This is a genomic window from Prochlorococcus sp. MIT 0603 (assembly GCF_000760215.1).
Classification (GTDB): domain Bacteria; phylum Cyanobacteriota; class Cyanobacteriia; order PCC-6307; family Cyanobiaceae; genus Prochlorococcus_E.
The window spans coordinates 280,300-335,908 of the sequence record NZ_JNAW01000002.1; the positions used below are offsets into that span (position 1 = coordinate 280,300).

Consider the following 55,609-nt stretch of genomic DNA (forward strand, 5'->3'; position numbering starts at 1 on the left):
GCAGCTACTGAAGTAACGAAAAGTATAAAAAGAAAGAAAACTAGCATTTATAAAATGAATATTTATCTAAACATCACGCGCAATTTGTGTTTTATCAAGTAGTAAGCAACACCCTTTAAAATTAATTATAAGTACTATTGAGAATATCTTATGTTTAAAGGAAATATTATTAGCCCAATAAGAACTTGTGAAAATTTAGTGAATCCTTAAATAGTTAAAGCTTTTAGAAAGCTTTAACTATTTTATTAATTTCTTTTTGAGGCTTTTAAGTTGGATTCTGCCCCTTGTCTAGCCTTTGTTCTCTAAAGAGGTGTGGAGGCGCTTTCCCTTCGCTCAAATAAATCCACAAGTAATTGAAGATAATCTTAAAATTAGAGGTCTTCCTTTTATGTGCAAAGCTCTTAATCGATTAATTTTATAGCCTTGTTCAGGCTATATGATTTTTATAGAATAAGTTTGTATACTAACGCTAACGCTAACGCTGGTTTCAATCACTGGTATAGAAAGAAATTGACCTAATTTCTTGAAATAACAAACAGTATTGGATTTTTAACTAGGAAGAATGTTATTCCTATCCTTACTTAGAGTACAAAAATCATCATTCAAGACATGACTAATCAAGAGCAACCAAATAATGGGAATGAACAGAATGAGCCTAAATGGGATTACACATCTTCTAGGCAGAACTTCGTTACTGGGGCCCTCGTAGTAGGAGGGAACCTTTTGGTGATATTGGTTTACTTGCTCTATCGGTCAGTCCCTGCAGTGCATCAATTCATTTCGGGCAAGCCCATGTGAATATTTGCTTTGCTTTAATTTAGAAAACACCTTGAAAAACCATGTCTTCATTTAGAGATAAGCTAAATGTTCATCTGCCAATAGCACTGCAGCTGATCAGCTCACTTTCATTAGTCATTCTGGCCCTCTGTGCCATATGCGCTTCAAAATCTCTTAAGAGTATTGCTGAGACCCACTCAACAGAATCCGCATCTATTATTCATGGTGAACATATTTTTAATGGAGAAAAAGATTGATTATCTGCTTTAATTCTCTATAAAAGTAATACTTTCTCTTCATGTATAGGCTTGTAAAGCAATCAATTTCTTTTAGTTATTTTTAGAGCTATATAATTTATTGTCTTTTGTTTACTATAAATAAAATAATAACTATCATTGCAAAAATAGGCAATAAATAAATTGCAGCAATTAATCCCATGAATAAAATAAAGATAATTAGTGAAATCCCCATAAAACCTAAAAATAATCTAAACCAAGTTATTAGTCTCCTTTTCCATGCGTTGCCTGTTAACCGATCAAGGTGAAATTGTAATTCCCTCCTTTCTTGATAAAGCTCGATCAATTGTTTTTGATGCCATTGGGCAGAAGTAGCTGCTGTTGATTCAGTGAACTTCTTTTGTAAACCAATTAAAAGATTATTATCCTTAGCAAAAAATGACCTCATTCTGACTGCTTGGGCCTGAATAATAGCTTTGCTTGTGATTTCTATTTCTTTATCAATACTATGGATTTTATCAATAGTTCTTTTTACACTACTCTTAGCCTCATCCCTTTCAACTTTGACGAGAGAATAAGATTGCGTTCTTTTGAATAGCAATTGAATTAATCTCAAGTATTTTTATTCCCTTTTTATGCTTAATTTAATAATATTATATTATAGATTTGATCCCTATAGAAAAAGCAAAAATCCTTTTGATATAAGAGAAATCCCAATTGCTATAGAAAGAAACTCAAATGACTTCTTTACAAAAAGCTCACCTTTGCTGATTGCAAAATTAGCACCTAGAAAGCCACCTGTTAAAGATCCAAAAATCAATGCTGGTATCCATGACCACATAACTTCATTGTTAAATGCTAGAACAACTGCACCTGTTCCATTCCAAACTATTCCTACTATAGCCAATGTATATGCAACTGCATTTGTATAAGATATTCGAAACCATTTCACCAACCATAATGTAACAAATAAGCCAGTTCCTGAAGACATTGATCCATTTAAGAGACCTATAATAAATAAAACAATTGACCCAATAATTATCTTTTCTATTCCTAGGCTATATTTACTTTGATTAGGATCTGTTATCTTAAGATTATAAGAATATATTCCAATAATTAATGTAAGAAAACCTAGTAAAATACTAGCCAAGTGTTCTGGCATAGCAATTACTATATTCGCACCAATAAAAACGCCTGGCAAGCCCGATAAAAGTATTATTAAGTAGAGTTTAGTAGCAATACTCCTTTCATTATTATGACGAATGGTTGCACCAATTCCTAGTGCCACACTGGCTATCTTGTGAGTAGCTAATGCTGTTGTAAAAGGAAGACCAAGAAATATAAGAGCAGGGAGCTGTACTAAACCAGCCCCGCCACCTGATAGTGCAGAGAAAAAATTAGATGCTATTGCTATTAGAGCTAATAAAAACTGTGTTATCATAATTATTTCTATTTATAATAATTTGTTAGATAGCCACCAGATCTTAAGGTCTGAAAAAATTGATATCAATTTAACTCATAATTAGAAAATTTTCTCCATAAATTAATATCATTTTTATCTTGTAATTAGAAGATAACTATCTAAAAGATTGCAAAACAGTGTATGTCAGCGAATACAAATTTAATAGTTAAAAAGCTTTAGCCTTTTAACTTGGATTCGATTCTGTGGAATACTTATAGAAGAAATGTCAAAGTCATGATTCTTTTTGAGAAGGTTAATCAGAAGATTAAAAGATCAATTACAAAAATATTTAATTATCTTAGTAAAAATGAAACTACTATATTAATTAACTTTATTGAAAGTGGTTTATTAGAGTGTAAATGGAATTTAGCAAAATATGATAAGGAAAAAATCCTCAGTGATGAAGACTTTTGTTTGTGCATTAGATTATATGACATAACTAATATTACTAATAAAGGAAGCTGTACTTGTATTATGAAGGAAGTAGAGGTTAGAAAAGATTCTTCTGAAGAGTTTTTGCGAGCACCTGTTTTAGATGGAAACCTTTTAATAGAGATTGGTTATAGGAAGCCTTATGGTGATTGGTTCCTATTAGCCTCATCGTCGTTAATATTATCCTCAAGAAATCCTACAATACTTTATCCTGATGATTCATGGTTCTATTTACCTTCAAGGAATACAAAACGACCTGCAACTATTCATGAGAAAATATATCAACTATCTAAGACTGAATTGGGTAATGGTTCTGAAGAAATTCACAAATAAAATATTTAGATAAAATTTTATATTTTTTATTTAATATACGTCTTTTAAGGAGATTGTAAGCCACTCAAGGAATCTTAAAGGGTTTAATACATAACTCAAATCCTTTTTTAAAGTTAGTTTTTTATATCTTTTCTCATATTGATAGTTGCTGATAGTTATTATTTCTGAACCTTCTATTAATTGTGATTTCATGCTTTGTATTTCATCCGCAAATAACCATATTAACTCTCCAGTATTAAGCTTTAAGATTAACCCTATATCTGTACCATCATTGATTTTATAGTCCACTACTTCTCCATGAGGACTTGTAGACAATAGCTCAAATAGATCAGAAGAGACTTTGTCGATCATTAATTCAGGATCAATTGTTACTACTGAACCCAATTCTGGAAGAAAAAATTTATTATTGATGGCTTCAATGGCATGTAATTTAGAAGAACCTACTTTAATGTTTTCTGATAGTCAACCCTAACCTAAGTATTAAGAAGGAAAGTCTAATAATTCTTGTAAATACAAAAGTTTATATTTATTGAATTAATAGCAGTCATTTTCAGATAATCAATCACTGGATTTGTCATTAGCTTTTGAAAACTGAACTTTGTTAATGATTGATTTTATAATATTAATTACTATCCTAAGAATAAGGAAGCCAAAAGCGACAAGTCCACCTGCAACAGCGATTGAAAGAATTTGGTTTGGTAAATTGATCTCACTTAAGCTTTCCATGAGAATTTAATAGCTTTTTAAAGCATAAATTTTTTATTTTAATTTGTCTTCCATTTGTATAGCCTGTAACCTTATATATAAGCAATAAGCTCGTTACGTGCCTTTCTCTCCAGTAAGTTTTCTCTTAGGCATCTTTTTAATGCTAGTTGGGCTAATGGTTAGCTTTCACTTTGAAGTTAAGGTCTCAGACGATTAGAGAGTTTTAATACTTGATTTTTACAAAAGTTGTACTCAAGCATATTTATATTGTTTTTGACTTCAAGCTAATCTCAAAATATTTGTTTAAAATCCTTTGCTTTCCATTTCAGAATTGTGCATCTTTTGCATTTCAACCATTTCAGCACAGGTCAAGGCTGGCCTGTATAGAAATTCACACCCAAATGCAGATCGCCAAAACATGAAATGTTTAAAAAGTGCCTTTGTATCTGAAGCCTTGCATATTATGCAAAGTTCTCCTGACTCAGGCATATGTAATCGTGCAATTAATTCAAAACCTTCGAACTTATCCATTTTTGCACCATCTTCCATATATTTTATAAATGCTGTATAGCCTTCGTCTTGAGTTTCAGAAGGCACAACGCATGAAACAACGTAAAATTGCATAATTAATTTATTCGATAAATATCCTTATTCTTATAGCCTTTCCTCTAGAAAAGGTGACTTAATTTCAAGAAAAATAACATTTTTGTTTTTAGCGATCTTATTAGCTCTTGGGAGTACCAAAACCAATAAAAATCTACCGATAACAATTTCACTTGCTAGTTGCTCTTGGCTAATATATTGATTATTCATTAGATAATTAATATATTTTCATTTAATAAAGCCTTTTTTAGCTTGAACCTTAAATCTTCTTGTTGACTCTAATCTTATAGAAATAAATTATAATGTTATTTCAGTTGTACATCTAAGCTTTATCCTTTGGAAATGATTTACTGATACCCAATTGCCTGATCAGAATTTACTCCTAGTTTGATATCATAAATTTCATTCCTACTCAGAAAATTTGCACTTGGTAAATATAAAGCTGTCAGTGTAATGATATTATCGAGAGGATAGTCTTGATTTAAAGATATTCCTTATATGGATTAAGCTTGACAATACTATATTTATAGTGATGCATAATAATGCATGATTTATCATGAAGTATCTTGATTTTATTCGTCCATCAAATGCTTTTTATTTATTGGGAATACTAAGTACAGCAAGTCTTATTTCTATTGCTTTCTCTCTAAGGTCTCTAGCTCCTATAGCGGAATGGATGGAAATACAAAAGGATTGCATAGATAGAACAGTAGCGTTTGAAGGCCTGCCCGATAAGGTTTGGAGTTGTAATGGTGGTGGTAGGTAAATAGTATTTGAAACTCCACTACTGAAAATAAATTAGGGAATATTTATAATTTTTAGCCTATAAGATTATACCTGTTAATTATAATAAAATGTCCTTTTATTAGGCTTAAGGCTTTTAGCACTTAAACCATTGCCTTTTGGTTCTCAGTTAAGCCTTTAGTTCTTTCAGAAAGCCTTTCATTGTATTTATAATTGTGCATCAAAATTTTCACATAAAAAAGGCCGGCGTAAGCCAAGCCTTTCTTATGAACTGAGATTGACTTCTTAGTCCTTTTTGGCAGGGATGTTTTGTTGATCGTAGTCAGGCCCTACTAGGACTGCCATAATTGCAAAGAGAGCAATGGCTGCGATCCCAAGATAGGCAGCTGATGGTGCAGGAGTGCTCAGAAGACCGGCAAATGTAAAAGGAAACATGGCTTTTAGTAAACAGTGTTATTAATACATCAAAACTATCTTGAGGCGGGTTTTTTTATTTACATTGTTATGTTTTTACTTTTTTCTCGCTTGTGACCATGTGATGAACCAGTCTGATTTCCTATCAAGAAGTCTCTGCGGCATGCTGCCTTGCAATTCGGATATAGCTGCCCTCATGTACGGATCTCCTTCGTCAAAGTGCTCAAAAAAGTCGATAAGGTTCAAGCTATCTTCCATGTGTGATTTGTAACCCTTTTAGGTAACATAACTTTTTTGTTATTTTATATTCACAGATAACTATGTCAACTCTTTAGAGAAAGCAATATGCTTACTTCTTTACTGTTATGACATTAAAAAAATATTAGTTACTGAATATTTACAAGGAAAAATTCTGTGAATATCCTTTGAATTAGCTATATATGCATTGTGATTAGAATCCTTATTTATCTATTTTTTCACTGATACACCAGCTTCAGCCAGATCATTCTGAAGGTTGTTTTCACAAGATAAAACCCTAGCCCAGCAAGGTAGCTGTTTGGTTTCTGGACAATCTAGGAAGTTAACTATAGAGGGCTTTAATATCTTAGAAAATTTCTGAACAGCTAATTCTTCTTCATGCCTATCATATGGAATATTATTAACTGCTGAATCTAATCCAAATTGTTTAACTCTATCTTGACCAACTCTTTTATATAAAACCTGTAGTGTCGAAATTTGAGATCTAGTTAGAGATTGTGCTTGGTGTTCCATTAACCCTTTTAATACATTAGTTAAAATTTCTGAGCACATTCTTTGAAGCCCTTCATTTGGATTCTTGCCGATTTCTTTATGCTTGTGATCAAATAAACCTAGATCTACCTGAGCAATTCTTGATATTCTTACATTCCTATAAACCTCAGAAAGGAGACCAATCTCCAATCCCCAATCACATGGGATCCTTAAATTCATTCCTAGATCTCTAGTGAAAGCAAATTCCCCTGCCAATGGATATCTAAAAGCTTGGAGATATTGAAGAAACCCACCATGCCCAAAAATCTGTTCAAGTGAAGTCAATAATGGTCCTACAAAAAGACGAGTAGCTCTTCCTTGAAGTGCATTTGAGTCTAAGGATAAACGGCTATAAAAGGCTTTTACGTATGAGATCCCATGAGAAGGTTCTAATAATGGCTGAAGCATTCTTATTGGATAAGAATCTGTAAATGTTCTGATGTCTGCATCAAAAAGGGCCACCACCTCTGAATTCCTAGTAGCAAGGCCAATGCCTTGCCAAACAGCCCAACCTTTCCCAGGGGTACCTAATAGGTCAAGGCCATTCTTCTCTTGCCTTTTAAGAAGCTCAATAACTGCAGGGGAATTAGTCCATTGAACGTGAACTGGGAAAGGCATTGATGAGAAAAACGCCTTAGCCTCTTGAACTTCGTTGGCTGATTTGGCTGACAATGCGATTATAAGTTCATTTAATCCTTTGAGATTTTGAAGTACATCTCTTGTTTGCATTAATGCTGGCCTTTTAAATTCTTCAAAGAGACAAGGGATTAAGATTGTTGTTGGTCTCCTATTCAGACCATTGCATAAATTCTCAACAGAATCTTTTGTAACTCCGTATTGATGAATTGTTGTGATCAAATCCTGTTTAAAGTCCATTGACGAGTAGTAGCAACAGAATGAAAGAAGTGCTTAGATGATCCTGTGCAGAGTATTGGGCAATACGCCGTGACAGGTCTTGAAACGCAACTAGATGAACTCAGTTGCTTGTTGAAAACAATTTACAAGGATCATTCTGCAGAAGAATTTGATTATATGTGGTCGCAATTACTGCAGATTCTAGAAGCCAATATTGATATTAGACTGGAGGTGTCCGAAAAAAAAACATCTAGGTGGGACGCTTCAACTGCAGTTTTAATTACATATGCAGATGGAGTGGTTTCCCAAAACAACCCTTCATTGGCATTACTTGAAGAAATACTTGATAAGTATCTTGGGGGATTTGCATCTATAATTCACCTCCTACCATTTCTTTGCTCTACAAGTGATGGCGGATTTGCAGTTTCAAGTTATGAAAAAATAGAAAAGAGATTTGGATCTTGGGAAGACCTGAGAAATCTATCCTTGAAACACATAATTATGGCTGATTTGGTTCTAAATCATGTATCAGCATCACATCTCTGGGTTCAGCAATTTAAGACTTTAAAGGAGCCAGGAAGGAGATATATATTAGCCCCTTTAAGTGAACATGATTGGGGAAATGTTGTTAGAGCAAGGAATACATCTTTGTTTACTAGCATTTCTACTGATAATGGACAAAAAAAAGTATGGACTACATTTGGGCCAGATCAAATTGATATAAACTGGAGGGAACCACAAGTTTTAATAGAGTTTTTAATTTTAATTGCTAGATATTTTAAGCACGGAATTAGATGGTTACGATTAGATGCAATTGGTTTTATATGGAAAGAACCTTCAACAACATGTCTGCATATGAAAGAAGTACATCTATTAGTAAGATCATTAAGGATAATTATTCAAATCTTAAAAGAATCATCTGTTCTTATTACAGAGACTAATGTGCCTGAGAAGGAAAATCTTTCATATCTTCAATCAGGGGATGAGGCTCATTTGGCTTATAACTTTCCTTTGCCTCCCCTTTTATTAGAATCTTTAATTAGTAATAAGGCTGATTTAATTAACTATTGGCTTTCTTCATGGCCTGATCTACCAAAAGACACTGGATTTTTGAATTTCACAGCTTCTCATGACGGAGTTGGATTAAGGGCTTTAGAAGGAATAATGGATCAGAATAGATTACACAATTTGTTAATAGCTTGTGAGAAAAGAGGTGGTCTTATTAGTCATAGGAGGATGCCTAATGGTGAAGATATTCCTTATGAATTAAATATAAGTTGGTGGAGTGCAATGGCAGATACTGGAATTAATGCAACTTACTTACAATTTGAGCGATTTTTATTAAGCCAATTGTTTGTTATGGCTTTAAAAGGCGTTCCCGCATTTTACTTACAGGCAGTATTGGCTTCTGAAAATGACGTTAATAGTTTTGTCAAATCTGGAGAAAGGAGAGACTTAAACCGTGAAAGATTTAACTTTGAGAGTTTAGATAATGTTTTAAAAGACTCCCAATCCCCTGCAAGTAAAAATATTAAAGCTTTAAAGCATGCAATGAATGTTAGGAGTCGCTTAGAAGCTTTTCATCCAGAACAACCGATGATGTGTATGAGCAATGGACGTAGTGATTTTGTACTTATTTGTCGTGGCAAAGATCAATCTCGAGTTTGGGCATTACATAATATGACTAATAAAAAGCTATCTTTTCCTTTTGACGAACTCTTGAAAGCTGATAAAGGAAGCAACTGTTATTTCTTTGATGCTTTGAATGAGGTTAAATGTCTTGATAATTATATCGAGTCTAGGCCTTATGCTGTGCATTGGCTGGTTCAAAAAAAATGAAGAAACCTTTAGATTTAACACAAGAACAATGGTGGATTGTAACTGATATAGATGGAACCTTGATGAATCATAAATATGAATTTATAGAGGCTATCCCTACAATTAAATGGTTGAAAGAAATAGGAATTCCAATAATCCCTTGTACTAGTAAAACAGCTTCTGAGGTAAGGGTTTTGCGTAAAACAATTGGATTAAATGATCCTTTTATAGTAGAAAATGGTGGCGCTATTTATGGTCAGACTGAATCTTCGGGAGAGGAGTGGAAGCTTGTTTTAGGTAAAAGCTATGATGATTTAAGAGCCAAGTTGAGTTTAATATCTTCAGAGCTTGGTTATAAGTTAACACCCTTAAATGATTTAACTGATAAGGAGATTAATCAACTTACAGGCTTAACTGGTTTGTCTATTCAATTAGCTCTTCAAAGAGAGTGGAGTGTTCCATTTTTAAATCCTCCAGAATCTGATAGAGAGAAGATTATTGAAATTGCTTTAAAACTTGGAACTACAATTTATAAGGGCAATCGTATGAGCCATTTGCTGGCCAAAGGAAGCCATAAAGGCAGGGCTGTGACTGAATTGAAAAAATTTCTTAATCAGCCAGACGCTAAAGTAATAGCATTAGGTGACTCTCAAAATGATCTACCTTTATTAGAAGTAGCTGATATAGCTGTTGTTGTCCCAGGTGGGAAAGGTGTTAATCCTTGGTTAAAAACTGGAGTAGATAATGGACAGTTTCTTTTGGCACCAGCCCCTCATTCTGAGGGGTGGGCTTTAGCCATTAGAGATTTATTTGAAGGCACATCTAATATCAGTTATGAGTTCTAATTTCTCTCTTGAAGTAAATAAGAAGAAAAATAATACATTGCCATGGGAACAGTCGAAACATCCTGATATTTTGTTCCCACTTGTTGGTCTTCAGTCTCTTTTGGCAGAAATGGATTGGGAGTCATCTGAATGGATTAAATATTGGCTTGAGAAAAATGGAGGAAACTTGGCCTATTCCTCTTGGGCCTCTGGGGTTAAATCTGACTGGATTTGGGGTTTGGGATTGCCATTTATTTCAGATCTCAAACGATTCTCTTCTTTTGATTCTGAAAGAAGATTGTTTGGTCTCTCTGCATTACCTGGATGTGGAAAAACCACCCTTGGTAAATGGTTGGAATCAGCTGCTAAAGAATTAAATTTTTCATTGAAGGTTATATCTTTAGACGATTTTTATTTACCTGGTGATGAGATGGAATTAGCAATGAAAAATAATCCTTGGAATGTTCCTAGAGGATTGCCTGGAAGTCATTCACTTTCTGTTTTAGAGGAATGTCTTGGCAAATGGCTTTCAACAGGATTTTTAGAAGCCCCTCAATTTGATAAATCTTTGAGGGGGGGGTTAGGAGATAGATCCTCTTGGATCAAAACTACTCCAGAACTTTTAGTTTTAGAAGGATGGTTTTTAGGATGCCATCCTGAAGAATTGATCTCTAATGAGATTGAAAACGAGGATATAAGGCACTTGCGAATAACAGCAGATGAGAAGGAATATAGAAAAAAAGTTCAGAAATTACTCTTTAATTACCTTCCTATTTGGCAGAAAATAGATCGATTGTGGCATATAAAAATCGATAACTTCTCATCATCATTTAAATGGAAGATAGAACAAGAAAAGCGTATGCTTGCATCTAAGGGAGCTGCTTTGCAAGGTGAAAAGTTAACCGATTTTATTAGGATGATACAAGCATCTATACCACAAAGAAGCCTTATGAATATTGACTCTGATGTGACTATAGAAATCAACAACTCAAGGCAAATTCTTAACATTGCTTCTAAAGATAGGAAGTTGAATTAGGTTGCTCTTAAGAGCTCTGAGGTTATTCCAAAAAAGTAATCTTTTGCTTTAGTTACTTTTTATACAGTAATTTAAATTGCTATAGCTTTAAATATATCTATATTAAGTGAATTATGATTGATTTTTCTTACTGCAATGAAAGTACAAGAATGGTTGTTCTTAGGTGTATTGGGAATAATAATTTTTTCTTGGAAAGAGTTCTTTTCCCAGCGGAAGTAATTGTTTTCTCAGCCCCAGAGGACGCTAAGGTGGAAATTTGGGGAAATGAACTCTATGGCCCTAAACTTGAACAGAGAATGAGAGTCTCAAGCTTTCTTCATGCTCCTCCGATGGCAGCTTAATCTATTAAAAAGAAGCTTTGACTTTTATGGATTTATCATAATGAATATTGCTTTTTAGTAATTTTAATAAATTAAAATTATGTTTCTATAAGTATTTTCAAAATTCTAAGATGTTTTCTTTTTAACCTTCATAATTAACGTTAATAGCTTCTTCTGCTAGTTATGGATTCTTATGTTTATCTAATACGGAATGGTGATCTATATAATATAGGCACAAGTAATAATTTAGAAAAGGTGAAAGAACTTTTAATCCCAGGAGTTTTGTATGCCTCGTTAAAAAGCAAGCAATCTACTTCTATCTGTTCAAATCTTCATACAAGATACTCTGAGGTTAGATTGCCCGAAACTAATTATTTCAAATTAAATAACTCCCAATTGCTAGAGTGCCAATTAATTATGAAGGGTGATGGCTCAAGTACTTACTTTCAACCTATTTTCAAGGGTAAGCTTTTAATTCTAACTTTTCTTATTGCTTGGCTATCTATCTCTTTATGTTTTATTAGGCTTGGTATTGACCCGATACTTAATAAATTCTTGAATTAGTAGATTTGGTTTTAAATACTCTCAGGATTGCATTTACTTGTAATTAGTGGGAATTCATATAGAGTATATAAATATTGTATGTCAATTGTGCTACTCTCTGATTTTCTTTTTTGGATATCAATTCCTTTTCTTATAGGAACTGCTTATTTTGGTACAAGAAATGGTTACTATGACAGCAAGTCTTATTCTGGAGATGGATGTGCGCATGACGTCAAGCGTTAAGTTCTTAATGGTTTCTGATTTATATAATTAAATTAAATCAACCTATTAGTTTGTTTACTTTTGATTGTAAAAGAAATACTTTAATTACCATTAAAAATACATGACCACCTATTGTCTAATTGCCAGACAGGTTTATATATATCTTTAGTAATTTGTTTTCCAGCATTCTCACATAATTCCAATGATTTCATAGGGATTGCATATAGCGACGGACTTGTTATTCCACTTACTTCTGGCCTGGAGCCTGGCCCTTGTCTATAGCTTCCTATAACTAGCCAATATGATTCTTGAGCTTTTATAGGACTACAAAATAAAGAAAGTGTTGTTGCTAAAAAAGCTAATTGAATTTTATTCATGAGTTTGATCTCTAAAGTCTTTTGGTTTAACCTGCTTTTATACTAAGGTTTATTGAGGTTTATATTTCTATGTGCCTTATACATGTATTTTTTTATTTTTACTGAAATCAATACCCCTTTAGTTTTTGTTGAGCAATGTTGGCAGTACCTTTTCCTTGGATTAATTCAAGGTCTCACAGAGTTTTTGCCTATTAGCAGTACTGCACATCTTTTTGTTTTGCCTTTATTGTTGGGGTGGGATGCCCCTGGGGTTTCTGTTACGGCATCTCTTCAGCTTGGAAGCATAATTGCTGTAATTACTTATTTTCGCTCTGATCTTTCCCATCTTGGCAGAGCGATGTCCAAGGCTCTTTATCAAAATCATTGGAAAGATCCAAGTGCCAACCTTCTTTTATCCATCTTTTTAGGAACATTACCGATTATTGCCTTTGGAATGATAGTTAAGTTGTTTTGGCTTGATTATGAATCTTCTTTCGTTAGATCTATTCCGTCTATTGCCATAGTTTCAATTCTTATGGGCATTCTGCTTTATTTAGCAGAGATTGTGGGAATGCGATTGAAAACGATTGAAAACCTGAAAATTTCCGATGGAATTTTAATTGGCTTTTCTCAGTGTTTAGCTTTGATACCAGGAGTTTCAAGATCAGGTATAACTATTACCACTGCTTTGATGGCTGGATATGAACGTAAATCTGCGGCTAGATTTTCGTTCCTTTTAGGGATACCAGCGATTAGTATAGCTGGCTTAGTTGAACTGAAGGAAGCATTTGCTTCATTTGAATTGGCCCATGCTTTCCCGTTGCTTTTAGGTATTAGTGCTTCTGCACTCTCTTCTTTTTTTGCGATTGATTTCTTAATGAAATTCCTTCAGAAACAAAGCATGATGATTTTTAGTGTTTATAGATTGTTATTCGGCATCTTATTGTTAGGTTGGTATTATTAAAGCATTAGTTTTAAAGTGAATAAATTAGTCCAGTTTTTTATAGCTATTCAATTTGGAGAATTGGAATTATCAACTACAACAGTATCTATTCTTGTTGTAATTACTTTATTTATATTTCTTGCTGTTGGTATAAGCTCTTTTAAATTGATTCAATCTGCTTTTGATTCAGAAGATGAGGATTGAATTCAATTTAAAGATGATATGCAGCTTTCGATTAATTCTGAAAATGCTCTTGTCTTTTTAAAAATCATTTGTATTTTTTTTGGTTTTCCAATGATAAAAGAAAAGCCCTTACTTTTTAGTAAAGGCTTTTCTTTTATCAAGAAGTTTTAGCAAACTTTGCGTTGAAAGTCAGAAGTTTTGACTTTTTAGAAGCTAAAGAATGTTTCTACTATGTAACCTGATGTATCTGGAGTTGGGTTCAAAGTATCAGCTGTTGCGTCTCCTTCGAAGAACCAACCTCCTTGGATGGATATGCCATCAGATACAGGATAGTTGTAGTAAACCTCATAGTTGTTTGTTACTACGCCTGCGGTATCTCTCTCTTGCCATGCGGTACTTAGTGTTCCAGGGCCAAATGGGTAATCAAGTCCTACCAAGAGGTCAGTGGAGTCGGTAGTTCCGTTACTCTTATGTAAACGGTCGAATGTAACACTGATGCTAGGGAAACCATCTGGCCTCCAGTAGACACCTGCTCCATAGCTAGAGTCAGTGTCATCGTCAGTAAAGACTACTCCACCACCATAATAGTCAGTGTCATAACCTACTGAAACCGTGTAGACGTCTGCAGTCGCTGCTGTAAACATTCCGCTAGTAGAAGTGTCTCCAGAACCAGTAGGAGAAATGGCAGAGAATGAAGCGTTGAAACCGCCGTCATTTGCCCAAGAAACAGCAGCACCGGAACCTGTTGTTCCCACTTCACCCCAAGGCATTGTTGCTAAGCGGAATGCTCCTGAGTAATCGGAAGTGGTTGCGGAGATTACATCATCTTGATCAAGTAATGGACCGGCATATACCTGGAAATCACCTACTGGGAATGAATAGAAAAGTGATCCGACTTGAAGGCTGGACGCATTTTCGGCACTATCTAAAACAAGTTCATCTTGGTTACCTTGAACTAATTGAGCGTAGAGGTTATCTGAGCCGCTGAAACTAGTATTCAGGTCAAGAGTGAAGTTATACTCTGTAGTTATCTTGTTGTTATTTGACGTCGGGCGTGAGTCAATCGCACCAGTTGTAAATACAGCACCTCCAGACATCTTGGTAGATGATGAGAACTGGCCAGCACTAAGTTCTTTAACTTTGTACTCAAGTCCATCAATCCGTCCTTTTAAGATTGCCATTTCTGTGCCAAATTCATTGCTAAGGCGAGTGGCATCTGAGTTTAATTCAGAAGAAATTAAGCCACTATCCAAGCATGAGTTAATAAGTGCAGCAGCTTCATAGCGAGTTAGAGCTTTTCCGCTGTTTAGATTTTGAGCATAGCCATTGTCTACGCAGCCATAGCTATCACTAAGATTCTTAAGAGCTGTATATGCCCAATCTCCAGGAACAACGTCAGAGAATTGAGATGTAGTAACTACTGATGATTTAGGAGAAGCATAGTTTGCTAATTCCTTGATATTAACCTCAGCTGCATTTGCAGCGAAAGGGGCCAAAAGACCTAAAGCAGCAGGAGCTACCAGCAATTGCTGGAAAAGCTTCATGGGATTCCTCACAAAAGAAATATGTGTGTTCATTATGCGCTTTATAGATCCCATATGCTGTAACAGCGTATACACTTTTATTAATGTCTATTACGCTTCAGTGCTTTCTAATACAATTCATGATTAGAGGAAACGTATCCAGTTGATAATAATTAGCTAGCTTTATATGGAGATATCCTTGCCAGAGCTCGGATTTCATTTTTCTTCTGGAGAAAATCTCATTTGCTCGCATTTAAATACCTTTTTAGTTATTTCTACGCAGTGCTACTGATGCTGGTCTGGCTAATAATTAAATAAATATATTTTCATTTTTTAGTTTGTAATGGCGAGTCTAAAGCGATTAAATTCATCCTTTATTGCTTTGCAAAGTATTGGTTCAGAAGTCTCTTTGCACGTTTTCGTGCAAGTCATCCTTATAGGAATGCTTGCTTCGATGATAATTGGCTATTATATTTACACTTCTTCTGTTTTCTTTCAAGGTATTTATTTGCAGCTTTTGTAAAATAATTAACTAGCAGAAATCACGAAGTTCCTTCCATTTGTCTAACCCTGCTTTTACATTATTTATATCACCATCAGAACCATTCTCCTTGAATGCCATTATAAGTGATTGTGTTGCCTGTATTCCATATTCTGCTGCTTTCCTTTGTTTTATACAGCCTTCTATAGCGTCTCCATTCTTAAGTTCTTTTTCAGCATCTTCTAGATATTCACTTGCTATTTTAATTTTTTGATCCCATTCTTTAAGGTAAGTATTGAAATTTTCCCCTGAATCACTAAAAGCTTGATTAGCAGTGATAAGGAAAAATATTATGATAATACTTATAGAAAATAAATGATATTTGATAGAAAAAATTCTTTTAGTATTTATTTTAAATGGTCTATACATAAATATAAATGGTTGAATGAATGTAAATCGGAGCGGCGGGATTTGAACCCACGACCCCCACTACCCCAAAGTGGTGCGCTACCAAGCTGCGCTACGCCCCGATAGATTTAATTATAACAAGAAAATAGAAGCTTAGTATCTTGACAACGTTATGCTGAGACATTGAACTTATCGTTCCTTTTTTTATTAGGATGCCTGTATGAAATGGTTAAAATATCCACCAATACCGATTATGGTTGCTTTTATAAGAAGATTTATAATATAAAATATAATCCAGGAAAGTATATAACTAATTTAAGATTATTTTATGCCCTTAATGTTTTAAGCTTACTTATATATACCATATTTTATGTTATTAGAGAATATTTTGATAAAAGAAATGACTTGAACGAATGTAAGTCTTAACATTTAGCGATGGTTTTCTGAGGAACTCTCTAAGTGTCATAATTGATTGTTTTATTTACATTTAAACTGGGGGAATCTTTCCATTGAATGGGTGGAGAAAGTTTGTCTCTTGAAGGGACAAAGGTGAATATCAAAAGGAATACAATTATTATTGTAGAAATAATAATTGTAATAACTTTGCTGTCATCAATTTGTTCGTTCATTTTTCAATTATTTATGGGGCTATTACTACTTCTAAGTACGCAATGAGAAACTGTCCAGTCGAAATTATCCCAGACTTCAGTGCTAAGTTTATAATTTGCACCATTAAAATCACCTAAGGAAACGTTCGTTGGCATTGCTGAACAGTAAGGTCTGTTTCCTGGTTTTGCTAGGTATTGTTGATGATAATTCTCTGCATAATAAAATAATTTTCTCTCTTCAATTTGGGTTGTGATTTGACCAAATCCATTTATTTCTAATAGCTTTTGATAACAATCAAGGCTATTAGAAGCAATCTTAGAATGTTCTTCTCTCGTTGTATAAATCACAGATCTGTATTGTGTTCCTGTATCATTTCCTTGTCTATTTAGTTGCGTTGGATCATGGCATTCCCAAAACATTTTTAGTAGATCACTTATATCAATTTGCGTTTTATTCCATACAACTCGAACCACTTCAGCGTGTTGAGTATTCCCAGAGCAAACTTCTCTGTAAGTAGGATTCTCAGTACTTCCACCTGCATAGCCAACTGCAGTTGTTTTTACACCAGGTAATTTCCAAAAGCACTTTTCCGCACCCCAGAAGCATCCACATCCAAAATAGATCTCATCTTCACTCTCTTGAGGTGGCAGATTAATAATGCTTTCTAAGACGAAATGTTTAATTTGATCTTTTTTGAAAGTCTTTGGTTGAGTTTTTTTGGGGTTTAACCAACTAGGAAACATGTAATTTAAAATCCTATTATCTAGACTATTTAGGTGATTGAGCTTCTAGTTGAATATGATTTAACAATGTAGTGACAAAGGCAAACAATAAAAAAGGGAGGCTTAAGACCAAAATTAATCCAACACCAACTAAAGCAAATATTGGTCTTGAAGATCCCATTAAGCCAAGCCCTCCAGCTAGACTTACAAAAATAACGGCCATCCATGCAAGTATTTGAAGATAGATGTCTCCAAAAGAAAGGTTGCATTTGATTGAATAATTGATTGGATCAGTCATCTAACAATTCCTTTTTTACCAGGCTAGAAGAAGTTGTATTGATATGTATTTGAAATCCCCCTTTTCAGTGATGAAGTTTAATGAGGAAATTCTTGCATTTAACCTATTCCTTCTGTCGCTTGTTCTCTTTCCCAGAGTTTTTTATAAATCCCATCACTTTTAATTAGATCTTCATGCTTGCCTTCTTGTTCAAGCTTCCCTTGATTTAAAACTAATATTCGATCACATGCAGCGGCAGCAGAAAGTTGATGACTAATCATCAATATTGTTCTATTAGTTTGTTCCCTAATTGATGCCAGTATGGAAGCTGCTGTTTTGTTGTCAACGCTGGCCAATGCATCATCAAGAACAATTATTGGTGCATTAATCAATAAGGCTCTCCCTAAAGCTGTCCTTTGTCTCTGGCCACCACTTAGAGTTATCCCTCGCTCTCCTACGAGTGTTTTAAAGCCGTCGGGAAAGCCTTTGATGTCTTCGTTAAGCCTTGCTTGCGAAGCAGAGGATCTAACTTCTTCTATTGATGCATTTGGATCGCCGTATCTCAAATTGTTTTGTAATGTATCTGTAAATAAATAACCTTCCTGAGGGACAAAGGCTATGTTTTTTCGAAGCTCATCAAGCTTTATATCTACTATGTCATAGTTGTCTATAAATAGTTGTTGTTTAGGAACATTAATCATTCTGCCTAATGCTCTAGCAAGAGTCGTTTTACCACACCCGACTGGACCAACAATCGCTACTAGTTCCCCTGCATTAATTACAAAATTTAGGTCTTTTAAAATTTCTGTTTGGCTATCTTCATAACTAATACAAAGTCCTTTGGCTTCTAATTTTCCTTTTACTGTTGATGTGAATTCTTTGCTTCCAGAGTTATCTTGAATACTAGGGGTATTTGTTAATAACTCTTCTACTCTCTCAAGACTTACTTGCCCCAATTGAAAAGTGTTTAAGGTAAAACCTAGTAGTGCTGTCGGGAAAACTAACCTTTCAACATAGAGTATTAGTGCGATTAATCCCCCAATAGTTAGTGAGCCTGTTTCAATCAGACCACTTCCTAGCGCAAGAATTAAAAGTAAAGATATCGATGAAATACCTTGTAGGAGAGGAAATAAAGTACTGGCTGTTCTTGCTAAATTTATAGCGGCATTCTTATATTCCTTATTTAATTTAGAAAAAGCTTTTCCTTCTGCATCTTCTTGGCCATAGATTTTTATAGCGCTAATACCTGATAGATCTTCTTGGATTAGTTCACTCAGGCTAGAAAGAGCTTCTTGTTGACGCTTCCTTTGGTTAACCATTCTGCCTCCGAAGAGGCGAACAACGCCAAGCATTATTGGATAAAGAGATATTGAGGCTAACGTTAACCATGGATTGATGGCAAGCATTGCTGGGACAGTAAAGGCATATGCTAAGAATGTGTTGGTGAGACTTAAAATTGCGAATCCAAGTAGGCGCCTAATGTTTTCTATGTCACTAGTAGCTCTTGTAATAACTTCACCACTGCCAATTTCTTGAACCCATCCTGGGTCTTGTATCAGCATGTGATCAAATAGGCGCTGCCTAAGATCAACTTCTACTTGCCTACCAACCCCAAAAACAAGTTGACGTGAAATAAGTCGAATAAATGCCATCACTGTTGCTAGGGATATAATCCATGCTGATTGTTTTAGTACATCGTTAAAAGTGAACCCTTCTTGTAAAGCATCTATGATTTTACGAACTTCAAATGGAATTATAACGCTTAAAATATTTACAATTACTAGGCTTAGTGCTCCAAGGAGCAATGTTCTTCTATGAGGTTTTAAATATCTATTTATTAGATCAATCCTAAGTGCTTTCATGATTTCATTAATACAAATACCAATTTAGATTGCATAAGGCGAAAAAATGATTATATCGTTCTATTTGTACTTGGGGTTTTGTTGATGGAAGGACAGAATCATCCTTTGTATTCTATTGATCGCGATCATGTCAATCGTTTACTAGCTACAAATGTTCCTAATGATGAGGATTTGATTGATTTGGCTAGATTGATGATGAGGTATGAAGGATTTCCAGGAGCTGATGATCTTCAAATGGACATGCGAAAAACATTGAAATTATGGGGAATAACAAAAGAAGAACTCAATGCCAGTACTCGGAAAATATGGATAAAAGGGTATAGGCCTGGTGCTTCTTCGGAAACAATGATGGGATCAGGTTTTGATACGACAGAAAAATCTTAGATTAATTACATACTCCTTTTACTTTTTATCTTATTCGGATAAGTCATAGTATGAGGGTGCTTCTTTAGTTGGGCGTTCCCTCCTTAACAAAGCGCTCTGGCTTTTTAAAGTAGTTTTTAATTATGTCTAATTCTTCTTGGCCAAAACTTCTTGAAAAACTTTTGCAGAGTGAAGAACTTACTGCATTAGAGGCAAAAGCTCTTATGCAGGCTTGGCTTGAGAATGATCTTTTACCTGTACAAACAGGAGCTTTTCTTGCTGCTTTAAGAGCTAAAGGAGTTTCCGGGTTGGAGTTGTCAACCATGGCAGAAGTCCTCAGGGAGGCTTGTGTCTTTCCGTACAGTATTCCAAAGACCTTTATGGTTGATACATGCGGAACTGGCGGAGATGGAGCTGATACTTTTAATATTTCAACAGCAGTGGCTTTTGTAGCCGCTTCATTAGGAGTTAATATTGCTAAGCACGGAAATCGAAGTGCTAGTGGAAAAGTTGGCTCTGCAGACGTTCTTGAAGGACTTGGGATTAAACTAGATGCTCCTTTGCAATCAGTTGTTAATGCAATTCAGGAAACAAATATAACTTTTTTGTTTGCACCGGTTTGGCATTCCTCTTTGGTTAATCTTGCGCCATTAAGAAAAAGCTTGGGTGTAAGAACTGTCTTTAATCTTCTTGGGCCATTAGTAAATCCTTTTCGTCCTAAGGCACAGGTCTTGGGAGTTGCAAAGCCTGAGTTGTTAGACCCTATGTCAGAAGCATTGCTCAATTTGGGATTAGAAAGAGCAGTAGTGGTTCACGGAGCTGGCAGTTTAGACGAAGCGTCTCTTGAAGGAATTAATCAATTGCGATTCATTGAGAATGGCCAGATAACCTCTAGATCACTTGATGTAAGAGATCTAGGCCTTGTTCCTTGTCCTAATAGTGAACTTAAGGGAGGGGACCTTTCTACTAATAAAGATATACTTTTAAATCTCTTTAAAGGATCTGGGACCCAACCTCAAAAAGAAGTTGTTGCTCTTAATACTTCTTTAGTCTTTTGGGCTTCAGGTCTTGAAAGAGATTTAAGTCAAGGTGTGAAAATAGCTTTAGAATCTCTAATGATGGCAAAGCCATTAGATAAATTTAATGAGTTGAAGAAATTCTTGGAATGACTTTTTTGTAATCAAGTGAGCTTTATTTAATTAACTTTTAAGATGAATTCCTTACAAAATGATGCTGCTATTTTGGTCTTATCTGATGGCACTTTGATTGAGGGTAAATCATTTGGTTATAAAGGAACAGTTGTTGGTGAAATTGTTTTTAACACTGGCATTACTGGCTATGAAGAGGTCTTAACTGATCCTAGTTATTTTGGCCAGTTAATTACTTTTACTTATCCGGAATTAGGTAATACTGGTATCAATTTTGATGATCACGAGTCTGTAACTCCTAGTGCAAAGGGTGTTATTGCAAGAAGATTCACTAGTTATCCAAGTAATTGGCGTTCAAAAAAAACCTTTGAGAAATGGCTTGAGGATGAAATGGTGGTTGGAATTCATGGTGTGGATACAAGAGCACTTGTCCGACATTTAAGAACTTCTGGAACAATGAATGCAGTTATATCTTCAACAGGTAAAGAATCCGCTTCAGATTTATTAGATCATGTCAAACAAGCTCCATTAATGAAAGGACTTGATTTGACCAGTGAAGTTACTACCAAGAATCCATATGTATGGAATTCAACTACCTCTGTTGACTTTGACAAGAGAGTTTTCAATAGGCATAAGAAGCCTTATAAAGTAGTTGCGATTGATTTTGGAATTAAGCGCTCAATATTGAACCGGTTAGTATCTCACGGTTGTGAAGTTAATGTTTTGCCGGCAAATTCTGATTTCTCAGATGTAATAGCTTTAGAGCCTGAAGGTGTGTTTTTATCAAACGGTCCAGGTGATCCTGCGGCTGTGGAGTCAGGAATACTTTTAGCAAGACGCTTAATAAAAGAAGGAGACATGCCAATCTTTGGGATATGCCTTGGCCATCAAATTTTAGGATTAGCTCTTGGTTGTAGGACATTCAAGCTCCCATATGGGCATAGAGGATTGAATCATCCGTGCGGTAAGAATGGAAATATTGAAATTACAAGTCAAAATCATGGATTTGCTATTGAAGCTTCATCTCTTGATATTGAGACGGTTCAAGTAACTCATTTAAACCTTAACGATGGAACGGTTGCAGGTATAGCAATGTGTAACAGACCAGTTTTTGGCATTCAATATCACCCAGAAGCAAGTCCTGGGCCTCATGATGCTGATCACCATTTCTCACGTTTTTCTGAACTAATGTCACAACGACGTTGAACTGTGGTTCAGATCCTTTTTGATAACTACACTTCATTTGTGGAGTATTAGGAGGCTTGGACCCATAAACGATTTGCAACGATTGACCGTTTCTTTGCGAGGTGGATTTGAAAGAAGAAAAGGTTGTTTGGTTTTTCACTTCACTGGCCAACTCGATGAATATTCAAAAAAGCAATTCACGGATTTTGTGAACGATGTATTTAGCTCAAATAAATTACCTATTGTTATTGACCTGACAAAAATCGATTTTATTGATTCAACTGGATTAGGGGCAATGGTGCATTACGCGAAAAAATGTAAGAACGCCAAGAGATCCTTTGTTGTTGTTGGTAATTCTAGAGTTATTCAAATAATAAAACTTGTTAGACTTGAGGAGTTTTTACATCTTTCTTCGGATCTAAATACGGCTTTAAGTCAATTAGCTGCTTGAATAATTGGATTAAAAACATACAAATTTCAGGGCGTCCTGATCAATTGAGGCCTTCTCAATTGGCTTGGTTGGGAGATGCAGTTTGGGAATTGCATCAAAGGCTACTACTTTGTGAGAAGCCAGCTAAAACAAAGGATCTCCATCTTTCAGTAGTCTCTCAAGTAAAGGCGGAAGCTCAGTCCAAAGCATTGGAAAACATCGAAATTTATTTGACTGATTTAGAGAGAAAATTGGTGAGACGAGGACGTAATAGTATTACCCGTAGCTCTAGGAAGGTAAATATTGCTATTTATGGAAGGGCAACTGGATTTGAAACACTTATTGGTTGGTTATTTCTAAAGGATCCAAATCGCCTGGCTCAACTAATGGATCTATTAGAGAGAATTGAAACTGATAAACATGAAGGAGGAATCAATGAGTACAAATGATCGTAGAGGGAGAAACTCTTCTAGAAATTCCTCTTCTGAAGAAGGTCGAAGGAAAGGGCGAAAAGCTTCAGGCTTGCGCTGGCAGAAAGAAAACAAGACAGGATGGCAATCGAGAAGAGCACCAAATAAATCTTCAGTCAAAACTGAAACCCGTTATTCAGAAAACTTCGATGAAAAGAATCAGCAAAAAAACTTTTTAAGGGATAGGAATGATTCCCAGGGCTTAAAGAGGAGTTCATTTAAATCAAATCGTGCTTGGAGCAGTCAAAATGAATTTTCCAGAAGTACATCTGATGCTGGGAAAAAACAATATGATTCCTCTAATAGAAGACGTTCATCTTCGTTTTCTAGAAATAATCAAAAACCATTTATTGAGACTGATCAATGGCAAGAGAAATCAAATGAGAAAATTGTTTTTGAAAGTGAGTCAAATGATATTTTTTGGGGCCGACATTCAACACAATCGATCCTTGAGTCGGGAAGACCCGTGCATAGAATCTGGTGTACTTCTGAGATACGAAGTACACCAAGATTTCTTCAGCTTCTTAAGGATGCCAAGGCCTTAGGAGTTCTGGTTGAGGAAGTCTCTTGGGGAAGGTTGGGACATGTTACTAATGGTGGAGTGCATCAAGGGATTGCTCTTCAAACAGCTGCCTCTGAAACCTTTGACTTAAAAACATTGATTGAAGCTTGCCAGGATATTGAGGAATCAGCCGTTTTACTTGCACTTGATGGTATTACTGACCCTCATAATGTGGGCGCCATAGTTAGATCTGCCGAAGCATTAGGAGCACATGGGATGATCCTTCCGCAGAGAAGAAGTGCAGGCTTAACAGGATCTGTAGCTAAAGTAGCTGCTGGGGCTTTAGAACATTTACCTGTAGCAAGGGTTGTTAATTTGAATCGATCTTTAGAAGAGCTGAAAAATTGTGGTTATACAGTGATTGGATTAGCAGAAGACGGAGATAAAACTGTAAATGAAATTTCTTGCGTTGGGCCTTTAGTACTAGTAATTGGATCTGAAGGTAAAGGTTTATCTCTTCTCACAAGGAGACATTGTGATTTTCTTTTAAGGATACCTTTGAGAGGAGTTACATCGAGCTTGAATGCATCAGTGGCCACATCGATTTCTTTATATGAGTTGGCTCGTCAAGGTTGGATGAAAGATCTTTCTGGTCAGGCACCCTCGCCGAAGATGGTAAAAGCTAAATTGACGACAAAACCTTTCAAAGAGAAATAGTGGATACGAATTGTTTAAGGTAAAAGCATTAAAACAAGTTCGACATTAGCGGATTGAAAAAATGGTTAATTGAACATTTAGACTAAAAAAAATAGCTTTCGGATTAGTTTTTTCTTGATTAAGTACTAGCATTGAAAAAGATTTTAATTTATGGCATGAGCCCAATAAGGGCATTTAGAAAACTAGGTAACAGTTTTGGCTTAGCTTGGTGGGCCAAAATAGAAACTGTTAATCCTAATGCCACATATTGGTTTGGCCCTTTTTTGACCAAAAAGAGTCTTAACGCTAAAGTGAACGGCTTCTTAGAGGATTTGACCGACGAAGGGGTTGAATCTATGGAATATCATGTTGTTCGTTGCAAGAGAATTGAGCCTTTAACTTTTTGAACTTTTCTTTTTCTACTACAATAGTTTTTCAATGAAGTCTATTTAATTTTAGTGATGAGAATATCCGAGTGGCGTCAGAAATTAAAAGATGGGGACGTGTCATCTCTAGAGTTGGTAGATGAAACGTTTTCACGGATTAAGGATGTTGATGAAAAAGTTCACTCTTTTTTGTACATTAATCATGATAAGGCAAGATCGGTAGCTGCAAAAATAGATGAAGCTCGCTCTTCTGGCCAAAAGCTACCACCTTTAGCTGGCATTCCTTTGGCTATAAAAGATAACCTTTGCACTAAAGGAATTCCTACAACATGTTCTAGCAGGATGTTGGAAGACTTTGTTCCACCTTATGAATCTACTGTTACTCAAAGACTTTGGAATGCTGGTGGAATCTTAATAGGTAAAACTAATTTAGATGAATTTGCCATGGGAAGTTCCACCGAAAACTCTGCTTTTGGTGCTACCAGAAACCCTTGGGATATTTCAAGGGTTCCCGGAGGGAGCTCTGGTGGAAGTGCTGCTGCGGTTGCTTCTAACTTATGCATGGCTTCTCTTGGTTCTGATACTGGTGGCTCTATAAGACAGCCAGCCTCTTTTTGTGGTGTTGTTGGTTTAAAGCCTACTTATGGACGTGTAAGTAGATGGGGTTTAATTGCTTTTGCAAGTTCATTGGACCAAGTAGGTCCTTTTTCTAATAATGTTGCTGATGCTGCAGAAATTCTGCAGGTTATAGCAGGTCATGATCCCAAAGATTCAACTTGTTTAAATGCACCTGTCCCAAATTATGTAGACAATCTAACGAATTCTATTTCTGGACTTCGCATTGGTTTGATAAAAGAGTGCTTTGATCAGAAAGGATTAGCTAAAGATGTAAAAGAGTCTGTTCTAAAGGCAGCAGATAGCCTTAAATCTCTTGGTGCAGAATTGGTAGAAGTATCTTGCCCTCGCTTCATAGATGGAATTGCTACTTATTACGTAATTGCACCATCAGAAGCCTCGGCAAATTTAGCTAGATATGATGGCGTTAAATATGGATATAGGACTGAGGAGGTTGACGATTTGGCTTCCATGACCGCCTTTACTAGAGCTAAAGGTTTTGGCAGTGAAGTTCAACGAAGGATCCTGATAGGAACATATGCATTGTCTGCAGGTTATGTAGATGCCTTTTATAGAAAAGCGCAACAAGTTAGAACGCTCATAAGAAGGGACTTTGAAAATGCTTTTAACAATGTAGATATACTTCTTACTCCAACTTCTCCAACTACAGCTTTTAAATCAGGTGCACATCAAGATGAACCTTTAGCAATGTACCTTTCTGATTTGTTGACTATACCGGCAAATTTAGCGGGGCTTCCTTCGATTAGCATACCTTGCGGTTTTGATGAATTTAACTTGCCTATTGGGTTGCAATTAATAGGTAATATTTTAGATGAAACTCGTATGCTTCAAGTGGCTTATCAGTATGAACAATTTGCAGCAGTGATGAAAAATGCACCCGAAAACAATTTAATACAGAACTAGCACTTGTCACTATATGTAGCGTTGTGTATGGCTTGGAGCACTGTATGTTGAGGTTTTCGCTAATATACTGTTATGGGGTTTGTTCCATTACATAATCACAGTGATTACAGTCTTCTTGATGGCGCCAGTCAGCTGCCATCAATGGTTTCTAGAGCAAAGAAGCTTGGATTTCCTGCTATTGCTCTAACTGACCATGGAGTGATGTATGGAGCTATAGAACTTTTGAAATTGTGCAGCAAAGAAGGTATAAAACCAATTATCGGTAATGAAATGTATGTGATAAATGGTTCAATCTCTGACCCCCAACCTAAAAAAGAGAAGCGATATCATTTGGTGGTTCTTGCTAAAAATTCTATTGGATATAAGAATTTGGTAAAGCTCACGACTATAAGTCACCTTAAAGGTATGCGTGGACGAGGAATTTTTTCAAGAGCTTGTATTGATAAAGACTTGCTAAGGAAATATTCAGAGGGTTTGATTATATCTACAGCATGTCTTGGAGGGGAGATACCTCAGGCAATATTACGTGGACGACCTGATGTTGCTAGAGAAGTAGCCAGTTGGTATAAAAATGTTTTTGGAGATGATTTTTATCTTGAGATTCAAGATCATGGATCTATTGAGGATCGAATAGTAAATGTTGAAATTTCAAATATAGGTAAAGATCTTGGTATCAGATTAGTTGCAACAAATGATGCGCATTATCTCACTGAAAATGATGTTGAGGCTCATGATGCTTTGCTATGTGTCTTAACAGGTAAGCTTATTAAAGATGAAAAGAGATTGCGTTATACGGGCACGGAATATTTAAAATCTGAGGAACAGATGAGAAAGTTATATGCCGATCATCTTGACGAAAATGTTATTAGTGAAGCGATTGCAAATACAGCTTTAGTGGCAGAAAAAATTGAGGAATATTCTATATTAGGAACTTATAAAATGCCTAAATTTCCAGTTCCCTATGGTAAAACTCCGATTGAATATTTGCGCGAAGTTACTGAAAAAGGTTTATTGGAAAAACTTTGTGTTGACTCAATTGACTCGATTGATAAAGAATATTCTGATCGTCTTTTGAACGAGCTAAGTATTATTGATCAAATGGGTTTCCCGACTTATTTTCTTGTTGTTTGGGATTATATAAAATTTGCAAGAGAGCAATCGATTCCTGTTGGGCCAGGTAGAGGTTCTGCAGCAGGATCTTTGGTTGCTTATTCATTAGGTATAACAACTATAGACCCTGTTAAGAATGGGCTTTTGTTCGAAAGGTTTTTAAATCCTGAGAGAAAGTCGATGCCTGATATTGATACTGATTTCTGTATTGATAGACGTAGTGAGGTAATAGATTATGTAACTAGGCGTTATGGCGAGGATAAAGTAGCTCAAATAATTACATTTAATAGAATGACATCTAAGGCTGTCCTTAAAGATGTTGCGAGAGTATTAGATATCCCATATAGAGAAGCTGATCAATTAGCAAAATTAATTCCTGTAGTTAGAGGGAAGCCAGCAAAACTTTCGATAATGATTGGTAAAGACTCTCCTAGTTCTGACTTTAGAGCTAAATATGAAGATGAACCTTTAGTGAGAAAATGGATAGATATGGCAATACGCATTGAAGGTACGAATAAGACTTTTGGAGTACATGCCGCAGGAGTTGTTATTGCATCGGACCCATTAGATGAATTAGTGCCCTTGCAGAGAAATAATGATGGCCAAATTATCACACAATATTTCATGGAAGATATTGAATCATTGGGATTACTAAAGATGGATTTTCTGGGCTTGAAAAACCTTACAATGCTTCAAAGAACAGTTAGTCTTATAGAGCAATCTATTGGTGAAAAAGTAGATTTAGATCATTTAGGCCATGAAGACAAGGCTACATATGACCTTTTGTCTAGAGGCGATTTGGAAGGTATATTTCAACTTGAATCTAGTGGAATGCGTCAAATAGTAAAAGATTTAAAACCATCTTCTTTAGAAGATATTTCTTCGATATTAGCTTTATATAGACCAGGGCCCTTGGATGCTGGCCTTATCCCTAAATTTATTAATCGTAAGCATGGTAAAGAAGTGATTGATTTCCCTCACGCTTCTTTAACGTCAATACTTGGCGAGACTTATGGAATAATGATCTATCAAGAGCAGATTATGAAAATCGCTCAAGATCTTGCAGGTTATTCTTTGGGACAAGCTGATTTATTGAGACGAGCAATGGGTAAGAAAAAGGTTTCAGAAATGCAAAAGCATAGAAACTTTTTTGTTGATGGGGCAACTGGTAAAGGAGTTGATGCAAAGTTGGCTAATGATTTATTTGACCAGATGGTTCTTTTTGCAGAATATTGTTTTAACAAAAGTCATTCAACGGCATATGGTGCTGTGACTTATCAAACAGCATATTTAAAAGCACATTACCCTATTGCCTATATGGCTGCATTGTTAACAGTGAATGCAGGCTCAAGTGACAAGATACAAAGATATATCGCCAATTGTAATTCAATGGGGATAGATGTTGAGCCACCTAATATCAACTCTTCTGGAATTGATTTTACTCCTACAGAGACGTCTATTTTGTTTGGCTTGTCTGCAGTTAGGAATCTTGGAGAAGGCGCTATTAAGCAATTGATAAAGTCACGAGATGAAGACGGCCCCTTCATCTCTTTAGCTGATCTTTGTGACAGAGTTCCATCTAATGTTTTAAATAGAAGAGGGTTAGAGTCCTTAATTCACTGTGGTGCTCTTGACGCATTTGACGAAGATGCTAATCGCGCACAATTAACATCTGATCTTGAATTGACTATAGATTGGGCAACTTCTCGTGCTCGAGACCGTTTAAGTGGTCAGGGTAATCTTTTTGACTTATCTTTACCAGCTTCTAATGAAGAAAAAAAACGTGATATATCATCTGCTCCAAAGGGCGTGGATGTTGAAGATTATTCACCCACCGAGAAACTTAGATTAGAAAAAGAGTTGCTAGGCTTTTATTTGTCTGATCATCCATTGAAGCAACTCTCAGATCCGGCAAGGCTTATTGCACCTATAAGTTTAGTTAATTTAGAGCATCAGGCAGATAAATCAAAAGTCAGTGTAATTGCGATGATAAAAGAGATGCGTGTGGTGACTACTCGTAAGGGTGACAAGATGTCTATTTTGCAAATTGAAGATTTAACTGGTTCCTGTGAAGCAGTTGTCTTCCCAAAAAGTTTTTATAGACTTTCAGACCATTTATTAACGGAGACACGTCTACTTATCTGGGCATCTGTTGATCATAGAGATGAGAAGGTTCAATTAATTGTTGATGATTGTCGCTCAATAGACGAAATGAGATTTGTTTTAATTGATTTATTGCCAGATCAAATAAAGAATATTGAAGACCAACATCGACTTAGAGAATGTATATATCAACACCGACCTGCAAAGGATGAACTTGGGATAAAGGTACCTGTAGTTGCAGCGATTAAGGACGATAAAAGTATTAAGTATGTTCGATTAGGACATCAATTCTGTGTTAAAGATCCAAATGCTCTAATTGAATCATTGCGTCAAAACTCTTTCAAGGCAAATTGTAGTAATAGGCTTATTAAATAATTTTCCTTTATTTGCTACCGCTTGATTCTTTGATGGCGCTACGCATTCTCTCTAAGTTAGGCCTTATATGCTCTAGTCCTATTAGACTACCTGGCTTCTCTTCCCAGCTAGCTGAGAGAATACCGTAACTCAAACCTAAAAGACCTATGAAAAAACATATTGCAGAACCCGTCAAAGTTAATGATGGTGGTATTTCTGCTATCCCTTTGATAATAAGTACATAACTCAAGATAAATACACCCATTCCCAATAGTGTTGGTATGCCAGTAGTGAAAATTATGCGTCTTGCCATTCGATTTGCTACAGGTTTAGGTATGAATGACTTTCGATCTTTTTTTGTTCCCTTAGTTTTTATTGAAGAAGAACTCTTTTGAGTTAAAGAACTCTTATCTTTGGGAATGTCTTTTTGATTACCTTTCATCCCTTTCAGTAAATGAATTTGATTATTAATTGATTAACCGCGAATTTTTAGTTTTGTTAATAATGCATTATATCGAGCTTGGCTTTTGCCTTTTACATAATTCAGTAATCTCTTCCTTTGTCCAATCATCTTTAGAAGTCCCTGCCTAGAGGAGAAATCATGACTATTGCTTTGCAGGTGGCTGCTTAGTAGGTTGATTTTTTCACTTAGCATGGCTACCTGTACTTCAGCAGAGCCAGTATCAGTCCCATGAGTCTGGTGCTTATTAATGATTTCTTGCTTTGCTTGAGTATTGAGCGCCATGTTTTTATGGGAACTTCTATTTGATGATTTTATCGCTTATCAATCTAGCGTGTCATGGAGCTTTCTTTCCAGTCTCTGTATTTATATGAGTAAGAATGTTTTTGAAAAGGTCTTCAAAATTCAGTACTTGCGACTTTCTTGATGTAGATAATCCCTTTCGAGGGTTTTTAGAAAACTCTATAAAAGCTTTGTTTATTTCTGATTCTTCATATCCAAGATTAATCAAGGCACTATTGACTTCATTCCTAATTTGCGAGTCTGGGGAATCTTTTTTGTCTGAGTGATCACTTGAACTATTAATGATGCTGGAAGTCTCTGTGAATTTGTGTTGGAGCTCAATAATTAGTCTTTCAGCAGTCCTTTTCCCTATTCCAGGACAACTGGTGAGTTCATCAATCTTTTTTTCAGAAATGGCATGAATTAATTGATTGGCTTTGTTCTTCTCTAGGAGTGTTATTGCTAGTTGGCTTCCTATACCATTAACGCTTATTAATTTGCGGAATAAGTTTCTTTCTTCTTTATAAAGAAAACCAATTAAAGATGATCCATCCTCTCTTTGAACTTGATGAATCCAAAGGGTTAGTTCATGGGAATCATTTATTAATTCTAAATTTCTTTTTAAAATTTGAACTTCATAACCAATACCTGAGCATTCAACAATAACTCCAGCACGAGGTCCAGTTTCCCAAGCATCTATTTTCCCACCTTTTAACCAGCTAATCATAAGAGGCTTAAGTAAAAGCTGTATTTATCCTCCAGCCGCATCACATCCAATAGCACTACCAGCAACAACACCTAATGGAATTGCCCACCAACGACCATCTCGTCTGGACATTGCAGCACCAGCAGCGCCACCAAGCAAACCACCAGCAATTTTCCCATCAGTACAATCATTATTATCAACGTTCTGGGGAATAGGACCTCTATATGTAGTTGAATGTGTTTTGCTGCAGGGAACTTCAATCGTCTCAGTCCAGCTCTTTACATAACCTGGCGATTCCTCTGTTCCAGGGAAATATTCTTCTCTGTATTCATTTCGTGTGCATGTTCTGGATCTTGAGTATCCAGCCTGCGATTCATTTGCATTTGCATTGGCACAAAAGCTTAGAGAAAAAATTAAGGCTAGTAAAAATTTCATGACCCTATGGTTTTAATTAAGTTTATTAGAAATTCGGTAAATGGCTAATTGAAATTAACGTTGCTCCAAAAACACATCCTGCTCCAATGATTATATAAAGAGTTAATGGCTCGGCGAAAAACAGAACTCCCCACATAGATGCAAATAAAACTTGAGTGTAATTTATTGATCCTGCATAACCAGCCGGTAACAGGCTAAGACCACGCGTTATCAATACTTGTCCTATTTGTGTGAAAAGTCCTATGCCTAATAACCATAACCACTCTGAACCTGCAGGGTAAACCCCTTGTTTTAATAGAAATGGCAGGGTAATGGGGATGGAAACTAGTGGAAAATAAAAAACAATTACCAAATCATGCTCTTGTTTTGATAGCTTTCGAACTGTTACATAAGCAAGTGCTGTAAGGATTGCTCCACTTAAAGCAATAAGTACTGCATTAAATGATATTTGAACGTTTGAATTGTTTTGCCATAATGGTTGCACTACTACTTGTATTCCGATCCAACCAAGGCATATTGCATATAAAACTCTCTTTTTTATTTCTTCATCGAGCATCCACCACGCTAGAAGTGCCGTAAAAGTGGGATAAGTGTATTGAATAATTGTTGCCGCAGCTAGTGGTAAAGAATTAATTGCTTGGAAAACGCAAAACAAGGCCCCTGTTCCTATTAAACCTCTAAAAAAAAGTAATCTTTTATTATTTCCCCAAGGTGATATTTGAGCTTTTGTTAGTAAGAATCTTGTTATTAATAAGCTAAATACAGATCTAAGAAAGACAATCTCTGCAACAGGTATACGCCCTTTAAGTTGTTTAATGCAAACTGTCATAAGACTGAACGCGAATGCGCTCCCAATTAACGAGATTATTCCTTGAGGAGGCTTTTTTTCTTTACTCCAAAGCATCTGGTTCATAATGCCTTTATAATTTTGCTCTTAGTCCGATAATCTTCACGTTTAATTTCTTGGCTCATTTCTAAGAATTTTGCGTTATGAACTTAAGACTCCTAACTAGAAGCAGGTTAATCACGTTATATCCTGCATAATCATTAAATGGTAACCCCTCGCCTCCATCCACGTACATTAGATGCCGTTAAGGAAAAAGCGGACATCGTTGATGTTGTAGGTGAACATGTTGTTTTGAAGAAAAAAGGAAAGGAGTTTGTAGGAATTTGCCCTTTCCATGATGACAGCAGGCCGTCAATGACTGTGTCGCCTGCAAAACAGTTTTATTATTGTTTTTCTTGCGGTGCAGGTGGAAACTCCATCAAGTTCCTTATGGAGCTCCAAAGGCAAAGTTTTGTTGAGGTAGTCCTTGATTTAGCAAGAAAATATCAATTACCTGTAGAAACATTAGAAGGGCCTCAACAGGAACGTTTCCGCCAAGAGCTTTCTCGTAGAGATAGACTTTTTAGAGTTCTTTCTCTTGCAAAAGGCTGGTTTTGTAATCAATTAAATACTGCTGAAGGATCTCAAGCTCTTAAATATTTGGTTCAAACTCGTCGTCTCAGTAAAGGAACTATTGGGAATTTTGAGCTTGGGTTTGCCCCTGATGGATGGGATGCTCTCTTAAGGCATATGAATCATGTTGAAGGCATTCCTTCCCAAACATTGTTAGAAGCTGGTTTAATAGTTCCTCGTAAGGGAAGCAATGGTTTTTATGATCGTTTTAGGAATCGATTGATTGTCCCAATTAGTGATCAACAAGGGCGGGTTATTGGGTTTGGTGGTCGAAGTCTCGATGGCTCTGATCCAAAGTATTTAAATTCACCAGAGACTGATTTATTTCAGAAAGGGAAGCATTTATTTGGTTTAGATAAGGCTGCTAATGAGATTCGCAAAGAAGATAAAGCAATAGTTGCTGAAGGCTATTTTGATGTTATAGCCCTTCATTCTGCTGGCATTACAAATTCAGTTGCAGCTTTAGGAACAGCTTTGAGTAGCCAGCAAGTGAAACAGCTATGTCGATGTAGTGATAGTAAGCGGATAGTTCTTAATTTCGATGCTGATGGTGCAGGTATTCGTGCTGCTAATAGGGCTATTGGAGAAGTTGAGAACCTTGCTATGCAGGGCCAATTGGAATTGAGGATTCTGCAGTTGCCATCTGGTAAGGATCCAGATGATTATCTTAAAGAGAATTCAGCTATTGAATATAAAACTCTTCTTGATAATTCTCCCCTCTGGATTGATTGGCAAATTGATCAGGTCTTAAAAGATGGTGACTTGAGTAAAGCAGATGATTTCCAGAAAGCTGTTAGTGGGTTGGTTAAGTTGTTGGGTAAATTACCTCGCTCTGCCTTACGGTCTCATTATTTGCAGAAGGTAGCAGAGCGTCTAAGTGGAGGACAGGCTCGCTTGGCGTTGCGTTTAGAGGAGGATCTACGCAATCAGATAAAAGGCCATAGATGGCATGGTCGCTCTAGTCGATTTGCTCAACCTAGTGATACAACCCTAAGAGAGCGTCTTGAGGCTCAAATTCTTAGACTATATCTTCATTGTCCTAAATATCGGTCAACTATTCGTACTGAATTAAGGCAGCGAGAACTTGAGGATTTTGCATTGCATCACCATCGTTTACTTTGGGTGGCTATTAGTGAAGTAGAGGAGGCAGTTATTGGTGCCCCAACTTTAGAGTCCATTAGCCGAGGTGAGAATGACAAAGAATTTTTGTCGGAAATTGATCTTTTTAAAATGCTTTTAGATCAGACGGCTTCTGATGGTAATACCACCCTTAGTGCTCTTCTTGCGAGTTTCTTAGATCCTGATGAGCTTCAATTGGCTTTAATCGAACAGCCTCTTCTTCAGCTGAGAGGAACATTGGCTGTCTTAGAGCGTCAGAAATCACTTAAGCGTTGTAAACACTTGATTGAAGCTTGGAGTGGGCAACGATTAGAAACCCTTGAGACTTGTATCTCTGCACTGATTGAGCAAGAACAAAACCACCCTGATGAAAAATATGATATGGAATATAAAATAGAGAAAATGTTTGATAAGTTGAATATACAGGCATTGAATTTCCAGGAATTATACTATTCAGAACGTAAGCATATACATTACTTAGACAAACAACGTTGTGCATTGACAAACCAAGGGAACGAGACATTGACAGCATGATTGCCTACTTTTTATTGATATAAACTATAGAGATTATTTAATTTTTTATATTTGAATTAAAACAGAACCTTTTAAGGGCGGAAATGACTTTTCTGGGATGATCTTCCATTGCATATGCTTCATACTCTTTATCTTGGTTGCCAGTTAATTGAGTAGATCCTTTTAGTGCATCTAATTTATATGAGCTTATTTCCATGTTTTTTTTCCCACCTGGATTTATCAACCTTCCTTTATTACATTCTTGTGCTATATGAATTGCTTCGTGCCTTATTGCTCTTCTTATCATTTGACCTGTCTTAAAAGAACCTTCGAGTTTTGGACCTTTGGCAAACATATATCCGCCATAATCTTTTGCATTGGCTGTACAAATAACAACTGTCTTTTGATCTTTTTTTAAGAATCCGAAAAAATCTTTTCCTATAAGGCATAAAGGTGTATTTTCTTCTAGTTTATAGTTTGCTTTTGTGATCAATTCTATTATCTCCTTCTCTTGAGCATTTAGGAATAGTAAAAATTCAAGCATATGATTTTCTTCTTAGGAGTTGCTTTTGTCTAATTACTTTAGCTTAGAAGTTTATGTTTTTACTATAGGGATCTCCTTGAGACATGTTGTCGCAGCTGCACTTAAATACTTTCGTGACATTTCCCAGTTTTGATTAATTCCACATATTGCCCAGGTTACTGTATTGCGCCCATACCGTTTATTTAAATTGTCGATTGTTTCCATTAAGGACTCTGTGGCTGCAATTTGTGTGTGCTTTTCCTCTGGCAACAAATGTAATTGAAGATATTCTTCATTGAGAAGGCCTTGCATTATCACTCCTGCTTTTACTAGTAAGTGGTTGGGGCGGAAGATTTCTGCTGTCAAGTTGAGAGCTGCTTGTAATAGAACTCTTGTGTCACTGCTAGCTATGGTTAGACGTTGTGTGGCTGATTGGCTGTAAAAGATTGGAGTGTAAAAACTAGTACGTGTGAAGATAGTGATTGCAGTGGCATGCTGCTTTTGTGCTCGCAATTTCTCACTTGCCCGTATCGTATAACTTGCTATTGCCTGACGTAATTCTTCTATATTGCTTATAGGATACTTAAAGCTTTTACTAACACATGTTTCTTGTTTTGGTTTTGCTTTTACCGAGAGGTGTAGGCATTGCTTACCGTGCAACTCGTGTTGTAAACGTAAGCCTGTAATGCCAAGTTTTTTCTTTAGTTTATTGCTGGACATATCTCGAAAATGTTTGGCATTTCTAATGCCATTCATGCGACACCAGTAGGCAAACTTATGGCCAATTCCCCAAATATTCTCTATTGCAATTTGTTGGTACCAATGATCTTGATCTTTAGTGCTTTTTAGATCAAACACTCCTGCATGACTTGTTGTTGTTTTAGCTAAATAGTTTGCGAGCTTGGCTTGGCTTTTCGTTGCTCCAATGCCTATAGCAATTGCCAGTCCAAGTCTTTGGTAGGTTATCTCACGTAGTCGGCGGGCCCAGGAATGTAGTTCATGGTCTATAGAGTAATTGATTTTTGCAAATGCTTCGTCGATAGAATAAACTTCTAGCTCTTCACAGTTAGCTTCTATCGTTTGCATTAAACGTTGACTCATGTCCGCATAGAGCGCATAGTTTGAGCTTCTTACTTGAATCCCAAGTTCTTTAACTTTGCGATGTATTTTGAAATACACCTCCCCTCTTGAAATCCCAAGAGCTTTTGCCTGTGCATTACAAGCTATAACACAACTGTCGTTATTAGAAAGCACTATTAAAGGGCGATCAATTAGCGAAGGGTCCAAGCTTTGCTCACATGAGGTGTAAAAGTTATTACTATCAATTAGTGCTATAGGCATGACTGATTGCTTTTATTTTATTCGACTTAGGCTATGGATTGAATATATTGCGACCCCCCAGATTTGTATGTTGTCGTAATGACGTAGATCAATTGGTGGGTAGTCAGGATGTGCGGCTTCTAGATAGGGAACATCTTTGCAGTAGGTTAGCTTTTTTAATATGAAAGATCCATCCAGTGCTGCCACTACGATGTTTTCTGGCTGAGGTTCTAAGCTACGGTCAACAACCAATAGGTCCCCATCTAATATTCCCGCATTAGTCATGGATTCACCTTCCACCCGCAGGAAAAAAGTGCTTGCCGGATGACGTATTAACTCTTCGTTTAGGTCAATGCCAATATCCACGTAGTCGTCTGCTGGTGAAGGAAACCCTGCCGATATATGATCACTCGCTAACGGCAGTAGCAGCTTTTGAGGGGAGAGGCTAGCGTTAACTGGCATTGCTGTTAAGTAGTATATTTGTACTATAGCAGGCTTAGGGCTTCGGCTCCTCCTGGAGCGTTTTACTCCCTGTGGTAAGGCCCTCCAAGTGCGATGGTATGAGCTCTATAAAGTTGTTCTATGAGTAATAGTCTGGCTACTTCATGTGGAAATGTCAGAGTTGAGAGGCTGAGACGAGAATGAGCGATAGATTTAATTTCTGGGGATAGACCGTTGGCACCTCCGATAATAAAAGCAAGATACTCGGACGAAAATGATTGCAGTCGTTTGGAGAAGGCCAGAGATGTTAATGCTTCACCTTTCTCGCATAGAGGGATGATTAATTCATTGTGTTTGAGTGAGGCGCGAATGGCAGCAGCTTCTTTGTTTGGATTGGAGTCACGTATTTCTGTGATTGATAGCCCAGGTAGCCTTTTCCTGTAGATCTTGATAGCAGACTGCACCCAAGGTTTGCGGACTTTCCCTATGGCGATTATTCGATACTTAGATGGATTAAGCACTGTTTATTGTTGGTGATTTGAAGATTCAATCTTCTTCTTCTAATAGCAATTGTTTGAATGAAGTATAAAGCTCATCATTTTCAAATGTTGATTCTATATTCTTCTTGCCCTTGTTATTAGAGTTGACGGTAATAGAGCTGTTTGTATTATTTCGATTTTTTGTATGAACTTGCTTTTCTAAATCCAAGGATTCAGCTTTTTTAAGTCGATCAATTAAATGAGAAGGAATTTTCCCGTCTGGACTGGCTTTTATTAATTCGCCAAAAAGTTTCTGAGGATCTTCCTCGGTCTCTATGGGATGCAGCTTTTTTTGATTGGCTCTTGGATTTAATTGCGAAGTCTCTTTGGGAGTAGGTAGTTGTCTAGGAAGGCTGCGGCCTAATTCCTGTAGGCGTTCAAGACTGTGAGAATCAAAGCTCATTATTTTAAGAATGAAATATGGTTTTAAAGAAAGTTTTGGAATTATTAATTATTCTATTTGAAATTGTTGATTGTATGAAACTCTCTTTTGCGATTTGATAGATGTATTCAGCTTCTAGAGATTTGAACAAGGAGAATATTTGATATGACATTTGCTGGGCATATTCCAAGAAAACGTTTTGGCCAACATTGGCTTAGAGATGATGTTGTTTTAGAGAAAATCATTGAAGCAGCTGAGATTCAATCATCTGATCGTTTATTGGAAATCGGCCCTGGTCGTGGTGTCTTGACTGAAAAGTTGCTTAAATCAAGCGCTGAACTAGTTCATGGGATTGAATTAGATCTTGATTTAGTTGCTGGTTTAAGGAAGCGTTTTTCGGCAGATCCTAGATTTACTTTGCTAGAAGGAGATGCTCTTTCTGTCTCGCTGACCCTCCCTGATGGGAGGTCTGCAAATAAAGTTGTTGCAAATATCCCTTATAACATTACTTCTCCTCTCTTGGATAGATTAGTGGGTCGATTGGGACAGCCTGTAGAGGATAATTATCAGCGCTTAGTGTTGCTTTTGCAAAAAGAAGTTGCTATGAGAATCTTATCTTTACCTGGTCAAAGTGATTTTAGTGCAATAAGTGTAAAATTGCAGTTGTTGGCTCGTTGTCGAAGTGTTTGTGAGGTTCCACCAAGTTCATTTAACCCAAGACCAAAAGTCTATTCGCAAGTAATCATCTTAGATCCATTGAATAAAAAAGAACGTTTAAGCTTAGAACTTGAGAAGAAAGTCGCAGCTTTACTTCGAATGGCATTCTTGTCCAGGAGAAAGAAGCTGAAAAACACATTAAAAGGGATAGGGCCTTTAGCTGAACTTGAGGTTTTGGCTAAAGGACAAGGTATTAGTCTTGATCAAAGGCCTCAAGAGTTATCTCCAATGAATTGGGTGGAATTAGCAAAAGGTTTGCAAAATAGGAATAAAGTAAGAAAATGAGCATCAATCTTACCGGTTTTAAAACTAATTCTGTAAAAGTTATTGCTCCTGCAAAGATTAATTTGCATTTAGAGATACTTGGTCTTCGGGATGATGGTTTTCATGAACTTGCGATGTTGATGCAAAGTATTGATCTTTGTGATCAAATTGAACTTTTTAAAACGAATAATGGCGAAATCAACCTTACTTCTAATGACTCAAGTTTAAGCACAGGGGATGACAATCTAATTATGAGGTCGGCAAAATTAATGCGTGTATTAACGCAGAATGAAAAGTTAGGTGCTGAGATTCATTTGAAAAAAAATATTCCAATTGGAGCAGGTTTAGCAGGGGGTTCTAGCGATGCAGCTGCAACATTGATAGGCCTTAATGCTTTATGGAAGTTAGACTTTCCTCTTTCAAAGTTAGAAGTAATAGCTGCTGAACTTGGATCAGATGTTCCTTTTTGCTTGGCTGGGGGAACGCAATTTTGTTTTGGGCGAGGAGAATCTCTTGAGAAGGTGAATATCGATGAGAAAGGCCAAGCTATGGCAGTTGTTCTTGTGAAGGACCCTTTGGTAGAAGTTTCTACACCGTGGGCGTATTCAAAATATCGAGAAGTACATTTTGATAATTATTTGAAGGTTGAAGAGGATTTCAAAGAAAGGCAACAATTACTGAGAAAAGCTGATTGGATAAATCCTTTAACGCCTTTAAATCCACCACCTTTGCGCAATGATCTTCAGCAAGTTGTTGCACCAGCAATACCAGCTGTGGAAAATGGGTTGCATTTCCTTTCTTCTCTTGATGGGGCCCTTTCAATTGCTATGAGTGGTTCTGGACCCAGTTGCTTTGCTCTTTTTGCTGATCTTGAATCAGCCAAAAGAGCTCTAGAAAACAATAGAAATAAGCTTAAAACAGCTGGCTTGAAAGGATGGTGCTGTGCTTTTAACGTTAATGGGAGTGAATTAAGTTAAAACTGTGAGTGATATTCAAAAAAACACTTCTAATTTATCCCAGGGGAAAAACTCAATGAAAGGAGAGGATGAGATTATTCAATTGAAAAAAAAAGGGCCATTGAGTTTTTTGTCTGGAGCATTGACAAGTGTTTTCTTTGCATGGCTTTCTTTCCTTGTGAGTAGAAATATTGTTGTTTATTTCACTGTGCATTCCCCTCATTACTCATCTCCAATTGCTCAAAGCATTGCCTCTGCTCTTAAAACATTAATAATAGGGATGAGTTTTTTGGCAACTTTTACTTTTTCTTTTATTGGCTTAGGTCTTGCAATTGTATTTATTCGGAGTTTATTTTATGACAAGCCTCTTGAGGATGATTAATCTTTGATTATTGATTCATTTTGTTTCTTGTATAAAGGAGGATTTGGATGACTCTTCATGATCTTGGATTGTTGGTTTTATTGCTAAGTCCAGGGATGTTACTTTCAGTATTGATTCTTTCTACATTTGCGGCAGGCGGATAATAGGGCACACTTTGTTATAGCTTGGCTAAGTTAAGACGGCTTAGCCGGAACCCCATAAAAATCGTGGCAGGGACACTTCTTTTCAACGCTCTTCGTGAAGCCATAGATGAGGAAATGGCTAGAGATCCTCATGTTTGTGTAATGGGTGAGGATGTTGGGCAGTATGGAGGCTCTTATAAGGTTACAAAAGACCTTTATGAAAAATATGGGGAATTGAGAGTCTTAGACACTCCAATTGCGGAAAATAGTTTTACTGGAATGGCTGTTGGTGCTGCCATGACAGGCCTAAGGCCAATAGTAGAGGGTATGAATATGGGATTTCTGCTCTTAGCTTTTAATCAAATATCTAACAACATGGGCATGTTGCGTTATACCAGTGGTGGCAACTTTACTATTCCAACAGTCGTAAGAGGGCCAGGGGGGGTTGGTAGACAGCTTGGAGCAGAACATAGTCAGAGGCTAGAAGCTTATTTTCATGCTGTTCCTGGAATAAAAATTGTTGCTTGTAGCACTCCAACAAATGCAAAAGGATTAATGAAAGCTGCCATACGAGATAACAATCCCGTCTTGTTTTTTGAGCATGTACTTCTATATAACCTTTCAGAAGAATTGCCAGAAGGGGACTATATATGTGCGCTTGATCAGGCGGATTTGGTAAAAGAAGGTAAAGATTTGACTATATTGACCTATTCACGCATGCGTCATCATTGTTTAAAAGCAGTTGAACAATTAGAAAAAGCTCAAATAGATGTTGAGTTGATTGATTTGATTAGTTTGAAGCCATTTGATATAGAAACAATTTGCCGCTCAATAAGAAAAACCCATAGGGTAATTATTGTGGAAGAATGTATGAAAACTGGAGGAATAGGAGCTGAGTTGATGGCATTAATAAATGAAAACTGTTTTGATGATCTTGATTGCCGTCCAATTAGACTTTCCAGTCAGGATATTCCTACTCCTTATAACGGGCAGCTTGAAAACTTAACTATTATTCAGCCTCATCAAATTGTTGAAACAGCTAAACAGGTTGTCAATTCAGAGGTCTAGTTGATGGCACGTCAACAAGGCTGGTTTGCCCTTTTGCTTGCATTGGTTATCTCTGCTTGCTTGCTTTGTATTAACTTGCCTTTTCAATTAGGACTAGATCTTCGTGGTGGCAGTCAATTGACTCTTGAAGTTCAACCTTTAAGCCCTTCAGAGCAAATCAAGCCAGAGCAGCTTGAGGCTGTACAGACAGTCCTGGATAAGCGTGTAAACGGATTAGGTGTCGCAGAATCTTCTCTTAGGACTGTAGGAACGGATCAACTGGTCTTGGAGCTTCCTGGAGAGCAAGAACCTTCAACAGCAGCAAGGGTTTTAGGAAAAACTGCATTGCTTGAGTTCAGAGTGCAAAGGGCAGGGACTAAGATACCTATGCAGAATCTTCAAAGACTGAGAAGTCAGCTAAGGAATGTTGCTGTAAACATTGATAATCTTGAAAACAGGAACATTACAACCTCACTTATAGATAAGCAGCTTGAAGAGTTAAGAGTTGCTTTAAATTTAACCAAGACCCCATTAAGTGTTGTTGATCAGATCGAGCAAATTAGACAGGAAATTAACAACGAAATAGTAAAGCTTTTTGAGCCTTCTTCTTTAACGGGAAGTGATTTGATTAGTGCTGGACGGCGTCAAGAGCAAAATCTTTCCACTTGGGAAGTGACATTGGCTTTTAATAAAGAAGGAGGAGATAAGTTTGCCAAACTAACCCAATCAATAGCTGGGTCTGACCGATTGCTTGGAATTATTCTAGATAATGAGTCTATTAGTGAAGCAGTCGTTGGAGAGCAATTTAAGGCAGTAGGTATCTCCGGAGGATCGGCTACCATTAGCGGCAATTTTGATGCAGAATCTGCAAGAGAACTTGAAGTGCAACTTAGAGGTGGATCGCTCCCTTTGCCTGTTGAAATAATTCAAGTAAGGACAATAGGCCCATCTTTGGGAGTAGAGAATATTCGACGAAGCCTTTTGGCTGCGCTTTCGGGATTATGCTTGGTTGCGATATTTATGATTTCTTTTTATAGACTTGCTGGATTTGTGGCGATCATAGCTCTTTCTTTTTACTCATTATTTAATATTGCTATCTATGCTCTTGTCCCAGTAACACTTACATTGCCAGGGATAGCAGGATTTATTTTGAGTATTGGAATGGCTGTTGATGCAAATGTCCTCATTTTTGAAAGAGTTAAAGATGAGCTGAGGAGTGGAAATACACTTATTAGATCAATAGAAACAGGTTTTTCACAGGCTTTTTCCTCTATTATTGATGGTCATATAACTACTTTAATTAGTTGTATATCTCTCTTCTATTTGGGGACAGGTTTTGTTAAAGGTTTTGCTGCGACTTTAGGACTTGGTGTGTTTCTGAGCTTGTTTACAGCCTTAAGCTGTACGCGTGTGCTTCTTAGATTCCTTATGAGTTATAAAAGTTTGAGGCGACCTACTAACTTCTTGCCAATAAAATACCTCCCTAAAGAACTTACATGAATTAGGCCTGTGTCATTTACTCCTGAAAAATCAAATTCGAAGCCGATAATTGCTTTATCCCGTCATAGAACCAAGGTTTGGTTCATTTCTGGGGTTGCGGTTTTAATAAGTTTAATTGGTTTTGTTTGCTCTTGGTTAGATCCTGAAATAGGGCTCCCTTTGCGTCCAGGCTTAGACTTTACTGGTGGGACTCAAATTAGACTTGAGCGAAAATGTCAAAATAATTGCAAAGCAATTAATACGTCAGTTGTAAATGATGCTTTAAGAAAGCTTTCCTCTTCCAATAATGATAGTTCTAAAAAATTCCTTGGAGCTCGAATTCAGTTTCTTGATGAATACAAATCCTTGTCAGTAAGGTTGCCTTCACTATCTGCTTCAGAGAGTAAAAGTGTTATTGAATCTATAAGCAATGTTGCAGGACCATTTGTAATAGAGGGGCAATCTGTAGAAACTATTGGTCCTGCTTTAGGGGCTAAGTTGCTCAAGACTACACTTGTGTCGCTTCTCGCTGCATTTTCTTGTGTTGCTCTTTATATTTCACTGAGATTTGATAGACGATTTTCTTTTTTCGCATTATTAGCTTTATTGCATGATGTCTTGATTGTATGCGGAATATTTTCTTGGTTAGGGATTCTATTGGATCTAGAAGTTAATAGTCTTTTTGCAGTCTCATTATTGACTATAGCTGGCTATTCAGTTAATGACACTGTGGTCGTTTTTGACAGAATCCGTGAAATTAACAAACAAGAGAGCATATTATCTTCTAAGCAGAAAATAGACCTTGCTGTATCGGCAACTCTTACAAGGACGCTTTATACAAGCGGAACAACTTTATTGCCTTTATTAGCCTTAATATTTTTCGGAGGAGATACTCTTTACTGGTTTGCGATTGCTTTAGCGATTGGAGTAGTGGTAGGTAGTTGGTCTAGCATTGCATTAGTCCCTTCACTCCTTAATCTCAAAAAAGATAAATAAAATGAAAGAAGTTAGAACATATACATTGATTTATTATATAAGAATAGAATTTGGTTAAAATTTTAAAATCTATTTGCATACCACTATTACTTTCTATCTTATCTCTTTGGGATTTAAGGTTAGAAATAATTCTGCTTTTTGATAATTTCACCTTTATATCTTTGCTTTATGCCATTTACCATCACCCTCTGGCTATTGCAACCTTAATACTTATCCCTAATATGACAAATAAATACTTGAGATGATACGTATTAGGCTTCATCTAATATTAACTAGGAAACCCAATAGAATTTTTGTTGTCTAATATATCGTGAATAATTAGTTCTTTTATTAAAACTTGAATTACAACAGCAAGTGGTAAAGAAAGTAATAATCCTATAGGCCCAAAGATTATTGTGAAAACAAATTGAGCGGTTAAAGTAATTGCTGGAAGCAATTTAACTTGGTATTGTATTAAGGATGGTGTTATTACATAACTCTCCAGATTCTGAATAGCAATATAGGAGATAAGTATAGCAATTGATTTTGATGGTTCATCTAAGAGTGCAACTGAAATAGGGAAAATGGTACTTATTGTAGGACCTATGTTTGGAATGATATTTAAAACGCCTGCAATTAATGCATTTGCTACAACAAGCTTTATCCCAAGTAAGTATAAAGTAATTCCAGTAAGTAATGCTACAAAAGTAGAGCTTATGATTACAGCTGATAGCCAATTGCTTAAGGCCTCTCCACAAGAGAGGAGAATTTGTCTTGTCCTTCTTCTATAAAAAGATGGAGTTAACTTTATGATAATTTCCTTGTAAGATTCAGGTTGAAAGGAGATCATTAAACTAATTGATATAACAAAGAGTGTTTGTATTATTCCAACACCTAAATTGCCAGCAATATCTAATAACTTTTTAAAACTATCAGTAATACCATTTGCTAGAGCCACACCATCAGGTAAAGGGTCAAACTCCTTTAATTCAAATAAATCATTTGGAGCAAGGCTAGGATTTAATGTATTAATTATACTTGATAGTTTTTCAAGCCAGAATTTAATTATATCCCAAAGAGCTTTTGCTGAAGAAGGTAGCTGAATGATAAGTTGTTGAAACTCTTGAGTGAATTGAGGAATTATAATTACTAATGATAATGTTAATAATAAAAGGACACTTATTATTGATATAAGCCAACAGATTTGTCTTGGGATTGGTATGAAATAATTTATTTTTCCCGTAAGTGTACAAAGTGCCATTGCTATTACGATTCCAGCAAAAATCAAAATAACTACTTCTCTTAAGCTCCAAATTAAAAAAAAAGCGGTTATTAAAGCTGTTAGGTTTAGCCAGTTAAAGAATTTCAAGAGCTTTATTTATCTGAATATCCCATGCCATTACAAGAGGCATAACGCTTGGCAAATCTCATGAAGCGTTGAAAATCGGACTCACTCTTCCAAACATAAGTTGCCTCAATAGCACTAGGAGTTCCATTTAGGAAGCGAGCCTTTACTTCTCTTGTATTGAGTTCACCTTCTTCGTCAATCATTCTCATCCCTTTGATTGTGCCATCTTTTATAGAAGACAAGGCGTCAGGATTTTCAAAAGTGAAAAAAGCTTGTCCTGTTCTGCCATCACGACTTCTAGTTAGCCTTATTTCTGGAATGCTTGATTCAGGTGTACCTTCTAAAAAACTAATCATCGCATTTTTCTTGGTCTCAGCCATGGTTTTTAGTGACTGCTATAGATAGTACTGAAAATGTTCTTAATAGTGCGATAAAAAAAAGTTAATACACACTATTCATTCCCATTAGCTTTTTTGCAGAGGAAATGCTACTTAAGCCTGAAAGATCAATGGTTTCTCTCTCCTGGAATTTCTCTAGCTCGTATTTATAACATTTATCATAGTATTCAAGCATTGCTAAACAGGCATCTTCCCAGTTTTGTTTTTCAATTGATTCCAATGCTTTCCTTGTTCGTTGAGGACCTAATCGTTTGCTAATTCTTAATGTTGCATCTTTAAGTTCTTCTTTTTTATGTTTGCTGTATTCATTTATTAATGCACTAACTCTTTCTTTTTTTGTTCTAGTTATTTCAATTAAAGGTGCTTTTCTCATTTGTTTAAAAAGATTATTAGGGATTCTGCATTTCCCCAAACTTGCACTTTCTGCTTCCAGCCAAATACCTTTTGATGATAGTTGTTCTGCATTATGAAGAGATAAGGCTATGTTGTTTTCAAATTGCTCAGAACTTGGTTGAGGATCTAATCCAATGCCTCCAAAGCTACTCCCCTTGTGGTTTGCAAGACCTTCCAGATCAATAGTAAAAACGCCATTTTTAGAAAGCTCTAAAAGCAGAGCTGTTTTACCAGTACCAGTTTTTCCTCCTAAAAGTCTCAAGGGCCATTCTTTATCGAATTGATTTAAGGCCCAAGATCTAAAAGCTTTATAGCCGCCAGTTAAAAGAACAGGCTTTAAACCTAGTAAATTTGCTAGCCAGCCTATGCTTGAGGATCGCAATCCACCTCTCCAGCAATAGATTCTAATAGGTGCATTTTCCTTTTTTAAACTTTGTTCTACCAATGATTCTTTAAGGTGTTGAAGTTTAGGCTCAGTGATTTTAAGGCCAAGAATGATTGCCTGTTCCCTTCCTTTTTGCTTGTAGGTGGTTCCAATTAGAGCTCTTTCATCATCATTAAATAAAGGAATGTTATAAGCACCTGGCCAGTGGCCTTGTAAAAACTCTTTCGGACTGCGAACATCTATTAGGGGACCCTCCATTTCTCTGAATGTTTTGAGCAAATATGAAGAGGGTATTCCTATACCTGACATAGTGGAGCAAAGATGATCATGAGACCGGTTGTTAGTTATGCCATCTGACACATCTAATTCAACCAATATCACCATTGAAGAGTTGCTTGAAAAGTTTTCAAGTGGTTCTCAAAGGCAAAGACTTCGACTTGTTAATGAGATTGAGTCTAGGTCGAAAGAATTATGTGAGATTGGATCAAAATTATTTGATAATTTTGATAAGGAATCTGATGAATGGACAGTTGGGTGGATTTTTCAGGTTCTGAATAGGCATCAGAAAGAATTTTTATCAAAATTTTTAGAAAAGGAACCAATTGGATGGTTTATGGCATCTTCCTCAGTGGGGATTGACTACGATCCTTTGCAAAAGAACCTACTTGAAGAGAACTTTGAAGAAGCTGACCGAATAACCAGCTCAATTCTGCGAGAGCTCGCTGGACCTAATGCAATGGAGCGTGGATATGTTTATTTTAGCGAAGTGAATTCTATTGATGGAGTAGATCTTGTTAGCTTAGATCGTTTATGGACCGCATATTCACAAGGGAAGTTTGGCTTTTCAGTGCAAGCACGTCTTCTGGATTCCTTGGGAGGCAGTTATGAAAAACTTTGGCCAAGAATTGGCTGGAAGATTGACGGTGTTTGGACTAGATACCCTAACGCCTTTACTTGGTCCCTAAAGGCCCCTGAAGGGCATATGCCTTTAATTAATCAGTTGCGGGGTGTTCGGTTAATGAATGAATACATGAATCATCACTCGCTGCAGGCTCGCCGTAAAGGGAAGTAATTGTTAGGGTAAAAGAAAAGCAGATCGATCTCTATTGCTATTTAGTTTTTTTGCTTAAAGGGCATCACAATTTTGAACCTGAGATGCTTTCGAGCTTTTCCTAATCCTTTATGTCTTTTCTCTTGCGTTTTTTTAGATGGAATGATTTTGTTTTCCCTTCCAATCTGCAACTGAGACTTCCTGTTAAGTTATTGCTTGAGCCTGTTGTAAGCAATAAAAACAGAGAGCGCATTGAGTTGGGTCTTCATGAAGCTCTTGTTAATGCTGTTGTTCATGGGAATACCTGTGATCCTGATAAACATCTAAGAGTAAGGAGAATTATTACACCAAATTGGCTTGTCTGGCAGATTCAAGATCAGGGGAAAGGGATTGAATTATCTCAAAGAGTTTCTTCTTTGCCATCTAATGAAGATGCAGAAAGTGGAAGAGGATTGTTTTTAATTCATCAATGTTTTGATGATGTTCGTTGGAGCCGAAGAGGTAATAGAGTCCAAATAGCATCTCTTCGGAGAAATGCTCAATGAGAAGGGCACCCTGGATCTTTTATTTCCTCTCTAATCCAATGCAAAGACTGCTCAATAAGTCCCTCAATATCGTCTTGCTTTCCATCATTGATAATTTGAGATAATGCACCGGAAAGAAGTTCTGCTGATCTTCGGTACTTGTTATTCTTAAATTTATGCCAATTCTTTTCATTTAAACTTAGCTCTGAATGGATTGATTTAACGAGTGCTTTCACCTCTAGAGTCCATGAAGTTGTGTTTTTAGCCATTCACTCACTCCACAATGTATTTATAAATGGTATCTATTAAAGTTGAGATTTTTCCACCCTTATAGATATTCTTAGTATTCTTTTCTAGAAAAATCTCATTAAATTTTCTACTTGTAGGTGTAAGGTGGTTACCTTCTAGCTCTATTATTGTTGATTGATCAATATCTCTTGACTTAAGAATATTTAATAAGGAGTCGGTTTGGTCAATAGCGTCATCCTTGAACCTTATTAATAGATTCTTAGATTGAATATAGTTTGAATAAATAAGATTTAAGGTTTCTTTTGGACTTGGACTAAACTCAGTTTCAAAATCTAATTTTCTCTTGAACTTTTTCAGCATTGGGATTGATTTATCTGCCTTGTAATTGTTAAAACTTATTCCAATAAACAATTTGCTTCTTCTTCCTCTGTCAGGAGAAATTAAATGTAATTTACATCCAAGACTATGACCCAATCTTATTGGCTGATATGTTTTGCCTCCAAGCCTTTCTTCAAGTTTAAGCCTGCATTCTCTTAATTCTTTCCAGGCTTTATTTGCTTGGGTTTGGTGGTCAAAGCTTGGAACATAACTCCATGCATGTATGGCGAAATTTCTTTCTATAAGACCATTTAGTAGATTTTGATAACTAATGTTAGGCGCAGCAGCAAGGTAGCTTCCGCCTATCATCTCAATTAGCTCTTTTGGTTGAGGAGGCCAGTTGCACCAAGTTTGTCCTACTTTTCTCCATCGAGCCATTTTTAAATGCCTATATAAAATAAATATAACAAGGTAATTATTTTCAAAGTATCCACATAAATAATTTTAGAAACTGTAAGTACTTCACTTGACGATTTAATTAATTGCCTAGAATTAAATATAGATCTTTAGAAGAATGCAAAAGGAGTTTGAATTTTCCTCGCCAGATGATTTTCAGAGTGAGTCTAATGCACCTCAGCTCATATTAATACTTGATACTGAGACAAGTGGACTTGATCCATCTAAAGACCAATGTATTGAAGTAGGAGCGATCCTTTTTCATGTGGAAAGTCGATGCGTTCTTTCACAGGTTTCTTTTTTAATGCCTGTTATGGACAATTCAGCAGAAGCGATTAATAAAATTCCTCCTGCTATAACTCAATTAAATCAATCATGGGAAAAAGGCTTGGAATATTTCAACTCTTTAGTAGATAGATCAGATGTAATTTTGGCTCACAATGCTTCTTTTGATCGTCAATGGTTTGGGAATGGCCTTCTACCAAAGCTTTCCAAACAATGGATTTGCTCTATGGAGGATATCCCTTGGCCATCAGAACTTCTACTTAAAGGTAGACCTTCTGTAAAGGATCTTGCACTTGCTTACGAGGTTCCAGTATGGAGTGCTCATAGAGCTTTAACTGATTGCATATATCTAGTTGAAGTCCTTAGACGTTGTTCCGATTTGGAAACTCTTTTGATTCATGGTTTGGAGCCAAGGAAATTAATGAAAGCAGAAGTTTCTTATGATGAAAGGCAATTGGCAAAAAATGCAGGTTTTCGTTGGAATGAACCAGTTCGAGGTGCATGGACCCGACGTTTAAGTGAAAGAGAGATTAGAAATCTTGCATTCCCAGTTACAACTGTGGAATTTTAATTATCATAATTAAGTAGTTTGTTTATTCATGTACTTTCTCTGATATTTGAAATGGCTGGTTTGATCACTTTCAAAGAACTGTTCATCTGTCATTCATCAACAACACATTGATTTATTTTTAACAGAATTTAAGGCATGCATTTAGAGAGCCGCAACATAAGAAGAAGTCTGCGAGACTGGCAACAAGTAAGAAGTTGGGCGAGATTAATAAGAGAGGCCGAGATCCTTTGGCATGTTGACCATAAGGAATTGAAAAGACTTGGAGCTCTGGAATTATCCCAATTGATTAAAGAAATACCTCCTTCATATCGTCGAAGAATAAATCTTTGGCTGATAAAATTTTCAGTTGCTACAAGGTTTGAATGTGGTAAATCAGAAGATTAACTTAATTTATGCTTCTAGAGTGCTAATAGCTTTCTATAGCTCTACAGTTAACTTAATAAGATAGAACAAATTCTAGCTACAGTTTTTATTGACTAATTTTCAATCGCTTCGGGGAATGATTGATCTTTTGCCTTCGCAAACTTCGCGATGGCAAAAGATTGAAGAATTAGCCAGAGATCATTTTCGAAGAGCAGGTCTTAATGAAATTAGGACACCTATACTTGAACAGACTGAATTATTTGCTAGAGGAATTGGCGAAGGCACCGATGTGGTTGGTAAGGAGATGTATTCATTCTTTGATAGAGGCAATAGGTCCTGCACTCTTAGGCCAGAAGGAACAGCTTCAGTAGTTCGTTCTGTAATTCAAAATGGCTTGGCATCCCAAGGCTTTCAGAGGCTTTGGTATGGAGGGCCGATGTTTAGATACGAACGGCCTCAAGCTGGTAGGCAAAGGCAATTCCATCAGTTGGGAGTCGAATTCTTTGGCTTATCTTCTGAAAGAAGTGATGCTGAAATTATAAGTATTGGATGGGACTTTCTTAATGAGCTTGGCCTAAATGGATTGACACTTGAACTTAATAGTTTAGGCACTATGGAAGATAGAAAAGAATACCGAATTCACTTGATTGAGTGGCTAGAAAATATCTCAGACTCGCTTGATGAGGAATCATTAAATCAGCTTAAGAAAAACCCTTTACGGATTCTTGATAGTAAAAGGCCCGATATACAAAGGAAACTTAAAGGTGCCCCTTTGTTGGGCGATTATTTATCAGAAGAAAGTAAAGAAAGGTTTTTGAAAGTACAAGAAAATCTAAAGATATTAAAAATCCCTTTTGTTGTTAACCAAAGATTGGTAAGAGGTTTGGATTATTATTGTCATACAGCTTTTGAAATTACAAGTAATCAATTAGGAGCACAAGCTACTGTTTGTGGAGGCGGTAGATATGATGGACTTGTTGAACAACTTGGAGGTCCACCCACTCCTTCTATTGGCTGGGCTATAGGAATTGAGCGGTTGTTGATTCTTTTAGGTGAGGACTTTGATCAAAATCTTTCACCTGATGTTTATCTGGTTAACCGAGGAGAAAAAGCCGAGATAGAAGCACTTTGTTTAGCCAGGTATCTAAGATTAGAAAGATTTGTTGTTGAACTGGATAACTCTGGCTCTACGTTTTCCAAGCAATTTAAAAGAGCAAGTCGCTCTTGTGCATCTTGGGCAATTGTGATTGGCGATGAAGAGTCTATTAATGGAGAAGTACGCATGAAAAGACTTAACTTGAAGAATGAGGATAGAAGTGAGATTTTAGTTAAAAGTTCGGAATTAAGTAGGATAATAGAGCTTATTAAATCATGACTTTACGACATAAGAGAGCATTTAATTAATCATGAATTTATATAAAATATCAGGACTATTATTTATAAGCATATTTTTATATTATTATTTATTTATAAGAAATAGAAGAAGTTTCTCGAAAAACAAACTAACTATCTATCAATGGATGAAAATGGGCCAAATAAATAGGAGAGAATTTGATCGGAAATACAAAATATATGTAATGGAGAGAAAGAAGATGTTAATTTCAAAAATAAGACGAGAGTATCTTAACCATATTCAATCTAAGACTAAATAAGAAATGTCTAAAGCAGAATGGCCCCCTGTAAAAGCATGGACAAGCGTTAAACTTATTAAATCTAATAGATACTTCGTGGCAATCAACTATGGAATTGATAATGAAATCTATTGGGTCAATTTGGTTTCTGTTCTTGATGGCAATATATGCTTCAGAGTAAACTTTGATCAATTAAATAATAGTTCTATTTGGATTGAAGGTTGGGTGGAATTAGCTGACGTCGAAGTTGATCATGATGATTTTCTGAATTTAGATTCAGATCTGGATGGTTTTACTGATATTGCTTGTTTGCACCCTTCAAAAGACTCAGGTCTTTCAATTGGATCAAGCCTCAATGATGTAAGGCGATGGTTCCCTCTTTAAGCCCCCTCTTGTTGTATTTGTACCTATTTCCAAATTTTACACTTACTTTTACAAGCTATGTGCGCTACTAAAGGGATAATCATATTGTTTTCAATGCCTTCTAACCAATGGCTATACGAAGAAGATGCTAGTAAGCATTTGGGTGTAACCCAGGAAACTTTACGTCACTGGAGAGAAGTAGGTTATTTAAAACCTGGGACACATTGGAGAAGTGCACCTAATTCAAATTTTTTACCTTGGAAGCCTAAAGTGATCTATCACCTTAATTGGTGTAAGGAGATCATTCAGTATTGGCGAGATAAAGATGCACCCCTGTCTGATTTGGCAGCCTAAAATAAGGGAATATATTTAAAGATTTAATTTATTGATTATTTAGATAATTTATACAAAAAATTGGTATTTTCTTTATAACCACGTATAAATTTAAATAATTTTATTTTGATATTTATTTAATATAATGAGTAACTATAAAACTTTTTAATTGTTGCATTTCACTTGATACTCAGAGTATTTAAATTAATTATAAATAATTTGAAATTGGTTTAATAATTTAGGCTGGAAAATTTTCAGGTAAATTTGGTATAAATCTTTTGAAATAGGTTATTAAAAACCATAAGATCAAAATATTGCCTAACATGGCAAGTCCAAACCTAACTCTCATATCTTTAACTAAAGGGAGAAGCACCTCCCACAATTTTAAAAACATTTTTCATTTGGGATAGTCATTTTATATATTAGACCATTTAAAAATTTGAGATAATTTGATTTTATTTGCTGACCAAGTCTTGTGAGAAATTTGATGAAGTAATGTTTTCATCACTGCTAGAAAGCTAATGGATAAAGGATTCCTAGCGCTTTATAGAGATTTTCAGTCGATCTGAGCAAATTGTGGGGGCATGAAAAGACTTACACAATGTAAAAGGTATTTGAATTACCCACTTTACGTTCTCATTTTTCGTTAGTGTCACTGCGCATTCCCGTCTTATTGCACTCTAATAATGCAGACCTATGGTAATCCAGACGTCACCTACGGGTGGTGGGCTGGAAATTCTGGGGTCACCAACCGCTCAGGGAAATTCATTGCAGCTCATGCCGCTCATACCGGTCTGATTGCTTTCTGGGCTGGTGCCTTCACTCTTTTTGAATTAGCTCGTTTTGACCCTTCCTTGCCTATGGGTCATCAACCTTTAATAGCTCTCCCTCATTTAGCTACTCTTGGTATTGGCTTTGATGAGACTGGAACATTTGTAGGTGGAACAGCTGTTACATCAATAGCAATTGTTCATTTGATCCTTTCCATGGTTTATGGAGCTGGTGGACTATTGCACTCTCTCTTCTTTCCTGGAGATATGCAGGATTCCGAAGTAGCTCAGGCCCGTAAATTCAAGCTTGAGTGGGACAACCCAGATAATCAGACTTTCATTTTGGGACATCACCTTATCTTTTTAGGTGTTGCCAACATCCAGTTTGTTGAATGGGCAAGAATTCATGGAATATGGGATGCAGCAGCAGGCTCTATTCGTCAGGTTGAATACAATCTGAACCTTTCTCATATTTGGAATCACCAATTTGATTTCCTTTCAATAAACAATTTGGAAGATGTTATGGGAGGGCATGCCTTCTTGGCATTCTTTATGATTACTGGTGGTGCTTTTCACATAGCCACAAAACAAGTTGGTAAATATACCAAATTTAAAGGTTCCGGATTGCTTTCAGCAGAAGCTGTACTCTCATGGTCTCTTGCTGGTATTGGCTGGATGGCTATAGTTGCAGCTTTCTGGTGTGCAACAAATACAACAGTTTACCCAGTTGACTTCTTTGGGGAAGTCTTAGATCTTAAGTTTGGTATTTCCCCTTATTGGGTAGATACTGTAGACCTAGCAGATGGTGCTCACACATCCAGAGCATGGCTCACAAATGTCCATTACTATCTTGGATTCTTCTACATTCAAGGACACCTATGGCATGCACTTCGTGCAATGGGCTTTGACTTCAAACGTGTAGCAGGTGCTGTTAGCAATGTAGGCACTGCAGCTGTTACTTTGAATGATTGATATTTTTCCTGATTTCATTGGTGTATTTATCAATTGAATTGGTTTAAATATAAAAAAGGCTCTCCTTTATTGGTGAGCCTTTTTTATTATTTGATTAACTATTAAAGTTCTTGTGATTTTGAAAGTGATCTTTTTTAAGACAATTATTAGACCAAGTTAATATCATGGGGTTTAATCTTCTATTAGAAAATCAGTTTTTTTCTGACTCTCTTATTTCTTTTACGATAGCGTTTGGCTCTCTTTTTATATTTACAGTACTTTTGATAGTAGGTAGAAGATTTGATTCAGCATTGAAACTAGAGAGAATAGGAATTCCTATCTCCATATTATTTGGAACATTTGCACTTTTAATAGGACCTCATGGACCTACTCCTTTATTGCCAGAAAGAATTACAGATGTTTGGGTGAAGCTCCCTACGCCTTTGCTTGCATTGGTCTTCGCAACCTTAATGTTAGGAAGACCCCTCCCTAGAGGGAAGGGATTGTGGAATCCAGTTGCTTCACAAGCTTTATTAGGACTTTTATTAGGTTTCGGACAATATTTAATAGGAGGAATGGCCTTATTGTTTTTCCTTATACCTTATTTAGACGTTGATCCTTTAATGGGCTGTTTAATTGAGGTTGGATTTGAAGGAGGTCATGGCGCCGCTTTTGTAATGGGTGAGACCTTTGAGAAATTTGGATTTCACCAAGGCCTTGATTTGGGCTTAGCGATGGCAACTGTTGGACTTTTGGCTTCGACTTTATTAGGGAGTGGATTGATTGTTATAGGTAGATCTTTGGGTTGGACAACATTTAATGAACTTAATTCTGAAAGTGACCTTTCATTAGAAGTAAAAGAGACATTTGGGCAACAAATAAGGCAGTTAATAATTAACCTTGGCTTTGCTGGATTGGCTATTCTTTTTGGATTGAGCATGCTTCTTCTCCTGAAATTCTTTAGCGGGTCTATAGGAGGGATTTTTGCAGAAGTATTCTCTGTATTCCCTGTTTTCCCTTTGGCTTTATTGGGATCACTCTTAATAAGATTTATTTTAGAGAAGCTTGATAAAGCCAAATTTGTATCTGAAATATTGCAAAGAGAAATTGGGGTCCTTTCTACTGACCTTCTTATTACAACAGCAATGGCAGGCCTTGACTTGCCTCTGTTGTTAAAGGATTGGATCCCTTTATTAGTCTTGGCTTTAAGTGGATTGCTTTGGAATATTTTCGGTATGTTTGTATTTTCAAAAGTCTTATTTAATCAGAAATGGTTTGAGAGATCAATAATTGAATTTGGAAATGCAACAGGCGTTGCAGCAAGCGGTATTTTACT

65 protein-coding genes and 1 tRNA gene (1 of these 66 cut by a window edge) are annotated in these 55,609 nt (G+C 36.3%); 37 read left to right on the forward strand and 29 right to left on the reverse strand.

Annotated elements, in window-relative coordinates:
* Positions 1–609 precede the first annotated feature (609 nt).
* Together EV07_RS03310 and EV07_RS03315 are read left to right on the forward strand one after the other, a co-directional pair.
* Positions 610–798: a hypothetical protein gene (locus tag EV07_RS03310; protein ID WP_036917318.1), complete on the forward strand. Its 189-nt coding sequence runs from the start codon at positions 610–612 to the stop codon at positions 796–798.
* A gap of 41 nt (positions 799–839) precedes the next feature.
* A complete protein-coding gene (locus EV07_RS03315) occupies positions 840–1,034 on the forward strand; it encodes a hypothetical protein (protein ID WP_036917322.1) in 195 nt (64 codons plus the stop codon).
* Between the two features lie 97 nt (positions 1,035–1,131).
* Here the strand turns inward: EV07_RS03315 and EV07_RS03320 are convergent, their stop codons facing one another.
* Together EV07_RS03320 and EV07_RS03325 are read right to left on the reverse strand one after the other, a co-directional pair.
* Complete coding sequence (locus tag EV07_RS03320) at positions 1,132–1,614, reverse strand: hypothetical protein (protein ID WP_152557530.1); 483 nt, start codon at positions 1,612–1,614, stop codon at positions 1,132–1,134.
* A gap of 72 nt (positions 1,615–1,686) precedes the next feature.
* Positions 1,687–2,454 (reverse strand): sulfite exporter TauE/SafE family protein, encoded by a 768-nt coding sequence (locus EV07_RS03325; protein ID WP_036917327.1) that lies wholly within the window; start codon positions 2,452–2,454, stop codon positions 1,687–1,689.
* 255 nt (positions 2,455–2,709) lie between these two features.
* Here EV07_RS03325 and EV07_RS03330 point away from each other — a divergent pair, with 255 nt between their 5' ends.
* Positions 2,710–3,240: a DUF4912 domain-containing protein gene (locus EV07_RS03330; protein ID WP_036917329.1), complete on the forward strand. Its 531-nt coding sequence runs from the start codon at positions 2,710–2,712 to the stop codon at positions 3,238–3,240.
* A gap of 30 nt (positions 3,241–3,270) precedes the next feature.
* On the opposite strand, the gene petP is transcribed toward EV07_RS03330, so the two are convergent.
* The 3 genes from petP to EV07_RS03340 all read right to left on the reverse strand — a co-directional run bounded on the left by petP (position 3,271) and on the right by EV07_RS03340 (position 4,569).
* Positions 3,271–3,624, reverse strand: coding sequence for a cytochrome b6-f complex subunit PetP (petP, locus tag EV07_RS03335; protein WP_036917331.1), 354 nt, complete (start codon positions 3,622–3,624; stop codon positions 3,271–3,273).
* A 174-nt stretch (positions 3,625–3,798) separates the two neighbouring features.
* The gene (locus EV07_RS09825) at positions 3,799–3,966 is read right to left on the reverse strand and encodes a hypothetical protein (protein ID WP_193742704.1); all 168 of its coding nucleotides are present in this window, start codon (positions 3,964–3,966) and stop codon (positions 3,799–3,801) included.
* A gap of 282 nt (positions 3,967–4,248) precedes the next feature.
* Positions 4,249–4,569, reverse strand: a complete 321-nt coding sequence (locus tag EV07_RS03340) for a DUF3303 domain-containing protein (RefSeq protein WP_036917333.1) — start codon at positions 4,567–4,569, stop codon at positions 4,249–4,251.
* Positions 4,570–5,104: 535 nt separating this feature from the next.
* Here EV07_RS03340 and EV07_RS03345 point away from each other — a divergent pair.
* Entirely contained in the window at positions 5,105–5,314 is a 210-nt protein-coding gene (locus EV07_RS03345; RefSeq protein ID WP_036917335.1) for a hypothetical protein, read from the forward strand.
* 263 nt (positions 5,315–5,577) lie between these two features.
* Here EV07_RS03345 and EV07_RS09830 read toward each other — a convergent pair whose 3' ends face one another.
* Together EV07_RS09830 and EV07_RS03350 are read right to left on the reverse strand one after the other, a co-directional pair.
* The gene (locus tag EV07_RS09830) at positions 5,578–5,727 is read right to left on the reverse strand and encodes a hypothetical protein (RefSeq protein ID WP_193742705.1); all 150 of its coding nucleotides are present in this window, start codon (positions 5,725–5,727) and stop codon (positions 5,578–5,580) included.
* A gap of 447 nt (positions 5,728–6,174) precedes the next feature.
* The gene (locus tag EV07_RS03350; protein WP_036917338.1) at positions 6,175–7,371 is read right to left on the reverse strand and encodes a glycosyl transferase; all 1,197 of its coding nucleotides are present in this window, start codon (positions 7,369–7,371) and stop codon (positions 6,175–6,177) included.
* A 69-nt stretch (positions 7,372–7,440) separates the two neighbouring features.
* Here EV07_RS03350 and EV07_RS03355 point away from each other — a divergent pair, with 69 nt between their 5' ends.
* The 6 genes from EV07_RS03355 (at position 7,441) to EV07_RS09610 (ending at position 12,134) form a co-directional block, all read left to right on the forward strand.
* Positions 7,441–9,189, forward strand: a complete 1,749-nt coding sequence (locus tag EV07_RS03355) for an alpha-amylase family glycosyl hydrolase (protein WP_036917340.1) — start codon at positions 7,441–7,443, stop codon at positions 9,187–9,189.
* A complete protein-coding gene (gene yedP / locus EV07_RS03360) occupies positions 9,186–10,013 on the forward strand; it encodes a mannosyl-3-phosphoglycerate phosphatase-related protein YedP (protein WP_036918173.1) in 828 nt (275 codons plus the stop codon). Before EV07_RS03355 ends, yedP begins: the two co-directional genes overlap by 4 nt.
* Positions 10,003–11,028 carry a uridine kinase gene (locus EV07_RS03365; RefSeq protein ID WP_036917342.1) on the forward strand — a complete coding sequence of 342 codons (1,026 nt, stop codon included), beginning with the start codon at positions 10,003–10,005 and terminating at the stop codon, positions 11,026–11,028. Before yedP ends, EV07_RS03365 begins: the two co-directional genes overlap by 11 nt.
* A 113-nt stretch (positions 11,029–11,141) precedes the next feature.
* Positions 11,142–11,369, forward strand: a complete 228-nt coding sequence (locus EV07_RS03370) for a DUF1830 domain-containing protein (protein WP_036917344.1) — start codon at positions 11,142–11,144, stop codon at positions 11,367–11,369.
* 162 nt (positions 11,370–11,531) lie between these two features.
* Entirely contained in the window at positions 11,532–11,912 is a 381-nt protein-coding gene (locus EV07_RS03375) for a GIY-YIG nuclease family protein (protein ID WP_036917346.1), read from the forward strand.
* 78 nt (positions 11,913–11,990) lie between these two features.
* Positions 11,991–12,134: a hypothetical protein gene (locus tag EV07_RS09610; RefSeq protein ID WP_193742727.1), complete on the forward strand. Its 144-nt coding sequence runs from the start codon at positions 11,991–11,993 to the stop codon at positions 12,132–12,134.
* A gap of 80 nt (positions 12,135–12,214) precedes the next feature.
* Here EV07_RS09610 and EV07_RS03380 read toward each other — a convergent pair whose 3' ends face one another.
* A complete protein-coding gene (locus EV07_RS03380; protein WP_036917348.1) occupies positions 12,215–12,490 on the reverse strand; it encodes a hypothetical protein in 276 nt (91 codons plus the stop codon).
* 82 nt (positions 12,491–12,572) lie between these two features.
* Between EV07_RS03380 and EV07_RS03385 the strand changes: the two genes are divergently transcribed.
* Together EV07_RS03385 and EV07_RS09835 are read left to right on the forward strand one after the other, a co-directional pair.
* Positions 12,573–13,433 (forward strand): undecaprenyl-diphosphate phosphatase, encoded by an 861-nt coding sequence (locus tag EV07_RS03385; protein ID WP_052043852.1) that lies wholly within the window; start codon positions 12,573–12,575, stop codon positions 13,431–13,433.
* A 15-nt stretch (positions 13,434–13,448) separates the two neighbouring features.
* On the forward strand, positions 13,449–13,616 hold the full coding sequence (locus tag EV07_RS09835; protein WP_193742706.1) for a hypothetical protein: 168 nt from the start codon (positions 13,449–13,451) through the stop codon (positions 13,614–13,616).
* 185 nt (positions 13,617–13,801) lie between these two features.
* Here EV07_RS09835 and EV07_RS09240 read toward each other — a convergent pair whose 3' ends face one another.
* The 6 genes from EV07_RS09240 to EV07_RS03415 form a co-directional block, all read right to left on the reverse strand.
* Positions 13,802–15,139, reverse strand: coding sequence for an iron uptake porin (locus tag EV07_RS09240; RefSeq protein WP_052043853.1), 1,338 nt, complete (start codon positions 15,137–15,139; stop codon positions 13,802–13,804).
* 511 nt (positions 15,140–15,650) lie between these two features.
* On the reverse strand, positions 15,651–16,028 hold the full coding sequence (locus EV07_RS03395) for a hypothetical protein (protein ID WP_072013314.1): 378 nt from the start codon (positions 16,026–16,028) through the stop codon (positions 15,651–15,653).
* 27 nt (positions 16,029–16,055) lie between these two features.
* Positions 16,056–16,129 (reverse strand) — tRNA-Pro (locus EV07_RS03400).
* A gap of 510 nt (positions 16,130–16,639) precedes the next feature.
* Positions 16,640–17,359: a peptide-methionine (S)-S-oxide reductase MsrA gene (msrA, locus tag EV07_RS03405; protein ID WP_036917350.1), complete on the reverse strand. Its 720-nt coding sequence runs from the start codon at positions 17,357–17,359 to the stop codon at positions 16,640–16,642.
* Positions 17,360–17,384: 25 nt separating this feature from the next.
* Positions 17,385–17,636 (reverse strand): hypothetical protein, encoded by a 252-nt coding sequence (locus EV07_RS03410; RefSeq protein WP_036917352.1) that lies wholly within the window; start codon positions 17,634–17,636, stop codon positions 17,385–17,387.
* A gap of 98 nt (positions 17,637–17,734) precedes the next feature.
* Positions 17,735–19,477, reverse strand: a complete 1,743-nt coding sequence (locus tag EV07_RS03415) for an ABC transporter ATP-binding protein (RefSeq protein WP_036917354.1) — start codon at positions 19,475–19,477, stop codon at positions 17,735–17,737.
* 84 nt (positions 19,478–19,561) lie between these two features.
* Between EV07_RS03415 and EV07_RS03420 the strand changes: the two genes are divergently transcribed.
* The 9 genes from EV07_RS03420 (at position 19,562) to EV07_RS03460 (ending at position 29,784) form a co-directional block, all read left to right on the forward strand.
* Entirely contained in the window at positions 19,562–19,861 is a 300-nt protein-coding gene (locus EV07_RS03420; RefSeq protein ID WP_036917356.1) for a DUF3288 family protein, read from the forward strand.
* Positions 19,862–19,983: 122 nt separating this feature from the next.
* On the forward strand, positions 19,984–21,009 hold the full coding sequence (gene trpD, locus EV07_RS03425) for an anthranilate phosphoribosyltransferase (protein ID WP_036917358.1): 1,026 nt from the start codon (positions 19,984–19,986) through the stop codon (positions 21,007–21,009).
* Positions 21,010–21,051: 42 nt separating this feature from the next.
* The gene (gene carA, locus EV07_RS03430; RefSeq protein ID WP_036917360.1) at positions 21,052–22,194 is read left to right on the forward strand and encodes a glutamine-hydrolyzing carbamoyl-phosphate synthase small subunit; all 1,143 of its coding nucleotides are present in this window, start codon (positions 21,052–21,054) and stop codon (positions 22,192–22,194) included.
* Positions 22,195–22,216: 22 nt separating this feature from the next.
* Entirely contained in the window at positions 22,217–22,624 is a 408-nt protein-coding gene (locus EV07_RS03435) for an STAS domain-containing protein (RefSeq protein ID WP_241434006.1), read from the forward strand.
* Positions 22,621–23,052, forward strand: coding sequence for a Mini-ribonuclease 3 (locus EV07_RS03440; RefSeq protein WP_036917362.1), 432 nt, complete (start codon positions 22,621–22,623; stop codon positions 23,050–23,052). The genes EV07_RS03435 and EV07_RS03440 overlap by 4 nt, the downstream gene beginning before the upstream one ends.
* Positions 23,039–24,292: a 23S rRNA (guanosine(2251)-2'-O)-methyltransferase RlmB gene (gene rlmB / locus EV07_RS03445; protein WP_036917365.1), complete on the forward strand. Its 1,254-nt coding sequence runs from the start codon at positions 23,039–23,041 to the stop codon at positions 24,290–24,292. The genes EV07_RS03440 and rlmB overlap by 14 nt, the downstream gene beginning before the upstream one ends.
* 155 nt (positions 24,293–24,447) lie before the next feature.
* Positions 24,448–24,678: a DUF1816 domain-containing protein gene (locus tag EV07_RS03450; protein WP_036917367.1), complete on the forward strand. Its 231-nt coding sequence runs from the start codon at positions 24,448–24,450 to the stop codon at positions 24,676–24,678.
* A gap of 54 nt (positions 24,679–24,732) precedes the next feature.
* Positions 24,733–26,196 (forward strand): Asp-tRNA(Asn)/Glu-tRNA(Gln) amidotransferase subunit GatA, encoded by a 1,464-nt coding sequence (gene gatA, locus EV07_RS03455; protein WP_036917369.1) that lies wholly within the window; start codon positions 24,733–24,735, stop codon positions 26,194–26,196.
* A 72-nt stretch (positions 26,197–26,268) separates the two neighbouring features.
* Positions 26,269–29,784 (forward strand): DNA polymerase III subunit alpha, encoded by a 3,516-nt coding sequence (locus tag EV07_RS03460; RefSeq protein ID WP_036917371.1) that lies wholly within the window; start codon positions 26,269–26,271, stop codon positions 29,782–29,784.
* 7 nt (positions 29,785–29,791) lie between these two features.
* Here the strand turns inward: EV07_RS03460 and EV07_RS03465 are convergent, their stop codons facing one another.
* Genes EV07_RS03465 through EV07_RS03485 form a run of 5 tightly spaced genes read right to left on the reverse strand, consistent with a single transcriptional unit; the run spans position 29,792 to position 32,559 of the window.
* Positions 29,792–30,205: a PAM68 family protein gene (locus tag EV07_RS03465; RefSeq protein ID WP_036917374.1), complete on the reverse strand. Its 414-nt coding sequence runs from the start codon at positions 30,203–30,205 to the stop codon at positions 29,792–29,794.
* A gap of 33 nt (positions 30,206–30,238) precedes the next feature.
* Positions 30,239–30,508 (reverse strand): 30S ribosomal protein S15, encoded by a 270-nt coding sequence (gene rpsO / locus EV07_RS03470; RefSeq protein ID WP_036917376.1) that lies wholly within the window; start codon positions 30,506–30,508, stop codon positions 30,239–30,241.
* A 52-nt stretch (positions 30,509–30,560) separates the two neighbouring features.
* Positions 30,561–31,232: a Holliday junction branch migration protein RuvA gene (gene ruvA, locus EV07_RS03475; RefSeq protein ID WP_052043856.1), complete on the reverse strand. Its 672-nt coding sequence runs from the start codon at positions 31,230–31,232 to the stop codon at positions 30,561–30,563.
* Positions 31,233–31,256: 24 nt separating this feature from the next.
* Positions 31,257–31,646 carry a glycine zipper 2TM domain-containing protein gene (locus EV07_RS03480; RefSeq protein WP_036917378.1) on the reverse strand — a complete coding sequence of 130 codons (390 nt, stop codon included), beginning with the start codon at positions 31,644–31,646 and terminating at the stop codon, positions 31,257–31,259.
* A gap of 25 nt (positions 31,647–31,671) precedes the next feature.
* Positions 31,672–32,559, reverse strand: a complete 888-nt coding sequence (locus EV07_RS03485; RefSeq protein ID WP_036917380.1) for a DMT family transporter — start codon at positions 32,557–32,559, stop codon at positions 31,672–31,674.
* A gap of 138 nt (positions 32,560–32,697) precedes the next feature.
* Between EV07_RS03485 and dnaG the strand changes: the two genes are divergently transcribed.
* Complete coding sequence (gene dnaG, locus EV07_RS03490; RefSeq protein WP_036917383.1) at positions 32,698–34,758, forward strand: DNA primase; 2,061 nt, start codon at positions 32,698–32,700, stop codon at positions 34,756–34,758.
* A 37-nt stretch (positions 34,759–34,795) separates the two neighbouring features.
* On the opposite strand, the gene EV07_RS03495 is transcribed toward dnaG, so the two are convergent.
* The 5 genes from EV07_RS03495 to EV07_RS03515 all read right to left on the reverse strand — a co-directional run bounded on the left by EV07_RS03495 (position 34,796) and on the right by EV07_RS03515 (position 37,963).
* Positions 34,796–35,281 carry a hypothetical protein gene (locus EV07_RS03495; protein ID WP_036917386.1) on the reverse strand — a complete coding sequence of 162 codons (486 nt, stop codon included), beginning with the start codon at positions 35,279–35,281 and terminating at the stop codon, positions 34,796–34,798.
* A 51-nt stretch (positions 35,282–35,332) separates the two neighbouring features.
* On the reverse strand, positions 35,333–36,601 hold the full coding sequence (locus EV07_RS03500; protein WP_036917387.1) for a Y-family DNA polymerase: 1,269 nt from the start codon (positions 36,599–36,601) through the stop codon (positions 35,333–35,335).
* Between the two features lie 12 nt (positions 36,602–36,613).
* Positions 36,614–37,042 (reverse strand): LexA family protein, encoded by a 429-nt coding sequence (locus EV07_RS03505; RefSeq protein ID WP_036917389.1) that lies wholly within the window; start codon positions 37,040–37,042, stop codon positions 36,614–36,616.
* A 62-nt stretch (positions 37,043–37,104) separates the two neighbouring features.
* The gene (locus EV07_RS03510; RefSeq protein ID WP_036917391.1) at positions 37,105–37,542 is read right to left on the reverse strand and encodes a 23S rRNA (pseudouridine(1915)-N(3))-methyltransferase RlmH; all 438 of its coding nucleotides are present in this window, start codon (positions 37,540–37,542) and stop codon (positions 37,105–37,107) included.
* A 25-nt stretch (positions 37,543–37,567) separates the two neighbouring features.
* Positions 37,568–37,963 carry a hypothetical protein gene (locus EV07_RS03515; RefSeq protein ID WP_036917394.1) on the reverse strand — a complete coding sequence of 132 codons (396 nt, stop codon included), beginning with the start codon at positions 37,961–37,963 and terminating at the stop codon, positions 37,568–37,570.
* Between the two features lie 144 nt (positions 37,964–38,107).
* On the opposite strand from EV07_RS03515, the gene rsmA reads away from it, so the two are divergent.
* The 6 genes from rsmA to secF all read left to right on the forward strand — a co-directional run bounded on the left by rsmA (position 38,108) and on the right by secF (position 43,905).
* Complete coding sequence (gene rsmA / locus EV07_RS03520; RefSeq protein WP_036917396.1) at positions 38,108–38,944, forward strand: 16S rRNA (adenine(1518)-N(6)/adenine(1519)-N(6))-dimethyltransferase RsmA; 837 nt, start codon at positions 38,108–38,110, stop codon at positions 38,942–38,944.
* Positions 38,941–39,900 (forward strand): 4-(cytidine 5'-diphospho)-2-C-methyl-D-erythritol kinase, encoded by a 960-nt coding sequence (gene ispE, locus EV07_RS03525; protein ID WP_036917398.1) that lies wholly within the window; start codon positions 38,941–38,943, stop codon positions 39,898–39,900. Before rsmA ends, ispE begins: the two co-directional genes overlap by 4 nt.
* A gap of 55 nt (positions 39,901–39,955) precedes the next feature.
* Positions 39,956–40,261, forward strand: coding sequence for a DUF3082 domain-containing protein (locus EV07_RS03530; RefSeq protein ID WP_036917402.1), 306 nt, complete (start codon positions 39,956–39,958; stop codon positions 40,259–40,261).
* A 206-nt stretch (positions 40,262–40,467) separates the two neighbouring features.
* On the forward strand, positions 40,468–41,451 hold the full coding sequence (locus EV07_RS03535) for a pyruvate dehydrogenase complex E1 component subunit beta (protein WP_036917404.1): 984 nt from the start codon (positions 40,468–40,470) through the stop codon (positions 41,449–41,451).
* 3 nt (positions 41,452–41,454) lie between these two features.
* On the forward strand, positions 41,455–42,930 hold the full coding sequence (gene secD, locus EV07_RS03540; protein WP_036917406.1) for a protein translocase subunit SecD: 1,476 nt from the start codon (positions 41,455–41,457) through the stop codon (positions 42,928–42,930).
* A 9-nt stretch (positions 42,931–42,939) separates the two neighbouring features.
* The gene (gene secF, locus EV07_RS03545; RefSeq protein WP_036917408.1) at positions 42,940–43,905 is read left to right on the forward strand and encodes a protein translocase subunit SecF; all 966 of its coding nucleotides are present in this window, start codon (positions 42,940–42,942) and stop codon (positions 43,903–43,905) included.
* A 268-nt stretch (positions 43,906–44,173) separates the two neighbouring features.
* Here secF and EV07_RS03550 read toward each other — a convergent pair whose 3' ends face one another.
* The 3 genes from EV07_RS03550 to mnmH all read right to left on the reverse strand — a co-directional run bounded on the left by EV07_RS03550 (position 44,174) and on the right by mnmH (position 46,717).
* Positions 44,174–45,253 (reverse strand): AI-2E family transporter, encoded by a 1,080-nt coding sequence (locus tag EV07_RS03550; protein WP_036917410.1) that lies wholly within the window; start codon positions 45,251–45,253, stop codon positions 44,174–44,176.
* A 5-nt stretch (positions 45,254–45,258) separates the two neighbouring features.
* Positions 45,259–45,612, reverse strand: a complete 354-nt coding sequence (gene psb28, locus EV07_RS03555) for a photosystem II reaction center protein Psb28 (protein WP_036917412.1) — start codon at positions 45,610–45,612, stop codon at positions 45,259–45,261.
* A gap of 61 nt (positions 45,613–45,673) precedes the next feature.
* Positions 45,674–46,717, reverse strand: a complete 1,044-nt coding sequence (gene mnmH / locus EV07_RS03560) for a tRNA 2-selenouridine(34) synthase MnmH (protein WP_036917415.1) — start codon at positions 46,715–46,717, stop codon at positions 45,674–45,676.
* Between the two features lie 37 nt (positions 46,718–46,754).
* Between mnmH and EV07_RS03565 the strand changes: the two genes are divergently transcribed.
* Complete coding sequence (locus EV07_RS03565) at positions 46,755–47,480, forward strand: GUN4 domain-containing protein (protein ID WP_036917418.1); 726 nt, start codon at positions 46,755–46,757, stop codon at positions 47,478–47,480.
* 110 nt (positions 47,481–47,590) lie between these two features.
* Entirely contained in the window at positions 47,591–48,004 is a 414-nt protein-coding gene (locus tag EV07_RS03570) for an ATP-binding protein (RefSeq protein ID WP_036917419.1), read from the forward strand.
* Here the strand turns inward: EV07_RS03570 and EV07_RS03575 are convergent.
* Positions 47,998–48,252, reverse strand: coding sequence for a DUF6439 family protein (locus tag EV07_RS03575; RefSeq protein ID WP_036917422.1), 255 nt, complete (start codon positions 48,250–48,252; stop codon positions 47,998–48,000). The two genes, EV07_RS03570 and EV07_RS03575, sit on opposite strands and share 7 nt — an antisense overlap.
* Positions 48,253–48,256: 4 nt before the next feature.
* Entirely contained in the window at positions 48,257–48,988 is a 732-nt protein-coding gene (locus EV07_RS03580; protein WP_036917424.1) for a DUF1350 family protein, read from the reverse strand.
* Between the two features lie 136 nt (positions 48,989–49,124).
* Here EV07_RS03580 and EV07_RS03585 point away from each other — a divergent pair, with 136 nt between their 5' ends.
* The 7 genes from EV07_RS03585 to EV07_RS03615 form a co-directional block, all read left to right on the forward strand.
* Positions 49,125–49,862: a 3'-5' exonuclease gene (locus EV07_RS03585; RefSeq protein WP_036917426.1), complete on the forward strand. Its 738-nt coding sequence runs from the start codon at positions 49,125–49,127 to the stop codon at positions 49,860–49,862.
* A 135-nt stretch (positions 49,863–49,997) separates the two neighbouring features.
* Positions 49,998–50,246, forward strand: a complete 249-nt coding sequence (locus EV07_RS03590; protein ID WP_036917429.1) for a hypothetical protein — start codon at positions 49,998–50,000, stop codon at positions 50,244–50,246.
* Positions 50,247–50,334: 88 nt separating this feature from the next.
* Positions 50,335–51,600, forward strand: a complete 1,266-nt coding sequence (gene hisS / locus EV07_RS03595) for a histidine--tRNA ligase (protein WP_036917431.1) — start codon at positions 50,335–50,337, stop codon at positions 51,598–51,600.
* A 280-nt stretch (positions 51,601–51,880) separates the two neighbouring features.
* Positions 51,881–52,240 carry a TIGR02450 family Trp-rich protein gene (locus tag EV07_RS03600; RefSeq protein ID WP_036917433.1) on the forward strand — a complete coding sequence of 120 codons (360 nt, stop codon included), beginning with the start codon at positions 51,881–51,883 and terminating at the stop codon, positions 52,238–52,240.
* A 93-nt stretch (positions 52,241–52,333) separates the two neighbouring features.
* Entirely contained in the window at positions 52,334–52,573 is a 240-nt protein-coding gene (locus EV07_RS03605) for a MerR family transcriptional regulator (RefSeq protein ID WP_036917435.1), read from the forward strand.
* Between the two features lie 665 nt (positions 52,574–53,238).
* Entirely contained in the window at positions 53,239–54,294 is a 1,056-nt protein-coding gene (locus tag EV07_RS03610) for a chlorophyll a/b binding light-harvesting protein (protein ID WP_036917437.1), read from the forward strand.
* A 164-nt stretch (positions 54,295–54,458) separates the two neighbouring features.
* Positions 54,459–55,609, forward strand: the 5' portion of a protein-coding gene (locus EV07_RS03615; RefSeq protein ID WP_036917439.1) for a sodium/glutamate symporter. 235 nt of this gene lie beyond the right edge of the window; 1,151 of the gene's 1,386 nt are visible here — the first part of the coding sequence; it begins with the start codon at positions 54,459–54,461; the stop codon falls past the right edge of the window.

Excerpts from the sequence above, each read along its gene's own strand:
- EV07_RS03310 (WP_036917318.1), top strand. The coding sequence starts at position 610 with ATGACTAATCAAGAGCAACCAAATAATGGGAATGAACAGAATGAGCCT.
- EV07_RS03315 (WP_036917322.1), top strand. The coding sequence starts at position 840 with ATGTCTTCATTTAGAGATAAGCTAAATGTTCATCTGCCAATAGCACTG.
- EV07_RS03325 (WP_036917327.1), bottom strand. The coding sequence starts at position 2,454 with ATGATAACACAGTTTTTATTAGCTCTAATAGCAATAGCATCTAATTTT.
- EV07_RS03330 (WP_036917329.1), top strand. The coding sequence starts at position 2,710 with ATGATTCTTTTTGAGAAGGTTAATCAGAAGATTAAAAGATCAATTACA.
- EV07_RS09825 (WP_193742704.1), bottom strand. The coding sequence starts at position 3,966 with ATGGAAAGCTTAAGTGAGATCAATTTACCAAACCAAATTCTTTCAATC.
- EV07_RS03340 (WP_036917333.1), bottom strand. The coding sequence starts at position 4,569 with ATGCAATTTTACGTTGTTTCATGCGTTGTGCCTTCTGAAACTCAAGAC.
- EV07_RS03345 (WP_036917335.1), top strand. The coding sequence starts at position 5,105 with ATGAAGTATCTTGATTTTATTCGTCCATCAAATGCTTTTTATTTATTG.
- EV07_RS09830 (WP_193742705.1), bottom strand. The coding sequence starts at position 5,727 with ATGTTTCCTTTTACATTTGCCGGTCTTCTGAGCACTCCTGCACCATCA.
- EV07_RS03350 (WP_036917338.1), bottom strand. The coding sequence starts at position 7,371 with ATGGACTTTAAACAGGATTTGATCACAACAATTCATCAATACGGAGTT.
- yedP (WP_036918173.1), top strand. The coding sequence starts at position 9,186 with ATGAAGAAACCTTTAGATTTAACACAAGAACAATGGTGGATTGTAACT.
- EV07_RS03365 (WP_036917342.1), top strand. The coding sequence starts at position 10,003 with ATGAGTTCTAATTTCTCTCTTGAAGTAAATAAGAAGAAAAATAATACA.
- EV07_RS03370 (WP_036917344.1), top strand. The coding sequence starts at position 11,142 with ATGATTGATTTTTCTTACTGCAATGAAAGTACAAGAATGGTTGTTCTT.
- EV07_RS03375 (WP_036917346.1), top strand. The coding sequence starts at position 11,532 with ATGGATTCTTATGTTTATCTAATACGGAATGGTGATCTATATAATATA.
- EV07_RS09610 (WP_193742727.1), top strand. The coding sequence starts at position 11,991 with ATGTCAATTGTGCTACTCTCTGATTTTCTTTTTTGGATATCAATTCCT.
- EV07_RS03380 (WP_036917348.1), bottom strand. The coding sequence starts at position 12,490 with ATGAATAAAATTCAATTAGCTTTTTTAGCAACAACACTTTCTTTATTT.
- EV07_RS03385 (WP_052043852.1), top strand. The coding sequence starts at position 12,573 with ATGTATTTTTTTATTTTTACTGAAATCAATACCCCTTTAGTTTTTGTT.
- EV07_RS09240 (WP_052043853.1), bottom strand. The coding sequence starts at position 15,139 with ATGAAGCTTTTCCAGCAATTGCTGGTAGCTCCTGCTGCTTTAGGTCTT.
- EV07_RS03395 (WP_072013314.1), bottom strand. The coding sequence starts at position 16,028 with ATGTATAGACCATTTAAAATAAATACTAAAAGAATTTTTTCTATCAAA.
- msrA (WP_036917350.1), bottom strand. The coding sequence starts at position 17,359 with ATGTTTCCTAGTTGGTTAAACCCCAAAAAAACTCAACCAAAGACTTTC.
- EV07_RS03410 (WP_036917352.1), bottom strand. The coding sequence starts at position 17,636 with ATGACTGATCCAATCAATTATTCAATCAAATGCAACCTTTCTTTTGGA.
- EV07_RS03415 (WP_036917354.1), bottom strand. The coding sequence starts at position 19,477 with ATGAAAGCACTTAGGATTGATCTAATAAATAGATATTTAAAACCTCAT.
- EV07_RS03420 (WP_036917356.1), top strand. The coding sequence starts at position 19,562 with ATGGAAGGACAGAATCATCCTTTGTATTCTATTGATCGCGATCATGTC.
- trpD (WP_036917358.1), top strand. The coding sequence starts at position 19,984 with ATGTCTAATTCTTCTTGGCCAAAACTTCTTGAAAAACTTTTGCAGAGT.
- carA (WP_036917360.1), top strand. The coding sequence starts at position 21,052 with ATGAATTCCTTACAAAATGATGCTGCTATTTTGGTCTTATCTGATGGC.
- rlmB (WP_036917365.1), top strand. The coding sequence starts at position 23,039 with ATGAGTACAAATGATCGTAGAGGGAGAAACTCTTCTAGAAATTCCTCT.
- EV07_RS03450 (WP_036917367.1), top strand. The coding sequence starts at position 24,448 with ATGAGCCCAATAAGGGCATTTAGAAAACTAGGTAACAGTTTTGGCTTA.
- gatA (WP_036917369.1), top strand. The coding sequence starts at position 24,733 with ATGAGAATATCCGAGTGGCGTCAGAAATTAAAAGATGGGGACGTGTCA.
- EV07_RS03460 (WP_036917371.1), top strand. The coding sequence starts at position 26,269 with ATGGGGTTTGTTCCATTACATAATCACAGTGATTACAGTCTTCTTGAT.
- EV07_RS03465 (WP_036917374.1), bottom strand. The coding sequence starts at position 30,205 with ATGAAAGGTAATCAAAAAGACATTCCCAAAGATAAGAGTTCTTTAACT.
- rpsO (WP_036917376.1), bottom strand. The coding sequence starts at position 30,508 with ATGGCGCTCAATACTCAAGCAAAGCAAGAAATCATTAATAAGCACCAG.
- ruvA (WP_052043856.1), bottom strand. The coding sequence starts at position 31,232 with ATGATTAGCTGGTTAAAAGGTGGGAAAATAGATGCTTGGGAAACTGGA.
- EV07_RS03480 (WP_036917378.1), bottom strand. The coding sequence starts at position 31,646 with ATGAAATTTTTACTAGCCTTAATTTTTTCTCTAAGCTTTTGTGCCAAT.
- EV07_RS03485 (WP_036917380.1), bottom strand. The coding sequence starts at position 32,559 with ATGAACCAGATGCTTTGGAGTAAAGAAAAAAAGCCTCCTCAAGGAATA.
- dnaG (WP_036917383.1), top strand. The coding sequence starts at position 32,698 with ATGGTAACCCCTCGCCTCCATCCACGTACATTAGATGCCGTTAAGGAA.
- EV07_RS03495 (WP_036917386.1), bottom strand. The coding sequence starts at position 35,281 with ATGCTTGAATTTTTACTATTCCTAAATGCTCAAGAGAAGGAGATAATA.
- EV07_RS03500 (WP_036917387.1), bottom strand. The coding sequence starts at position 36,601 with ATGCCTATAGCACTAATTGATAGTAATAACTTTTACACCTCATGTGAG.
- EV07_RS03505 (WP_036917389.1), bottom strand. The coding sequence starts at position 37,042 with ATGCCAGTTAACGCTAGCCTCTCCCCTCAAAAGCTGCTACTGCCGTTA.
- EV07_RS03515 (WP_036917394.1), bottom strand. The coding sequence starts at position 37,963 with ATGAGCTTTGATTCTCACAGTCTTGAACGCCTACAGGAATTAGGCCGC.
- rsmA (WP_036917396.1), top strand. The coding sequence starts at position 38,108 with ATGACATTTGCTGGGCATATTCCAAGAAAACGTTTTGGCCAACATTGG.
- ispE (WP_036917398.1), top strand. The coding sequence starts at position 38,941 with ATGAGCATCAATCTTACCGGTTTTAAAACTAATTCTGTAAAAGTTATT.
- EV07_RS03530 (WP_036917402.1), top strand. The coding sequence starts at position 39,956 with ATGAAAGGAGAGGATGAGATTATTCAATTGAAAAAAAAAGGGCCATTG.
- secD (WP_036917406.1), top strand. The coding sequence starts at position 41,455 with ATGGCACGTCAACAAGGCTGGTTTGCCCTTTTGCTTGCATTGGTTATC.
- psb28 (WP_036917412.1), bottom strand. The coding sequence starts at position 45,612 with ATGGCTGAGACCAAGAAAAATGCGATGATTAGTTTTTTAGAAGGTACA.
- mnmH (WP_036917415.1), bottom strand. The coding sequence starts at position 46,717 with ATGTCAGGTATAGGAATACCCTCTTCATATTTGCTCAAAACATTCAGA.
- EV07_RS03565 (WP_036917418.1), top strand. The coding sequence starts at position 46,755 with ATGCCATCTGACACATCTAATTCAACCAATATCACCATTGAAGAGTTG.
- EV07_RS03570 (WP_036917419.1), top strand. The coding sequence starts at position 47,591 with ATGTCTTTTCTCTTGCGTTTTTTTAGATGGAATGATTTTGTTTTCCCT.
- EV07_RS03575 (WP_036917422.1), bottom strand. The coding sequence starts at position 48,252 with ATGGCTAAAAACACAACTTCATGGACTCTAGAGGTGAAAGCACTCGTT.
- EV07_RS03580 (WP_036917424.1), bottom strand. The coding sequence starts at position 48,988 with ATGGCTCGATGGAGAAAAGTAGGACAAACTTGGTGCAACTGGCCTCCT.
- EV07_RS03585 (WP_036917426.1), top strand. The coding sequence starts at position 49,125 with ATGCAAAAGGAGTTTGAATTTTCCTCGCCAGATGATTTTCAGAGTGAG.
- EV07_RS03590 (WP_036917429.1), top strand. The coding sequence starts at position 49,998 with ATGCATTTAGAGAGCCGCAACATAAGAAGAAGTCTGCGAGACTGGCAA.
- EV07_RS03600 (WP_036917433.1), top strand. The coding sequence starts at position 51,881 with ATGTCTAAAGCAGAATGGCCCCCTGTAAAAGCATGGACAAGCGTTAAA.
- EV07_RS03605 (WP_036917435.1), top strand. The coding sequence starts at position 52,334 with ATGCCTTCTAACCAATGGCTATACGAAGAAGATGCTAGTAAGCATTTG.
- EV07_RS03610 (WP_036917437.1), top strand. The coding sequence starts at position 53,239 with ATGCAGACCTATGGTAATCCAGACGTCACCTACGGGTGGTGGGCTGGA.